At 66.9% G+C, this 57,671-nt stretch carries 41 protein-coding genes and 1 pseudogene (1 of these 42 running past the window's edge); 18 read left to right on the plus strand and 24 right to left on the minus strand.

Going from position 1 to position 57,671, the window contains the following annotated elements:
• The 5 genes from FJ386_05760 to FJ386_05780 form a co-directional block, all read right to left on the minus strand.
• On the minus strand, nucleotides 1-3,586 hold a 3,586-nt coding region (locus FJ386_05760; protein MBM3876209.1), incomplete at its 3' end, for a hypothetical protein.
• Between the two features lie 353 nt (nucleotides 3,587-3,939).
• Complete coding sequence (locus tag FJ386_05765) at nucleotides 3,940-4,662, minus strand: sel1 repeat family protein (GenBank protein ID MBM3876210.1); 723 nt, start codon at nucleotides 4,660-4,662, stop codon at nucleotides 3,940-3,942.
• A 6-nt stretch (nucleotides 4,663-4,668) separates the two neighbouring features.
• Nucleotides 4,669-5,784, minus strand: coding sequence for a terpene cyclase/mutase family protein (locus tag FJ386_05770; protein ID MBM3876211.1), 1,116 nt, complete (start codon nucleotides 5,782-5,784; stop codon nucleotides 4,669-4,671).
• A 110-nt stretch (nucleotides 5,785-5,894) separates the two neighbouring features.
• Nucleotides 5,895-12,290, minus strand: a complete 6,396-nt coding sequence (locus FJ386_05775; protein ID MBM3876212.1) for a hypothetical protein — start codon at nucleotides 12,288-12,290, stop codon at nucleotides 5,895-5,897.
• A complete protein-coding gene (locus tag FJ386_05780; protein ID MBM3876213.1) occupies nucleotides 12,271-12,555 on the minus strand; it encodes a hypothetical protein in 285 nt (94 codons plus the stop codon). Before FJ386_05780 ends, FJ386_05775 begins: the two co-directional genes overlap by 20 nt.
• Nucleotides 12,556-12,886: 331 nt before the next feature.
• Between FJ386_05780 and rpsB the strand changes: the two genes are divergently transcribed.
• Nucleotides 12,887-13,678, plus strand: coding sequence for a 30S ribosomal protein S2 (rpsB, locus tag FJ386_05785; protein MBM3876214.1), 792 nt, complete (start codon nucleotides 12,887-12,889; stop codon nucleotides 13,676-13,678).
• 93 nt (nucleotides 13,679-13,771) lie between these two features.
• Nucleotides 13,772-14,629 carry a translation elongation factor Ts gene (gene tsf / locus FJ386_05790; protein ID MBM3876215.1) on the plus strand — a complete coding sequence of 286 codons (858 nt, stop codon included), beginning with the start codon at nucleotides 13,772-13,774 and terminating at the stop codon, nucleotides 14,627-14,629.
• A 440-nt stretch (nucleotides 14,630-15,069) separates the two neighbouring features.
• On the opposite strand, the gene FJ386_05795 is transcribed toward tsf, so the two are convergent.
• From FJ386_05795 to FJ386_05805, 3 genes are read right to left on the minus strand one after another with little or no spacing between them, the layout of a single operon-like run.
• Nucleotides 15,070-15,711 carry a MarC family protein gene (locus FJ386_05795; protein ID MBM3876216.1) on the minus strand — a complete coding sequence of 214 codons (642 nt, stop codon included), beginning with the start codon at nucleotides 15,709-15,711 and terminating at the stop codon, nucleotides 15,070-15,072.
• Nucleotides 15,708-17,123, minus strand: a complete 1,416-nt coding sequence (locus FJ386_05800) for a hypothetical protein (GenBank protein ID MBM3876217.1) — start codon at nucleotides 17,121-17,123, stop codon at nucleotides 15,708-15,710. Before FJ386_05800 ends, FJ386_05795 begins: the two co-directional genes overlap by 4 nt.
• Before the next feature lie 38 nt (nucleotides 17,124-17,161).
• Nucleotides 17,162-18,103 carry a DHH family phosphoesterase gene (locus FJ386_05805; GenBank protein ID MBM3876218.1) on the minus strand — a complete coding sequence of 314 codons (942 nt, stop codon included), beginning with the start codon at nucleotides 18,101-18,103 and terminating at the stop codon, nucleotides 17,162-17,164.
• Nucleotides 18,104-18,190: 87 nt separating this feature from the next.
• Between FJ386_05805 and lysS the strand changes: the two genes are divergently transcribed.
• Nucleotides 18,191-19,654 (plus strand): lysine--tRNA ligase, encoded by a 1,464-nt coding sequence (gene lysS, locus FJ386_05810; protein MBM3876219.1) that lies wholly within the window; start codon nucleotides 18,191-18,193, stop codon nucleotides 19,652-19,654.
• Nucleotides 19,655-19,682: 28 nt separating this feature from the next.
• Here the strand turns inward: lysS and pgl are convergent, their stop codons facing one another.
• From pgl to FJ386_05825, 3 genes are all read right to left on the minus strand, one after another.
• On the minus strand, nucleotides 19,683-20,462 hold the full coding sequence (gene pgl / locus FJ386_05815; protein MBM3876220.1) for a 6-phosphogluconolactonase: 780 nt from the start codon (nucleotides 20,460-20,462) through the stop codon (nucleotides 19,683-19,685).
• Nucleotides 20,459-22,360: a hypothetical protein gene (locus tag FJ386_05820; GenBank protein ID MBM3876221.1), complete on the minus strand. Its 1,902-nt coding sequence runs from the start codon at nucleotides 22,358-22,360 to the stop codon at nucleotides 20,459-20,461. The genes pgl and FJ386_05820 overlap by 4 nt, the downstream gene beginning before the upstream one ends.
• A 63-nt stretch (nucleotides 22,361-22,423) precedes the next feature.
• Entirely contained in the window at nucleotides 22,424-23,278 is an 855-nt protein-coding gene (locus tag FJ386_05825) for a ParA family protein (protein MBM3876222.1), read from the minus strand.
• Here FJ386_05825 and FJ386_05830 point away from each other — a divergent pair.
• From FJ386_05830 to FJ386_05850, 5 genes are all read left to right on the plus strand, one after another.
• Nucleotides 23,184-24,701 (plus strand): polynucleotide adenylyltransferase, encoded by a 1,518-nt coding sequence (locus FJ386_05830; protein MBM3876223.1) that lies wholly within the window; start codon nucleotides 23,184-23,186, stop codon nucleotides 24,699-24,701. The two genes, FJ386_05825 and FJ386_05830, sit on opposite strands and share 95 nt — an antisense overlap.
• 32 nt (nucleotides 24,702-24,733) lie before the next feature.
• Nucleotides 24,734-25,918: an MFS transporter gene (locus FJ386_05835; GenBank protein MBM3876224.1), complete on the plus strand. Its 1,185-nt coding sequence runs from the start codon at nucleotides 24,734-24,736 to the stop codon at nucleotides 25,916-25,918.
• A gap of 91 nt (nucleotides 25,919-26,009) precedes the next feature.
• Nucleotides 26,010-26,849 (plus strand): HAD family hydrolase, encoded by an 840-nt coding sequence (locus FJ386_05840; GenBank protein MBM3876225.1) that lies wholly within the window; start codon nucleotides 26,010-26,012, stop codon nucleotides 26,847-26,849.
• A gap of 133 nt (nucleotides 26,850-26,982) precedes the next feature.
• Nucleotides 26,983-28,095, plus strand: coding sequence for a hypothetical protein (locus tag FJ386_05845; GenBank protein MBM3876226.1), 1,113 nt, complete (start codon nucleotides 26,983-26,985; stop codon nucleotides 28,093-28,095).
• Nucleotides 28,092-29,123, plus strand: a complete 1,032-nt coding sequence (locus tag FJ386_05850; protein MBM3876227.1) for a carbohydrate kinase — start codon at nucleotides 28,092-28,094, stop codon at nucleotides 29,121-29,123. Before FJ386_05845 ends, FJ386_05850 begins: the two co-directional genes overlap by 4 nt.
• Before the next feature lie 283 nt (nucleotides 29,124-29,406).
• On the opposite strand, the gene mtnA is transcribed toward FJ386_05850, so the two are convergent.
• Both mtnA and FJ386_05860 read right to left on the minus strand, forming a co-directional pair.
• Nucleotides 29,407-30,519: an S-methyl-5-thioribose-1-phosphate isomerase gene (gene mtnA, locus FJ386_05855; protein ID MBM3876228.1), complete on the minus strand. Its 1,113-nt coding sequence runs from the start codon at nucleotides 30,517-30,519 to the stop codon at nucleotides 29,407-29,409.
• A 22-nt stretch (nucleotides 30,520-30,541) separates the two neighbouring features.
• Complete coding sequence (locus tag FJ386_05860) at nucleotides 30,542-30,958, minus strand: hypothetical protein (GenBank protein MBM3876229.1); 417 nt, start codon at nucleotides 30,956-30,958, stop codon at nucleotides 30,542-30,544.
• Nucleotides 30,959-30,970: 12 nt separating this feature from the next.
• Between FJ386_05860 and FJ386_05865 the strand changes: the two genes are divergently transcribed.
• The gene (locus FJ386_05865; GenBank protein ID MBM3876230.1) at nucleotides 30,971-31,618 is read left to right on the plus strand and encodes a molybdenum cofactor guanylyltransferase; all 648 of its coding nucleotides are present in this window, start codon (nucleotides 30,971-30,973) and stop codon (nucleotides 31,616-31,618) included.
• 154 nt (nucleotides 31,619-31,772) lie between these two features.
• On the opposite strand, the gene FJ386_05870 is transcribed toward FJ386_05865, so the two are convergent.
• The 3 genes from FJ386_05870 to FJ386_05880 all read right to left on the minus strand — a co-directional run bounded on the left by FJ386_05870 (nucleotide 31,773) and on the right by FJ386_05880 (nucleotide 34,665).
• Nucleotides 31,773-32,636, minus strand: a complete 864-nt coding sequence (locus tag FJ386_05870) for a pantoate--beta-alanine ligase (GenBank protein MBM3876231.1) — start codon at nucleotides 32,634-32,636, stop codon at nucleotides 31,773-31,775.
• Between the two features lie 120 nt (nucleotides 32,637-32,756).
• Nucleotides 32,757-33,095, minus strand: coding sequence for a glutaredoxin (locus FJ386_05875; GenBank protein MBM3876232.1), 339 nt, complete (start codon nucleotides 33,093-33,095; stop codon nucleotides 32,757-32,759).
• Nucleotides 33,096-33,438: 343 nt separating this feature from the next.
• The gene (locus FJ386_05880; protein MBM3876233.1) at nucleotides 33,439-34,665 is read right to left on the minus strand and encodes a 2,3-bisphosphoglycerate-independent phosphoglycerate mutase; all 1,227 of its coding nucleotides are present in this window, start codon (nucleotides 34,663-34,665) and stop codon (nucleotides 33,439-33,441) included.
• A gap of 547 nt (nucleotides 34,666-35,212) precedes the next feature.
• Here FJ386_05880 and FJ386_05885 point away from each other — a divergent pair.
• Nucleotides 35,213-35,959 carry a DUF1080 domain-containing protein gene (locus FJ386_05885; GenBank protein ID MBM3876234.1) on the plus strand — a complete coding sequence of 249 codons (747 nt, stop codon included), beginning with the start codon at nucleotides 35,213-35,215 and terminating at the stop codon, nucleotides 35,957-35,959.
• 31 nt (nucleotides 35,960-35,990) lie between these two features.
• Nucleotides 35,991-37,034 (plus strand): dihydrodipicolinate synthase family protein, encoded by a 1,044-nt coding sequence (locus FJ386_05890; GenBank protein ID MBM3876235.1) that lies wholly within the window; start codon nucleotides 35,991-35,993, stop codon nucleotides 37,032-37,034.
• Nucleotides 37,035-37,071: 37 nt separating this feature from the next.
• Here FJ386_05890 and FJ386_05895 read toward each other — a convergent pair whose 3' ends face one another.
• Both FJ386_05895 and FJ386_05900 read right to left on the minus strand, forming a co-directional pair.
• Nucleotides 37,072-37,887: an RNA methyltransferase gene (locus FJ386_05895; protein ID MBM3876236.1), complete on the minus strand. Its 816-nt coding sequence runs from the start codon at nucleotides 37,885-37,887 to the stop codon at nucleotides 37,072-37,074.
• A gap of 67 nt (nucleotides 37,888-37,954) precedes the next feature.
• Nucleotides 37,955-38,776, minus strand: coding sequence for an MBL fold metallo-hydrolase (locus FJ386_05900; protein ID MBM3876237.1), 822 nt, complete (start codon nucleotides 38,774-38,776; stop codon nucleotides 37,955-37,957).
• A 56-nt stretch (nucleotides 38,777-38,832) separates the two neighbouring features.
• Between FJ386_05900 and rpoN the strand changes: the two genes are divergently transcribed.
• Entirely contained in the window at nucleotides 38,833-40,341 is a 1,509-nt protein-coding gene (gene rpoN / locus FJ386_05905; protein ID MBM3876238.1) for an RNA polymerase factor sigma-54, read from the plus strand.
• A gap of 74 nt (nucleotides 40,342-40,415) precedes the next feature.
• On the opposite strand, the gene def is transcribed toward rpoN, so the two are convergent.
• Together def and FJ386_05915 are read right to left on the minus strand one after the other, a co-directional pair.
• Nucleotides 40,416-40,994: a peptide deformylase gene (def, locus tag FJ386_05910; GenBank protein ID MBM3876239.1), complete on the minus strand. Its 579-nt coding sequence runs from the start codon at nucleotides 40,992-40,994 to the stop codon at nucleotides 40,416-40,418.
• 87 nt (nucleotides 40,995-41,081) lie between these two features.
• The gene (locus FJ386_05915) at nucleotides 41,082-43,340 is read right to left on the minus strand and encodes a tetratricopeptide repeat protein (protein ID MBM3876240.1); all 2,259 of its coding nucleotides are present in this window, start codon (nucleotides 43,338-43,340) and stop codon (nucleotides 41,082-41,084) included.
• 266 nt (nucleotides 43,341-43,606) lie between these two features.
• Between FJ386_05915 and FJ386_05920 the strand changes: the two genes are divergently transcribed.
• Both FJ386_05920 and FJ386_05925 read left to right on the plus strand, forming a co-directional pair.
• Nucleotides 43,607-44,356, plus strand: coding sequence for a hypothetical protein (locus FJ386_05920; GenBank protein ID MBM3876241.1), 750 nt, complete (start codon nucleotides 43,607-43,609; stop codon nucleotides 44,354-44,356).
• Nucleotides 44,357-44,377: 21 nt separating this feature from the next.
• Nucleotides 44,378-45,217, plus strand: coding sequence for a hypothetical protein (locus FJ386_05925; protein MBM3876242.1), 840 nt, complete (start codon nucleotides 44,378-44,380; stop codon nucleotides 45,215-45,217).
• A 280-nt stretch (nucleotides 45,218-45,497) separates the two neighbouring features.
• Here the strand turns inward: FJ386_05925 and FJ386_05930 are convergent, their stop codons facing one another.
• Both FJ386_05930 and FJ386_05935 read right to left on the minus strand, forming a co-directional pair.
• On the minus strand, nucleotides 45,498-46,457 hold the full coding sequence (locus FJ386_05930) for a serine hydrolase (GenBank protein ID MBM3876243.1): 960 nt from the start codon (nucleotides 46,455-46,457) through the stop codon (nucleotides 45,498-45,500).
• A 107-nt stretch (nucleotides 46,458-46,564) separates the two neighbouring features.
• Entirely contained in the window at nucleotides 46,565-47,179 is a 615-nt protein-coding gene (locus FJ386_05935; protein MBM3876244.1) for a methyltransferase, read from the minus strand.
• Between the two features lie 208 nt (nucleotides 47,180-47,387).
• Between FJ386_05935 and FJ386_05940 the strand changes: the two genes are divergently transcribed.
• A complete protein-coding gene (locus tag FJ386_05940) occupies nucleotides 47,388-48,782 on the plus strand; it encodes a hypothetical protein (protein ID MBM3876245.1) in 1,395 nt (464 codons plus the stop codon).
• Between the two features lie 68 nt (nucleotides 48,783-48,850).
• A complete protein-coding gene (locus tag FJ386_05945; GenBank protein ID MBM3876246.1) occupies nucleotides 48,851-49,909 on the plus strand; it encodes a sialidase in 1,059 nt (352 codons plus the stop codon).
• An 11-nt stretch (nucleotides 49,910-49,920) separates the two neighbouring features.
• Here FJ386_05945 and FJ386_05950 read toward each other — a convergent pair whose 3' ends face one another.
• The gene (locus FJ386_05950) at nucleotides 49,921-50,673 is read right to left on the minus strand and encodes a hypothetical protein (protein ID MBM3876247.1); all 753 of its coding nucleotides are present in this window, start codon (nucleotides 50,671-50,673) and stop codon (nucleotides 49,921-49,923) included.
• Nucleotides 50,670-52,610 carry a cyclic nucleotide-binding domain-containing protein gene (locus FJ386_05955; GenBank protein MBM3876248.1) on the minus strand — a complete coding sequence of 647 codons (1,941 nt, stop codon included), beginning with the start codon at nucleotides 52,608-52,610 and terminating at the stop codon, nucleotides 50,670-50,672. Before FJ386_05955 ends, FJ386_05950 begins: the two co-directional genes overlap by 4 nt.
• Before the next feature lie 248 nt (nucleotides 52,611-52,858).
• Here FJ386_05955 and FJ386_05960 point away from each other — a divergent pair, with 248 nt between their 5' ends.
• Together FJ386_05960 and FJ386_05965 are read left to right on the plus strand one after the other, a co-directional pair.
• The gene (locus tag FJ386_05960) at nucleotides 52,859-55,381 is read left to right on the plus strand and encodes an ATP-dependent Clp protease ATP-binding subunit (protein ID MBM3876249.1); all 2,523 of its coding nucleotides are present in this window, start codon (nucleotides 52,859-52,861) and stop codon (nucleotides 55,379-55,381) included.
• 688 nt (nucleotides 55,382-56,069) lie between these two features.
• Nucleotides 56,070-57,671: pseudogene (locus FJ386_05965) on the plus strand (hypothetical protein); it runs 690 nt beyond the window's last position.

A 57,671-nucleotide genomic window follows, 5' to 3' on the forward strand; every position in this document is an offset into this window, starting at 1 on the left:
CGACGAAGAGGTCTGTGGTCGGGTTGCCCATGAGCGCGATGGCGCGGACGGTGGCGTCGAAGCCGTTGCCGAGGGTGTTGTTGAACGTGTGGTCGAACACGCCCGCGCTGCTCACCTTGGCCAGGCGGTTGATGTGCAGCGTGACGTTCGCGCCGACACCGACGACTCCGGTGGTCTGGATGGAAACGACCCTGACCGTGCCGACAGCCGCAGTTTGAGCGACGTCGGCCGCCGGTCCGCCCACGGCCTTGACGTAAGTGAACGTCGTGGCGTTGACGACCGCGATGGTCGCACCTACGACGTTGAACGCCGGGTCGGTCGTGTCCGTGATGTTGACCGTGCTGAGGGAGACCAGATTGTGCGGGTTGGCCGTCGTGATGGTCGCTCTGGTATTCGCCAAGTCCCACGCATGGGTCGCGATGGCAATGTCAACCGCTGGAATAGTGTAGCTGAAGTTGTTTCCCGCAACCCCAGTCACGACGAATGGCCCGCCATTGAACATCTGAGTCGGGACGGCCGGGTCCACGTTGGCGATCGTCACCACATCGTTAAGCGCCAGATTGTGTCCGGCCGCCGTCAGCGTCGCCGTGGTCTGGCCAGCCAGCGCGCGGGCAGTGACCGTAACCGGATAGCCAAAGCCTGTGGAGAAATCGCCGCCGACATAGATGTTTGGAGTTAGAGAGCCACTTTGATTGTCCACCTTGACCACTTGCACGGTGTTGTTCGGGCCGCCGTTGAGCGCCGTGCCAAATGCCGGGCGCGGAGTGCCATCCGCCGCAGCAAGCCGGGCGAGCCGGATGCTGGTCAAGCTGCCGTTGAAGCTGGTGAAGGAGCCGCCGATGATGACGTCGCCGCTCACCTCGTCCACGTCCACGGCATTCACCGTCCCACCCGCTGCGCCGGTTCCCGGCGAGAAGGACGTGTCGAGCGTGCCGTCGCTGTTGAGGCGCGCCACGTGGTTCCACGCCACGCCGTTGACCGTGGTGAAGGATCCGACGATGACGTACTTCCCCTGTTGCGGGCCACTCGAATAAAAGGCCGAGGCGGTGACGGTGTTGTTGACCCCGATATTCGCGGCAGCGGGATAAATCGCCACGGCGCGGACGGAGCCGTTGGCACCGGTCCAGTTCGGATACGACGCGACGCCGCGGACGGTGGCGTTGGCGCCGGAGCCTGTGGTGAAGTTGCCGGTGTCGAGCAACCCGCCGCTGGTGAGGCGCGCCAGGCGGATGTTGCCCCCGGTGTTGTTGAACGTGGAGTATTCGCCGACCGTGAGGATTCGCCCCGACGGGTCCACGACGGAATTGAGGATGTTGACGTTGTTGATGTTGTTGATGCTCGGGCCGAGGCCAAACGTGGTCAGCGTCAGGTTGATCGTCTCGTTGGGCTCGACGAGCAGGTCCTGGGTGATGGGAACGGCAACGGTGGTGATGTCGGTGGCGGCGAGGCGCAATTCGCGAACGGTCAATTGCGCAAAGCCAATCGCATTCGTGACGCCCGTGTAATCCGAACCGACGGTGGCCGAGCCTCCGCTGGTCGAGAATTTGACCAGCGCAGGCGCGAGGCCTTGCGTGGCGCTGACGGTGTTCGTGCGGAAGATGCGGATGGTCGCCGAACCGCCGCCTTCGCTCACCGAATAGGTCGGTTGTTCGAACTGGATGTTTCCGGGTCCGATGGTGGTCCCGCCGAGCAACCGCGCGACGTTGTGGCGGGGCTTGGCGTGCGTCCATCGCATATTTCCAAACAGGTTCGGATCGTTGTCATTTGCGTTGCCCGGGATGAACGCGAGGATCGGGATCACGGGGTGGGCGGGCGTGGTTCCAGTGACCAGCCGGGAGAAAGGCGCGCCGAAACCCGTGAAACTGCCGCCGACGATCACGTCGCCGCTTTCCTGCACAGCCACGGAGGTCAGGAAGCTGCTCGCGTTGGTCGGCCCGGAATTCCAGTTGAGCAGCGTGTCCATGAACGTCGTGTCCACGACGCCGTTGGTGAAAACACGCAGGATGTTCTTCCGCGCGGTCCCGTCGAAGGATGTGAAGGCACCGACGATGTAGAACCGGTTGGCCGCGGCGTCGAACGTGATCGCGTTGACCGTGTTGTTCGCGCCGCTGCCGGGGTCGAACCCAAGATCAAGCGCCCCGGACGAACTCAGGCGTGCGATGCGGGTTCGGCTGAACTGGTTGAAGGTAAGAAAATCTCCGGCCATGAGGATCCGGTCCGACGCATCCACGAACAGCGCGCGCACGGGGGCGTCGCATCCGGTGCCGGGGTCGAACAGCGTGTCGAGCAGGCCGTTGGTCTGCGCGCGCGCAATGCGGTTGCGGGGGACGGCCCCGTAAGTCGTGAAGTCGCCGCCGATCACCACGCGCCCGGCATTGTCGATCTTCACCGCTCGAACCGCGCCGTTCGCGCCCGCGCCCGGCGTGAACGTGAGGTCGAGCGAACCATTCGTGTTCAGCCGGGCGAGGTTCGTCATGTTCACGCCGTTGAACGATGTGAACTCGCCGCCCACCACCACGCGGCCGTCGGGTTGCAACGCCACCGCGCGAACGGGTCCGTTGAATCCTGCGCCGGGATCAAAAGTGCCGTCCAGCGAGCCGTCCGCATTGAGCCGCGCAATCCGGTTGCGACTCAGACCATTGAAAGAAGTGAAACCGCCGACAACGACAATCTTGTCGAGGAGGGCGCCCGCGTTCGTGTGGATGGCGAGCGCGCTGATGAAGTTGTCGGCGCCCTGCCCTATGACAAACGATGCGTCGAACTGGCCGTCGTTGGTTGCGCGCGCAATCCGGTTTGCAGGAAGCGTGTTGTAGGCGGTGAAATCGCCGACGAGAATCAGGTTGCCCGTGGATTGCAGCGCGACGCCATTGACGTTGTTGTTCGCGCCGGGAAGGACGTTGTTCGGCGGAATGGTGTTGGGGTTGTTGTCGAGGTTCCACGCGCGGTCCAGCGCGCCTGCGGGTTGATCATCATCAACGACGGTCACGCTGCAGACGCCTGTCATGACGTAGGCGCCTCCGGTGAGCGGATGACCGGTTCCTTGGAAGTTTGCGCTCGCGCCGTTATTGCGAATAGGCGGCTGGGCACCATCAACCACGTATTGGGTCACGCCCACGAAGATGTCCTTGTTGAATTCGGCGACGTTGTCGCTCAGCACGGTCACTGTGAAGGTGAGCGGGCCGGGATTGTTGTCGTCGAATGTCAGCGTGCCCGAAGTCGCGGTGTAGTCCACACCTGCGACCGCGTAATCGGAACCGACGCGAAGGTCAATCACGGCCGGAGCGATGCCTGAGTTGATCTGCGGGTTGATCGGTGGATCGGCACGAGTGCCGTCCAACGTGGTCCACGAAACAACCCACGATTGCATCGGCTGGCGTCCCGGTGTGCTCACTTGAAACGTGATGGTCGTTGTGCCGGCAGGCTCCTGAATGTGACTCGGCTGCGACAGCGGACGGCTGATGATGACGTTTTGCGCTCGCGCACCGGGCGCGCTTGCGAGCATGGCGAACAGCGTGAGCAGGAAGAGAAGGACCGCGGCGCGCGATGCGCCGGGGCGTCGTGGCGGAGACTCGATTGGAGGTCTCATAAGCGAAGGGATGAAACGCCCATGACGGGGTTTGAAAACACGACCGGCCCCTGCGAGGAACGGCAATTCGCAGGGGCGGCTATTGAGCGTCAGACGTTTCAACTGAGTGGCCGAGAGCCTAGTCGCCTGCAAGGAATTCAATCAAGTTTATTCACCCCCGGCTGACTACAGAAATGTCCTGAGTGGACGGGAGTTGGAACGGAATTCGGCGGCGATGAAGGATGACGCCGAAGTCGCGGTGACGCGGGATGGGTGGGTAGTGGCTCAATCCGAGTTGTAGAGTCGGCTCTGTGAGCCGACACGTTGGCGCACAGCGCCAACGCTACACCCGTTTCCGCGCGTCCTCCCCCGCGCTACGGGCGACCCTTCACCCCTTCGCTGCCGCTGCTCGGGAGCGTGGGTTGGAAGCCCTGTTCAAGGGCCTTGCGTTTCCAGCGGACGGCTTCGGCATCGTCGCGCGCTACGCCGAAGCCCTGTTCGTAGGCGTATCCGAGGTAGAATTGCCCCTCCGGGTCGCCCTGCTCGGCGGCTTTGCGCAGCCACTCAATCGCGGCGACCGGGTTGCGCTCCGTGCCGTGCGCGTTCCAATACATCTGCCCCAGCTTCGCTTGGGCGCGCGCCGAGCCCTGCTTCGCCGCGTCGCGGTGCTCGCGGAACTGTTGCGCGTAGTCGACCGGCGGCCGCTGGTCGCGCAGGAAGATGTCCGGGCCGTCGACGGGCACCTTGACGATGGCCGGGGCTGGAGGCGCGGCGGGGACGACCGGCGTGACGGAGGGCGCGGTGGCGGGTTGCTCGTGTGGTTTCACGGAAGTGCCGGGTGTGTTGGTTGAAGGCGGAGCCGGGTTCGTGCGCGCGGGCGTGGATCGCGCCTGCGCCGGCGCGCCGGCCGCGCCAGGGGAAGGCGCGGGAGCGTCCTTGCGGCACGCGACGCCGGCGATGAGCAGGACCGCGCACGCGGCCGGGAACACGGGGTTTGGAAAATGGGGACGATGGCTTGCGCTCATGGAATTGAAAGTCGGGTCGTTGGACGGGCACGGCGCGCCGACACTCCCGGCGGATTTTTGTTCCGGGCTCATCGCGGGTCAGTCCTGGTAGATGGGAAGGAAATGGTATTTGACAGAGAGGCTCAGCACCGCGAGCGCCGTGCAATAAACGCGGCCGCAGCCGCGCTCCTGGCCGTCCTCGGCGATCCACGCGCCGTTGGCCTCCTGCTTGGGCAGCAACAGAGACTCGGTCTTGCGCCGCGCGAGGTCGGCGAAGTCGCCGCCGCGCTTGTGCATGCCCTGCGCGTAGTAGTAAATGCCGTAGAAAAACCAGCGGTCGGAGTAGGTGAGCGGGTGCTCTCGCAGCCAGTTCGCCGCGCCGATCACCTCGGGCGCGTCGTATTGCCCGCAGATCTGCATCGCAAGCAATCCCGCCGCCACCATCGCGAAGGTCGGCCCCTGCCCCGGCGTGTAGGCGAAGCCGCTCTTCATGTCCGTCGGGCGTCCCGCGGCATCGCGCCGCGATTCGTAGCTGCGCCGCAAGTAACCCACCGCAAGATCGATCGACTCCTTCGGCACGAGGATGCCCGCGTTCTTCGCCGACCGGAGCGCCATGAGATGCCACACCGAGACCGAGAGGTCGGCGTCGCCCGACTCCGGCGTGTAACGCCAGCCGCCGGTGAAGCGGTGGTCGAACTTGCGCACGCGCTGCGAGCGGAGCGTCAGGTCGATCGCGCGCTGCGTCTTCTCGCGGATCAACCGGTCCTGCGCCTTGTCGATCCCCATCCCGAGCATCTCCGTCAGCGCGAGCGCCGTGATGCCGTGGCCATACATGCGCGACGAGTCATCGCCGCCGAGGTAGCCGGGAAATCCGGCGGCATCCGAACTGCGGTCCGTCGCGGGGCGCACGAGGAATTGCAACGCACGCCGCATGCACTCGCCCTCGCGCGTCGTGTCCGACGGCTGGTTGCCGATCGCCGCGAGCGCCATCACGGACAACGCCGTCATCGGATTGTTGTAGGCGTGGCGCTTGTCGGCGTCGTTGATCGCGCCGCTGCCGTCCTGCGACGCCATCAGGAATTCCACCGCCCGCTGGCAGGCGGTGTCGACCTTGTCGGGCGCGCGCGGCTGAACCGTCTTGCCCGTGAGTTGCGCGCCCGCAGTCCATGCGAATGCAACCGAACACACTCCCGCGAGCAGCGACTTGAAGCCCACGAATCGAACGCAACCCTGAACCCTGAACCCTGAACGCCGAACTCTCCCGTCGGACCCCGCCCCACGCCCGCGCAAATCCAAAGCCCGCCGCCTTGACGATTGCCCGCTCACTACTTCCTCTCCCTCGCCTTCTCGGCCACGACTTTGAAGTAGAGCTCGACCTGCTGCCGGAACTCGCCCGCCACTCCCTCGCGCTGGCCCTCGGCAAGTCCCTGCGCGACCTTCGGCGGCAGCCGGCCCCAATCGCCACCGTCGCGCGCGACTTCGCCCGGCAGCATCCCCTTCGCTCCGCCGCCGCGGGCGGGCGAGAAGTTGCCCGTGCCGCTGCCCGGCGCCTCGTCGTCGCTGTCCGGGCCGCTTTCGCCGGGCACGCTGCCCTTCGCACGCGCGGACATCATCTCGGATTTCTGCGACTTCATCGCCTCCTGCAACGCCTCCGTCGAGGACTTGTTCGACTTGGACGCCGCGCCGCCGGTCCCGTCGGAGCCACCGGGAGGACCCGGCGAATTTCGCTCCGGACTTCCTTTCGTGCCGGCCTTCGAACCCCGCCCCTCCGGCCCGGGACCCGGCGCCTGCATCATGCCCGCGGGCGGGTTCATCTGCGCGTCGAGCTGGTCGAGACCGCGCGCCATCCAGCGCGATTGGGTGGGTGAAAAACTCGCGCCGCCCTGGCCTGCCCCGCCGGATTGCGACTGGCCTTGCGAACCACCCTGCCCCTGCTGACTGCCTTGCGACTGGCCGCCCTGCGCGCCGCCGCCGCGACCGGACTGCGCGCCTTGGGAACCGCCCGAGCCAGACTGGCCGTTCCCCTGCCCCGCTCCCTGCCCTGCGCCGGCGCCTTGTCCGCGGCCGGCGCCCGAACCTTGTTGTGAGCCTTGCTGTGAAGCTGCCGGTTGAGCGCCCGATGGCGCCGGCTGTTGCGCACTGTTCTGGCCGCTTTGCTGGCCACCTTGCTGCGAACCCTGCTGCGCCGACGCCTGCTGGCCCGATGGTTGCGCGCCCTGTTGCGCGCCCTGTTGTGGATCCGGCTGCGCGCCGCTTTGCGATCCGCGCTGCGATGACTGCGTCCCGGTTCCGAGGCGGGATTGCTGTCCCTGCGAGCCGGGTTGCGATGGCTGCTGGGCTCCCGTCGGGGGATGCCCTTGCTGTGAGTTCGGCTGCGCGCTCGCGGATTGCTGCGCGCCAGGTTGCTGCGCGCCCGGTTGCGAAGGGCGCTGCTGCGCCGATTGCTGGCCGGCCGGAGGTTGCGGCTGCTGCGACTGCGAATGCTGCGCAGACGGTTGTCCGCCTTGCTGCTGTCCGCTTTCCGGTTGAGGGCCCTGTGGTTGCAAACCCTGCGCCTGCGAACCCTGCGGCGGTTGGCCCGGATTGTTGGCCATTCCGCCGGGATTCTGCTGGCCCGACGCCGCGCGCTGCGCCTGCTCGCGGCCCGTGTTCGAGGCGTCCACCGCCCGCTGCACGACAGCCGGGTCGTTCGGATTCAGCAACGCCACCACGACGCGCTGCGCGAGAAAGTAAAGGTCTGTGGCCTCCGCCGAGGCCGCGCCGCCCTCGGTCGTGGCCGTGCGCAGCGCAACGAGTTCCTGAGGCGTCGCCGCGGCCGCGGCCGCGGCCGCGGCTTGCGCGAGCTTGTTCGTCGCGGCCACAAACTCGTTCGTCGCCTGTCGGAGCGGCGGGAAGATGGCGTTGACTTCGCGCGCGAGCGGGAGGGTCGGTTGGAAGAAATTCGTCGGCGCGAGCGCCGCGGCGGCCTTGAGCGGAGTGTGCACGCGCTCAAGTTCCGTGTCCGCGCCGGCCCGCCCCTCCTTCGCTGCGCGGACCACGGCGGGGAACGCGTTCGTCGCGAGCGCGCCGAGCCGCTCCGTCAATTCGCGCACGAGGTCGGGAAGCTCCACGCGATTCGTCCGCGCGACCTGCGCCCCGGGCGGCTGTGTTGGCGGCCCCGCCTGCGCGGATTGAAGCGGCGGAGGTTCGTTGAGCGCGCGGGCCAGCGCGGCGTTCTGTTGCTCAAGCTGGCGCTGGGCGGTTTCCATCGCCTGTCGCGCCGCGACCAGACTGCTCGCGGGGCCCAGCGCGTCGAGCGCCGCGCGCATCGGCTCTTGCGCCGTCTGCGCGGTCTCGCGGCCGATCTGCTGAAGCGCCTCGCCTTGCGGTGTGCCGAGGCGCGACTCGTGCCGGCCCGCGCGCTGGATGTCGGCACCGGCCTGGGCGACTTCGTTCGCGAGGTTCATTTGTTCGGTCGCGGCGCGAGCCATGGCTTGATCGGGCGACACGCGGTTCGTGAGCGCCGCGGCGAGTTGTTGCGCGAGCGCGACGAGTTGCGCGGTTTCGCCGGCCACGTGGGCGACCTTCGGTTGCGCGGACTGGATGCCCTGGGTCATTTCGGGCGTCCTCGCGATCTGCTGCATCGCGCGGACGCGGTTCGCGGCGGTCTGCATCTCGGTGGCGGCGACCTGGAGGTTCGGGATCATCTCGCCGACGCTGCGCGCGAGCTGCTCGGGCGGACGCGAGAGGTCCGCGGGCACGCGGCTGATGGCGGTGTTGAGCCCGGCCTGGGCGCGGTTGATTTCGCTCGTGATGAACACTTTCACGTCCGAGAGCTCGCGGTTGAGCGGCGGAAGATCATTGGTGACAAGCCGCCGGGCGCGCGCGACGAGTTGCGCGATTTGAGCCGGGGCGTTGCCGCGTTCGGCCTCACCGCGGGCGGCCTCGGCGAGCCGCCGGGGGATGTCCGCCTGCCGTTGCGCGGCGGACGCGAGCGCGGCGCGGGCGTCCTCGAGCGTCTCGCGCCCGACTTGGCCGAGTTCCTGCCGCATGGCGTTGTTGCGGCGCAATTGGTCTTCGAGTTCGGTCAGCCGTTCACGGTCGGACTTCTGCATCAGCTCGTTGAGCTTCTGCACGGTGTCGTAGTTGCGGTCGAGCGAATCCTTCACGCCGAGTTCCTCCTCGGCGCGGCGCAGCGCGGCGCGGGTGGCGGCGGGGTCACGGCCGGCTTCCATCGCGGCGTAGTGCTGCGCCATCTGGTGAAGGCTCTCGCCGAGTTTCTGCTGCTGTGCCGCGGCCTCGGTGAGCGCGGCCTTTTGGGCGGCGGCATCCTTGAGCGCGGACGCGGCGGCGAGCGCTTCCTGCGCCTTGGGCGGCGGTTCGCGCAACATCGCGATCGCGTCGTCGGCGTCGCGCGAGCGCTCGCGTCCCGCGGGCGTCGCGAGGTCCTGCACGTTGGCGTCGCGGCGGACGGCCTGCTGCAATTCGTCCACTTGCTTGTTCAGCGCGTCCTGCCCCGCGGCGAGCCGGCGAGCGTCGTCGCGCGCGGCGTCATTGCCCGATGGTTGCTGGACGGCGCGCGTGGCCTTTTCCATTTCCTGCGCGGCGCGGGCGAGGCCGGACATCATCTCGCTGAGGCGGGGCGCGGATTGGTCGATGCGCGAGCGCGCCTCGGCGAGCGCGGGCTCGGCTTCGTTGCGCGCCTGCTGGACCGCGTCGGCGAGCTTGTCGAGTTTTGCGCTGGCGTCGGCGGGGCGTTTGGCCGCCATCTGGCGGTCGAGCATTTCGCGGTCGAGTTCGGAGGCGAGCGGATGGCGCGAAGCGTCCAGCGCGGCTTTCGTCGCCTTCTCGGGCAGGCCCGCGGCGCGGACTTCCTTGGGGACGGACTGAAGGCGCTTCGATGCCCATTCCCAATCGCGTGTGCGGCCGGACGCGGCGTCGGGGGAGTCCTTCTCCCAACGCTCGGCCCGCGCAAGCTGGCCGAGGGCATTGTTGAGTTCGCTGATCTGGCGGCCCCCTTCGAGGGTGCGCACGGAGCGCTCCATCTCGCGAAGCGCCTCGGCCTGCCTGGCCATGTCGGCGCTCGCCGCGGCGCGCATCGAGTCGAGTGCCTGCGCGGCTTTCGTGAGGTCGGCTGTGAATTGTGCGTCGGTGTCACGGCGAAGTTCCTCGGCCGTGGCGCGGTCCTTCAACTGCTGGATGGCGGCCTGCATCTGCTCGTCGGCGCGGGCGAACTGGCGTTTCGCCTGCGCATCGAGGAACGGCGACTCGGCGCCGCGTTCCCGCAACGCGCCGGCTTTCTTCGCGGTGTCGGCGGCGACGTCGGCCTCCTTGCGCGCGGCCTCGAGCTTGTTCGCGGATGCACCGGCGATGCGGGCGAGATCCTCGCGGGCCTTGTCGCCGCGGGCGGCGAGTTCCTTCGCGAGCGGGCGCAATTCCGTCGCGGCCAGCTCGACGCCGCGCTGCAGGTTGCGCGCGGCGGGGAGCAACTCGGACGCGGGTTGGTTCGTCCCGACGGCCTTCTCCATCTGGACGCGCGAGAGTTTGAGCAAGTCCTGCGCGCGCCCGGCGCGTTCGGCGATGCCGCGCGGCGCGTGCTTGCGGAGCGGCCCGAACTGATCCTCGGCGGCGGCGGCTTCCTTGACCGCGCCCGCTTGGCGTCGCGCGAGCCGTGTGTAGGCCTGCGGGTCGGATTGCACCTCGGCGGCGGCGCGTGTGTTGATCTTGTCCTGCTCGCGGGCGAGGTAACCAAGGTGTTCGATGAGCGCATCGGCCTCCGCGCCGGCGAGCAGGTCGCGGTGCGAGCCCTCGATGAGCGCCGCGTTGTCCGCAAGCTGCGAGGTGGAGCGGGTGGCCTCGTTGAGCGCGGTGTTGTCGGCGGCGGCGTTTCCCTTGTTCTGCGAAAGCCGGTCGAGGTCGCTGCGCGCGGAGCCGAGGGCGCCGTGACGGAGTTCGCTGAGGGCGCGCGCGAGGGTGGTCAAGTCGGCAGCCTCGCGGCCGGGCGGGGCGGATTTCAAGGCTTCGCGCGTGAGCGCGGCGGCGCGGTCGAGGTGGCGCTCGAGTTCGGCGGCGGCCTTCGACGCGGCGGCGAGCACTTGCTGGCGCTGCAGCGGGTCGCCGCCGCGAATCTTCTGCGCCGCGTCGAACGCAATGGACCGCCGCAACTCGGACGCGCCGACCACGACGCCGGAGAGCGAGTCGTGCAGTGCGCGCTTCGAGTCGAGCGCGGCAAGTCGCGTCGTGTCGAAGCCCGCGGAACCGATGACGACGTGCAGCGTCGCGGACTCGGCGCGGCTGCCCTTCAAGTCGACGGCGGCGAGCTTGGTGTGGACGCGGTCGCCCGGAGAGACCCCGAGCTGGAGCAAGTCCCACCGGCGCGAGACGGGCGCGTTTGTTCCGGCGTTTTCCGCGACGAGTGTCTCGGCCCATGGGCCGTCGTTGATTTGGACGAGCTGGAATACTTTCGCGAGGCCGACGTCGTCGGATGCCGCGCCCAGCAAGGTCACGACCTCCTCGGAGCGCGCGATGAAGTCCTGGCGCGGTGATTCGATGACAACGCGGGGCACGAGGTCGGCGAGCGGGCGGATTTCGTAGACGGGGCTGAACTTGTTCTCGAAGCCCGTCTCCGCGGCGACGAGTTGCACCCGGTAAGTCGCGGCGACGATGACGGGAACTTGCGCCGTGAGCGTGGGCGCGGAGGACACGGGAAGCTGGATGCGGTTTGTCACGCTCTTCGCCTCGATGGAGATGGACGCCTCGCGGACGGGTTGGTTGAGGTGCAGCGTGAGATCGACGCGAGAACCCTCGAGCGCCGTGAGGTCACCATTCTCCTCGCTGACGGCGCGCGGCGGGAGCTTCGTGTAATCGGGTGAATGGAAGACCTTGTCGAAGCGCGCGACGTGCGGCCGCGGGCGTATGCGGAGCTGGAACTTCCCCGTCATCGCGTCGCGCGCGCGGATGCGAAACTCCACGGCGCCGCCGCCGAGCGGGAGTGTGGTGCCGTATTGCCGGCCTTGCAGCAGCGGCATCGCGACCTGCTCGCGTGGCGCGTCCTTCGGGAATGATTCGAGCACCACCTTGTCCGGTTCCGGCCCGGTGACTTCGACGACGATCGGCAGGCTGTCGCCCTGCGCGTGGAAGGCGTGGATGTCCGCGGGCTCGACAAGCCGCAATTGCGTGAGCGAGACGCGCTCGAGATTCGCAGCCGGCGCGAGCGCGCGGGCGACGAGCCGCTCGTAGCGCAGTCCGGGCACGAAGAACAGTCCGGTGACAATGGCCACGGCAATCGCCGCGCCGCGGAGCCACACCGCGATGAGCTGCGGCGGGAGCAGCGAGTCCATTTGCAGGTCTCGCAAGCGATCGGAAACCCCCGCTTGCACGAGCTGGCGAAACTCGGGCGAATCGTGACTCGGCGCGGACTGGCCGAGTTCGACTGCGGAGAGCAAGTCCTCGCGCAAGTCGGGCGCGGCCTTCTCGACGAGGCGCGCGACCTGGCGCGAGTCCGGCACGCGCAGCAAAAGCCGCACGCAGAAAAACCAGACGACGAGTGCCGTGGAAAGATAGACCGCGCCGCTGATGGCGAGCCGCGCAGGCTCGGGCAGCACGAAGAGCCAGTCCACGAGCGCCGCGACCGTCAGCGCGGCCAGGAAGGTGATGAGCCCGCCGCACAAGCCGCGCAGCAGCACGAGCCCGCGCCATCGCCGCGCAAAGGCGTCGAGCTGGCTAGCGATGATCGGATCCATGGCGATGCACCGGACTCCAGCCGCCCGGGGAATTGGAACCAAAACCGTGGACTTCATTCCACGCCTGGCCGTGAGCCGCGCCAACCTCGCGGAACTGGCCTTTGCCCGCGAGTTGATCCGACCGGAGTTTCCATGCGACGAGGTCCGTCATGGTCGGCCGGAATCCCGCGCAGCCGCACGAGCCGACGACGCAGACGGCGACCGCCGACTTGAGCCACGCGCGGGCCGGGAGGTTCGTCGAGACCGTCATGTGCGAAGGGCTCATTGCTAGCTCTGGTGCAGACTAACACGCGCGACCGACGGATGGGAACGGGAAAGAGCGATTGCCCGCTCGGGTCTTTCATGGATGCGGGCGGGCGGCACGGCCGCCCGTTCACGCCGGAAAACCGGGAAGATTTGCATTGCGCGGCCCCCCTGCCCTGTTAGTTTCCCGCCCTTCGCGCCGGGCGGATCGGCCCCACGGCGCGCTGGAAACGGCCTCAACAGTCCCGCCACCGTGTGGCGGCGGGCGGCCACAACAACATCCAACATCAATCCCGAGTTCGCGGGATGGCCTGCGCGGCGCGACCGACGCAGGCTCGCAACCAAAGAACAACATGATCAGCGTTGGCATCAAGGAACTGCTCGAAGCCGGCGTCCATTTCGGACACCAGACCCGCCGTTGGAACCCGAAGATGAAGCGCTTCATCTTCGACGCCCGCAACGGCATCCACATCATCGACCTGAGCCAGACCGTGAAGCAGCTGGATGACGCCTGCACGTTCCTCGGCAGCGTCGTCGGCAAGGGGGGAGAAATCCTGTTCGTCGGCACCAAGAAACAAGCCCAGGAAGCCGTCAAGGAAACCGCGCGCGCAACCGGCCAGCCGTTCGTCACCGGCCGCTGGCTCGGGGGCACGCTGACCAATTTCAAGACCGTCCGCAAATCCATCAAGCGCCTGACCGAACTTGAGCGCATGGAAGCCGACGGCACCATCGGCCAATACGGAAAACAGGAGCAATCCGCCAACCGCCGCGAAGCCGCGCGCATCCTCAAGAACTTCGAGGGCATCCGCGACATGGACGGCCTCCCCGACGCCATGTTCGCCGTCGACATCAAGCGCGAGCACAACGCCGTTGCCGAAGCCCGCCGGCTCCGCATCCCCATTGTCGCCATCGTCGACACCAACTGCGACCCCGACCTCGTCGATTACCCGATCGCCGGCAACGACGACGCACTCCGTTCCGTGCGCATGATCTTTTCCACCGTCGCGCAGGCCGTCACGCAGGCCAAGGCCGAGTATGAGGCGAAATACGGCCGCAAACCCGCGCAACCGGAAGCGCCCGCGGCCGAGGTCGCGCCCGCACCGGCTCCCGCGCCCGAAACCGTCGCAGTCGCCGCCACCGCGTAACGCGCACCGATCTTCGCGGCCGTCGCGGGCTCAAACCGTCCGGCGTTCGACGCATCCTCCATCCCAACCCCAACCCCTCACTCTCCAACCCTCATGGCAGAAATCACCGCATCCGCCGTCGCCAAGCTCCGTGAAATGACCGGCGCCGGCCTCATGGAATGCAAGAAGTCCCTTGTGGAAACCCACGGCGACATCGAGGCCGCCGTGGACTTGCTGCGCAAACGCGGAGTCGCGAGCGCCGCGAAGAAGGCCTCGCGCGCCGCGAACGAAGGTGTCATCTCCCAGCACATCGTCAACGGCGGCCGCGCGGGCGTCATCGTCGAGATCAACTGCGAGACCGACTTCGTGGCGAAGAACGAGACCTTCCGCGCCTGGTGCGATGACATCGCGCGGAAGATCGCCACCGAATCCGGCACCTCCCTTGAGACCGGCCTGGAGGCCGACCGCGTCGCCGCCGTCGCCAAGATTGGCGAGAACATCAAGATATCCCGCCACCAGCGCTTCGAGGTTCAGGGCAGCGGCCTCGTCGCCGCCTACATCCACACCGGCGCGAAAGTCGGCGTGCTCGTCGAAGTCGGCGCGGGTAATCCCGCCACCGTTTCCGGGGACGCCTTCAAACAGCTCGTCCGCGACATCACCCTGCAAATCGCGGCGGCCAGCCCCACGGCGATCCGCCGCGCCGAAGTTCCGGCCACGCTCGTCCAGAAGGAAAAGGAGATCATCGCGCAAAGCGACTCCGTGAAGGGTAAGCCCGCGCAGGCGATGACCAAGATCATCGAAGGCAAGCTCAACAAATTCTACGAGAACTCCTGCCTCCTGGAGCAGGGCTTCGTGAAGAACCCCGACCTCAAGGTCGAGGCCCACGTCGCCTCCGTGTCCAAGCAAATCGGCGACGAGATCACCCTCCGCAGATTCGTGCGTTTCCAGGTCGGCGACGCCCCGGCGGCTTGAGCGGCCGCGGTGAACGTGTGCGCCTTGGGGCTGCGGGGCAACGCGCGCCGGCACCAAGGTCGGCGACACGGCATTTCGACGTCGGAATCTGCGAGTGAAGGCGGCGCGGTGCTGTGCGTCGCTTCCCCCCGCACGACAAAAGTCCGGTGCCCTTCGCACCACGTCTCGGCGCGCCAGTGCAGCACCACGAAACTCCCATCCGCCCGCGCCAGCGCTGCCGCGAAGCTCCAAACCGCGACGCCGTTCTCCACCCGGTTGGGTTCGCCGAGCGGCCGGCCCGTCGCCTCGAACAACTGCCACACGAGCGAACCGCCCTTTTGCCAACCCGTGCCCTCGGCCCACGCGAGCAGGCGTTCTCCCTTGGGGTTCACGGCGACTGACGGCTTGCCCGTCGCCGGGTTGATCTCCGCGAAATGGATGTGGCCCGCCGGGTCACACGCTCACTTCACCACGCCGTGCTCCTTCAACAACGCCACGACGCCGTTGATCATGAACTGAAACGCGACGGCCGCGAGCAGCAGCCCCATCACCCGCGCGAAGATGCGCATCGCGATCGGGCTGATCCAGTTCGCCCCGCGCGCGGCGAGCTTGAAGATGAAGTAGCTCACGACGCACACCGCGACGATGCAGCCGTGGAGGGCGATCATCTGCTGGAGCGTCGCGGCCTGGTTGTGCAGCAGGATGGCCGTGGAAATCGCGCCCGGCCCGGCGAGCATCGGCATGGCAAGCGGCGTGATTGCGATGTCGTCCTTCTCCGTGCCTGCGTGCGTCTCCTCGCTCGTCTCCTGCACGGTGGAGCGCCTCGCGCGCAGCATGTCGAGCGCGACCAGAAGCAGCACCACGCTCGAGGCCATCTGAAACGCCGGCACGCTGATGCCGAGAAATCGAAACACCCATTTGCCAACGATGGCGAACGTGACCAGCACCGCCGCCGCCACGATGCACGCCAGCCGCGCCATGCGTGTGCGTTGCTCGGGCGTGTCCCGGGGCGTCATCGCGAGGAACGCCGGGATCGTCGCGATCGGGTCCACGATCACGAACAACGAGCTGAACGCAAGCAGCGTGAAGGCGAACAACGTCATCCCGTCTCCTCCCCTTCCCCGCCCGCCGCGGCCTGCGCCCCGACCGCGCACGGCGCGAGGATGGCGTCCTTCATGCCGTGGATGATCTTCTTGTCCGCGGGGCAAATCGTGGCGAGCACGCCGCCGAGTTTCGCGCGGGCCGCGTCGTGTTCGCCGGACACAAAGTAGTAGGGACACAGCCGCACCCGCCCAGTCATCGGCACGGCCTCGCCTCGGTCGAAGTCGAACCACCGCGATTGAACCGCGCGCGGCTTGTGGTAGCGCTGCAGCACGAACGGCGTGCGCTCAAACTCCGCGATCGCCCGGTCCACCGCCGCGCTCCAGTCGCCCGCCGACAGGTCGCAGCCGAGGAACACGCCGCGCGAACCCCACGCGTGCTCGGAGAAGCCGGACACTTTCAGAATCAATTCACGCTCGTGCTGCGAGAGAGCCTTGAGCTGTCGCCAGTCGGTGAGATTTAACTCGGGAATCGCCGCGTGCGCCGGCAGCGGCGCGGGATCCACGACCCACGAGAACGGCACGTGCGCGAGCAGGTGGTTGAAAAAGCCCGACCCCAATTCCTGCCGCCAGAAGTCGCGCAGGTTCCGGTTCCAGAGCAGCGCGAAGAGCATCTTCTCCTCGAACACCGGCTTGGGCGGCGGCGTGAGGCGGATGCGTTTCTCGTGCGCCGCTTTGAACAGGGACGCCGCGCCGGGGACGTTGGCCGCGTCGAACAATTCGAAGAACCGATACACCGCGTCGCCCGCCGCGAAGGCGGTGAACCCCGGTTCCTGAACCTGAATCCTCGAACCGCCAACCTCCGCCGCGACCCACTCCATCTCGGGTCGATACGTGGCGGACTCCTCCGAGACCACAACGTGAACGCGGGGCGCCGCGCCGAAAATGCTCGTGAAACCGTCGAGCATTCCACCCGCGCCGCCGATCACTTCGACCGGGGCCGTTGTCCGCGAATCCGGTCCGTCGTCTCCCGGCCCGCTCGTCGCGCGCGAGTAAGTCTTGCCGAGCCACGCCGTGAGGCCGATGCCACCGGGGACGCTGTCGAGTTCGGTGATGCTGAAGCCCGACTCGGTGAGGAGAATGTCCGGGCGGATGACGCGCGGCAGGTCGCTCTTGAACGCGTTGTCGCGCTGCAATTCAACCAGCGACGCGGGTTTGCCGAGGTCAAGCCAGCGCGCCACCCATGCCGGCTGCCTGCCCTCGACGCTCCGGCGATACAGCAGGTTCACCGCACGGTAGAATTGCAGGAGCACGCGGCCGAGTGATTCGAGTTCCGCCGCGAGTTCCTGCGGTATCGCGAAGGGCTCGGGCGCAATCCGCCACTGCTGGCCGGCGAACAGACCGCCTTCGGGCAGCGCGTCGCGGATGAGCCTCGCCCGCCCGGCGGCGGCGGGAATGTCGGGTGTGGACAGCATCGGGTCGGTCGATGATTGCCGCGACGAGGCTCGCGCAACTATCGCCGCGCCTCGGCCGCGGCGAACACGGCGGCCAGGTTGTTCAGGGGCGGGTCCTTCCTCGATGGCGGGTCGAGCAGCAGCCGCAGATACTCGATCGCGTCGGGGACATTCTGGACGTGCTTCGGAAGCGTGGCGCCCGCCGCGTTGGGATGCCCGCCTCCCTGGCAGAGTTGCGCGACCTTCAGCGCCGAGCCGTCGCGGCTGCGAAAACTCGCGATCACCGTGCGGTTGCCCTTCACGAAAAACGTTGCGAGCACGGCATGCGGCGTCGCCTGCTGCTCGAGCATCCGGTGGACGATCCGGTTCACGTTGCCGATCACGGTGTCCACGAAGCCCACCGAGTCGCTGAGCCGCCGCACATTCGCGCGGCTCCACTCGTAACCCAGCGGATCCTCGACGCGGTGCTTCACGGCCATCACTTCGAGCAACGGGTGATCGAGCAGGCGATCGGGCTCGCCCTCCACGAGCGCGTGGAGGTTCCAGAAGTTGTAAACCTTCACGAGGCTCGCGTAGTCGTTGGCCAGTTCGAAATCCGCGTCGTCATCGAGGAACAGGTCGGCGACGTTGCTCAAGTGAACGAGCCGGTCGAGCGCGGGCGTGGCGAGGCCGGCCTCGCGGCAAAGCTCGTAGCACAGCAGGGCGGCAGACTTCGCCGGGTCGTGGATGAGCCGCGCCTGCCGGGGCACGGCAGTCGTGGCGTGATGATCGAGGATGACCCAGTTCGACCGGTCGAGCCTCGGCTCGAAACTCAAGTCCGCAACCCACGCCGCCTTCTCGGGCAGGGGCCGCTGCTTCCACATGTTGTAGTGATACGCCTCCAGCGGGATGTCCGCGGCGAAGAGCTTCCGCGCCAGCCGCTGCAGCAACATGCCCGAGAGCAACCCGTCCAGGTCGCTCTCGTGCGTGAGGATGACTTCCGGCCTCGGCAAGGCGGTCATGCGCGCAACGTAGCCCGCGCCCGGCCTGTCGGCGAGCAGAAAGCCTGTCGACTTCGGCGCGCTCACGGTGTTTCATCGGCGCGCCGCATGGACGACACGAATTCACTCATCGAACAGCGCCGCGCCAAGCTGGCCTCGCTGCGCGCGAAGAAGATGGACCCGTTCAAGAACCGGTTCACGCCGGACATCGGGTGCGCCGAGGCGCGCGCGAAGTTCGAGCGCGGCGAGCTGGCCGAGGGCGCGCCCGTCGCCATCGCCGGGCGGCTCACGTCGCGCCGCGACATGGGCAAGAGCCAGTTCGCCGACCTCAAGGACCAGTCCGGCCGCATCCAAGTTTACGCGCAGAAGCAGGCGCTCGGCGACGAGCCGTTTGACCTCTTCAAGCACCTCGACCTCGGCGACTTCATCGGCGTGAGGGGCACGATGTTCAAGACGCGCATGGGAGAAATCTCCGTGAAGGCCGGGAGTTTCACCATGCTCGCCAAGGCGCTGCGACCGCCGCCCGAGAAGTGGCACGGCCTCGCCGACACGGAAATCCGCTACCGCCAGCGCTATCTCGATTTGATGGCGAACGACGACGTGCGCGCGACCTTCCTCAAGCGCAGCCAGATTCTCCACGAGATCCGCAACTACCTCCACGCGCAGGGCTACGTGGAGGTCGAGACGCCGATGATGCAGGCCATCCCCGGCGGCGCGGCGGCGCAGCCGTTCAAAACGCATCACAACGCGCTCGGCTGCGACTTCTTCCTGCGCATCGCGCTGGAACTTTACCTCAAGCGCCTGCTGGTCGGCGGCGTGGACAAGGTCTTCGAGATCGGCCGCAACTTTCGCAACGAGGGCCTCTCACGGAAACACAACCCCGAGTTCACCATGCTCGAGGCGTATCAAGCCTATGGCGATTACGAGACCATGATGGAACTCGTGCAGGGCATGATCTGCCACGTGGCGACCGCGGTGCTCGACACGCTCGTGATCGAGCACAAGGACGCCGAGGGCAAGGTCACCAAGACGATCAACCTCACGCCGCCGTGGACGCGCGTCCGCTACACGGACCTCGTGAAGCAGAAGGCCGGCGCGGACTGGTTCGACATTTCGCCCGCCGGCCGCCGCCAGCGCGCGCACGATCTCGGCGCCGAGATCACCAAGGACTACGCCGACTTCGAGGTGACCGGCGCGGTCTTCGAGAAGCTCATCGAGCCCACGCTCATCCAGCCGACGTTCGTCACGCATCTGCCGAAGGAACTCGTGCCGCTTGCCAAGCTCTCTCCCGACGACCCGGCGTGCGTGGAGGTCTTCGAGTGCTGCATCAACGGCCAGGAAATCGCGCCCGCCTACTCGGAGCAGAACGATCCCATCGAACAGCGCGAGCGCCTCGAACACCAGGCCGGTGGCGAGCAGCAGAAACTCGACGAGGACTTCCTCATCGCGCTCGAACACGGCATGCCGCCGGCCGGCGGCATGGGCTTGGGCATCGACCGCCTCTGCATGATGCTGCTCGGGCAGGAGAGCATCCGCGACGTGATCCTGTTTCCGCAGATGAAGCCGCGGTGACGCATCGCGGAGTTTCACCCTCGCGCCCTCAGGCGATGTCCGTGAAGACGGCGGTGCGCTCACGCAACCGGATCAGCCGGGCCAGGGGCGTTGTGCCTTCGGGCTGGAGTGATTCCCGGAGCGCGGCTTCCTTTCCCGGGCCCGATGCGAGCACCCACACTTCGCGCGCAGCGGCGAGGACCCCGTAACCGAGCGTGATGCGGCGCGGCGGCGGCTTGCTCGCGGTCACGGCCCGGTAGATTGCCGCGGAGTCCATCACCGCGTCGCTCTCGCCGGGGAAGAGCGACGCGACGTGCCCGTCCTCACCCATGCCGAGAAACACCAGATCGAGCGCGGGCCTGCCTGCTGCACCTGCCGGCGCGAGGCGAACCAGCTCAGCCGCGGCGTCCCGCGCGGCGACCTCCGGCTGCAACTCGCCGCGAATGCGGTGTATGCGCGCAGCGGGAACGCGCATCGGCGCGAGCAACCCCTCGTGAGCCGCCCGAAAGTTGCTCTCGCGATCCTCCGGCGCCACGCAGCGCTCGTCGCCCCAGAAGAACGCCACGTCCCGCAGGCTCACCCCGCGCTCGGCGGCGATTCGGGCTGTGGAGCCGAACAAGTCGCGCGCGATGCGCCCTCCCGGGAGGGCCACGGTGAACACGGGCGCCGAGGCGTGGCGGCACGCGAGGCGCTCGATCCAGAGCCCGGCGACTCCTGCGGCGAGCGCGGAGGCCGAATCAAATCGTTGGATCAGGTGGTCGCCCATTGGCGGCAGGTTCAGCAGGGGGCAGACGGGCAGGTCGGACCCGCCGGACACGTCGGATCTCACCGCTTCGCCAGTGCGCGGAGCTGCGGCACGTCGAAGTGCTCGAGCAAACCGAAGCAGAACATTTCGGGTTGCTGGCTCACGGCGACGTTTCGCCCGATCAATTCCTTGAGGCTGCCAAGCGGCTCCACCGTGTCCACCGAGGCGACGGACTTTTCCTCCAGGGCGGCGGCGACAAGCGCGACGACACTGGTGCGCGGGCCGATGCTCGCGAGGGAGACGGGCGCGCCGTGCTGCTTGTGCGCCCAACGCGCCACGGCCCCGACCTGGCTCGCCTGCAACCCCACCGGGCGGTCGCCCACGGACGCGAGCAGCAGTGAGAACAGCCAGTCGCGCGACGCGATCTTCGACTCGCCAAAGTAATACGGGTCCACCGCCACGACGCGCCGCCCGGCGGCGAGGTGCTTCTCGACCTCGGCGGCGGACGCCTTGCGCCCGGCGTCGCTGATGAGCACGACCGTTGTCTTCGCCTCACCGCGCGTGAGCTCGACCGCGGGCAGCGTCCATTCGCCCGCGAGCTTGAGCCGCCAGAACACGGCCTTCACGCCGTCCTTCTCCTCCGCGCCTGCGCGCCCGGCTTCGACGGTGTAGTCCTTCGCGCGGACAATGTCGCGCAGCTTCGCGCGGCGCGGCTTGAGCGCCGCCGCGTCCGCAGGCGCGCCGGCGTTCAACGGCAGGCTGCTCGCCAGCGTGAGCGCGAGCTTGTTGAAGTCCACGTTGTCCGCGGGCAGCGGCACGTCGAGCTGCTCCTTCGGCTTCACGTCGGACGGCAGCGCGCTTTCCTTCGCGGCGAACTCGTGGCTGCCCCCGTAGAACACGTCGCGCACGATGCGGTAGAACGCCTCGCGGTTGTCCTGGTCGAAATTGTGGTTGCCGGGCAGGTAGTTCACGTGCGAACGGAGCCGGTCCGGCTTGCCGTGCAGCTTGTATATGGGCTCGGCGGCGTCGAGCAGCGGCTGCAACGCGTGCCCGCTCGCGAAGCAGCAGTTGTCCTTCGCGTTCTTCGTGATCAGCGCGGCGCGGGGCGCGAGCATCGCGGTCATGTGCGCGTAATCGGTCCACAGCGCAAGGTCGTTCGGCGTCTGCTCGGAATCGCCAAGGTCGGAGTGGTTGCGCACGCGCGTGCGGAAGCTCGAGTAGCCGGCCACCGGGTTGCAAAGTGTCACGCGCGTGTCGAGCGAGCTGATGATGATGGTGCCCCAGCCGCCGCCGGAAAGCCCGCTGACGGCGACGCGCTGCGGGTCCGCCTGCGGCAGCGCGAGCAGGATGTCGAGCCCGCGCTTCATCTGGAGGAAGAACGGCGCCCACCCGCTCGTGCCGCACAGGTCGAGCTGGTTCATCGAGGCGTGCGCAAAGCCGGGCGTGCGAAGCTGCCCCATGCCGAACCACTCGACGTTGAGCGAGATGACGCCGTTGCGCGCGAGGTGCGCGCAGCGGACCTGTTTGTAGGGCGACTGCTTGCCGTTCGCGTCGTGGCCGTTGACGGCGAGGTGGACCGGCACCTTGCCGCTGATGTGCGCGGGCACGTAGAGCAGCGCGCACGTCCACATGCCGGGCAGCACTTCGTAACGCAGCTTGCGGATGCTGTAGCCGGGGCCGCCCTCGATGGTGTCGAGCCACTCGACCTTGCCTGCGTAGTTGCGCCATTGCGCCGCCGCGCCGCGATACACCACAAAGTCGAGCACGTCCGCGCGCATTTTCGACGCGAGCCTGTCCCAGTCGCCGGCGGACTTCACCGCCGGCATGAGCGGGACGTGATTCTCCACGTAGTCCTCGACCTCCGCCTGCGTGAGCCGCGGCCCGATGATTTCACGGGCGAGCATCGCCTCGACGCCACCGGGCGCGGCGCCGAGACCGGACGAGGCGAACGCGGCGAGGGATGCGAGGAGGACCCGTTTCATGGATGCGCGGAGCCTATCGCGCCGCGGCCGCGTGAGAAGAAAGAAGTGCGCGAAGTCCAGGCGTCAGAGCTTCAACCGCGCCGCGACCTCCTGCGCGAGCAACTCGTAGGCGGCCGCGGCAGCGGAATACTTGTCGTAGGCGATGATCGGCTTGCCGAAGCTCGGCGCCTCCGCGAGACGCGTCGTGCGCGGGATGAGCGTCTCGAACACCAGCTCGCCAAAGTGCTGGCGGACTTCGTCCACGACCTGCCGCGCGAGCCGGGTGCGCGCGTCATACATCGTCATCAACACGCCGAGCAACTCGAGCTTCGGGTTTACGCCGGAGTCGCGGAGCTGCGTGAGCACGCGGTTGATCATCGAGATGCCTTCGAGCGCGTAATACTCGCACTGCAACGGCACGATGAGTGAATCCGCCGCGGCAAAGGCGTTCAGCGTAAGCATCCCCAGCGAGGGCGGGCAGTCCACGAGGACGACCTCGAACCGTCCGTTCGACGCGACGGGACCCAGCGCAAGCCGCAACCGCTGCAGATGATTCTCCATCCGGGAGAGCTCGACTTCGATGCTGCACAAGTCCGGCTCGCTGGGCACCAGTTCGAGGCGCTCCCACGCGGTGTTCTGGATTTTCTCCGCGAGCGCGCCCTGACCGAGCAGCGCGTCGTAGGCGCTCGCGCCGGGAAGTTTCTCGAAGCCCACGCCGCTCGTCGCGTTCGCCTGCGGGTCCACGTCCACGAGCAGCACGCGGCGGCCGGCCCACGCGAGGCACGCCGCGAGATTCACCGCCGTGGTGGTTTTGCCCACGCCCCCCTTCTGGTTGGCGACAACGATGACTTTGGCCGGCACGCGGCGATTTAAGGGAAGCCCCGCGCACGGTGCAAGGAAGCAAACCGCGCGGGCGCGTCGCGTCGGACGCTTTGCCATCGGCCCCTGGCTGTGGGAGGGTTCGCCCGTGCACGTCCAACTGCCTGCCGAACTGCGCCGCATTCTCGCGGAGACGCCCGAGTTGCGGCGCGCGTATCTCGTGGGGGGGTGCGTTCGCGATTCGCTGCTCGGACTCGCCGTGAAGGACTTCGATGTCGAAGTCTTCGGCGTGAACTACGAGCAGCTCGAACCCGCGTTGCGCCGGCACGGCCGAACGGACCTCGTCGGCCGTTCGTTCGGGGTCGTGAAGCTCACCACGGGCAGCGGCATCGGCTACGATTTCAGCATCCCGCGCCGCGACCGCAAGGTGGCGCCGGGGCACACGGGATTCCTGGTCGGGTTCGATCCGAACATCACGCCCGCGGAAGCGGCGGGCCGGCGCGACTTCACCATCAACGCGCTGATGTTCGACCCGCGCGCGGGCGAGGTGCTCGACTTTCACGGCGGGAAGGCGGACCTGGGGAACCGCGTCTTGCGCCACACAAGCGCGGCGTTCGCCGAGGACCCTTTGCGCGTGTTGCGCGGGATGCAGTTCGCGTCGCGCTTCGAGCTCACTCCCGCGCCGGAAACGGTCGCGTTGTGCCGCAGCATCGCGTCGAGCTTCGGCGAGCTCGCAGTCGAGCGCGTCGGCATGGAGTGGTTCAAATGGGCGGCCAAGAGCACCGTGCCTTCCGCCGGGCTGAAGTTCCTCGCCGACGCCGGCTGGCTGGGGCACTTCCCCGAGGTCGACGCGATGCGCGGCGTGCCGCAGGAATCGGAGTGGCACCCTGAAGGCGATGTCTTCATCCACACATGCCATTGCTGCGATGCGCTCGCCAAACTCCCCGAGTGGCGGGCTGCGCCCGGGGACTCGCGCATCGCGTGGATGCTCGCGGTGCTCGCGCACGACTTCGGCAAGGCCACCACGACGCACCGCGCGGAGAAGGACGGCCGCCTGCGGATCGTCTCGCCCGGGCACGACGAGGCGGGCGTGCCGCTGGCCGAGGCGTTCCTCGCGCGCATCAACGCGCCGAACGCGCTCCGTGAACGCGTGCCGCCGCTCGTGAAGTGCCACCTCGCGCACTTGCAGACGATCACCGACCGGGGCGTGCGCCGGCTCGCGCGCCGCCTCGCGCCCGAGACCATCGAGGGCTTGTGCGTGGTCATCACCGCCGACTGCTTCGGCCGGCCGCCGCAACCGTGCGTCGTGCCCGAGACCGTGGCGACGCTTCGCGCCAAGGCCGCCGAACTCGAACTGCAAAACCGCTCCCCCCGGCCCATCCTGCTCGGCCGCCACCTCATCGAGCACGGCATGAAACCGGGGCCGCATTTCTCCGAAATCCTCGAGGCCGCATTCGAGGCGCAGTTGGAGGGGAAATTCAGCGAACTCGAGGGAGCCACCGCGTGGTTGCGGGCGCGGGAGCGCGGCGTGCGGCGCGGTTGAACGCGGCCATTGGCGCCCGTATTGTCCGCGCCGTGTTCGCCAACCTCGCCTCCGACTTGCGCGCGATGCCGCGCCCGCTGTGGATGCTCTTCGCCGGCACGTTCGTGAACAAGTTCGGCAGCTTCGTGATGCCGTTCCTCGTGCTGCACCTCACGAAGCACGGTCACTCGCCTGCAAAGGCGGGCCTGGCGGTGGGCGCCTACGGAGTCGGACACCTCGCGGCCTCGGCACTCGGCGGCTGGCTCGCCGACCGCATCGGCCGGCGCACCACCATCGCGCTCTCCATGTTCACGGGCGCGGCGGCGATGCTCGCGCTCTCGCAGGCGGAGACGTTCTCCACCATCACCGCGCTCACGCTGCTGCTCGGCGCGGCGAGCGAACTCTACCGGCCCGCGTGCTCGGCGCTCGTCACGGACCTCGCGCCGCCGGAGAAGCGCGTGACCGCGTTCGCGGTGTATCGGCTCGCGATCAATGCCGGCTTCGCGTGCGGCCCGGCCACGGCGGGCTTTCTCGCGGAGAAGTTGTTCATCTGGCTCTTCATCGGCGATGCGATCACTTCGGCGCTGTTCGGGGTCATCGCGCTGGCGACGCTGCCCGACGGCGAACGCCAGCGCGGCGACAAGGCGGACTGGCGCGCGGACTTGAAGCAGGTCGCGCGCGACCGGGAGTTCCTGTGTTTCCTGCTCGCGGTTGCGCCGATCACGTTCGTGTTCTTCCAGATGACAGCGTCGCTGCCGCTTCACGTGCGCGACGTGGGGCTGTCGAGCGCGGCTTACGGCGTCCTCATCTCGCTCAACGGGCTCATCGTGGTCATCTGCGAACTGCCGCTGACGAGCGTCACGCAGCGGCTCCCCGCGCGGCCCGTGATGGCGCTCGGCTACCTGCTCACAGGCCTCGGCTACGCGCTGACGGCGTTCGCGCGCGACGCATGGACGCTCGCGGGCACGGTGCTCGTGTGGACGCTCGGCGAGATGCTCGCGTCGCCGGTCTCGTTGGCTTACGTGGCGGGACTCGCGCCGCTGCACATGCGCGGGCGCTACCTGGGGATGGTGAGCGTGGTCTGGGCGCTCGGGCTCATCGCGGGGCCGACATGGGGCACCGCGCTCTACGCGCACGACGCTCCCCAACTTTGGGCGCTGTGTGCGGGGTTGGGAGTGGCGTCCGCGCTGTGCGTGTGGGTCGGGCCGGAGCGGCGACAGGTCGAACAGGTCCCATGAGACATGGGCAGCGACTGAACTCCGGCAACGCCCGCGCGGCACTCGGCCCGCCGTTGACCTTCCCCGCCCCGCTCGCGCAAGATGCCGTCACATGGTCGCCGCCGCCCCGAAGTTCTCCGGATTGGTCGAGTTCACGCCCGCGTTCGCGCCTCGCCCGCGCGTGAGCCACGTGCTGTTCGACTTCGACGGCACGCTGTCGCTCATCCGCGAAGGCTGGCCCGCGGTGATGGTCCCGATGTTCGTCGAGATGCTCCCGCGCCGGCCGGGCGAGACCGAGGCGGATCTCGCGCGGTTGATGACCGGCGACATCATGCGGCTCAACGGCAAGCAGACCATCTACCAGATGATGCAGCTCGCCGAGCGCATCCGTGAGCGCGGCGGCGAGCCGCGCGAGCCGCTGTGGTATAAGCACGAGTATCTCCGCCGCCTCGAGGAACGCATCCGCTCGCGCACCGACGGACTTCGCAGCGGCGCGATCGCGCCCGACACCTTGCTGGTGCTCGGGTCGCGCACGTTGCTCGCGGACCTCCGCCGCCGCGGACTCACGCTGTATCTGGCGAGCGGCACGGACGAGGTCTTCGTGAAGCGCGAGGCGGGATTGCTCGGGATCACGGAGTTTTTCGGCGGCCACGTTTACGGCGCGCTCGACGACTTCAGGCAATTCTCCAAGAAGATGGTCATCGAGCGGCTGCTGCGGGAGAACGGGATCGCGGGCGAGCAACTGCTCGCCTTCGGCGACGGCTATGTGGAGATCGAGAACACGAAGGAAGCCGGCGGCCTCGCGGTCGCGGTCGCGAGCGACGAGGCGCACAACGGCTCCGGCCGTTTCGACGAGTGGAAGCGCGAGCGGCTGCTTGGCGTCGGCGCGGACGTGGTGATCCCGGATTTCCGCGATGGGGTGGCGTTGATGGACTGGCTGCTGGGAAAGTGACGACGATGAACGCGACCTTCCCGCTTAATCCCCATGCTGCTCCTCATCTCCTTCCTGTTCGCGGAGATGCCCGAGGATCAGGGTCAAGAGCAGGATTGGGATTGGGCAGTGAAGCAGGAGGAAGGATGCTGTGATGTTGAATCCGCATCGACCGCTCGACCTCGACCAGGTCAGGGTCTTCCCGCTTGCCGGGCGCCGCAGCGAGGCGCGCGTGGAAGACATCCTCATCGAGCCATCGTCCCAGCCACCCGCGCTGGAGCCGCGAGCCAGCGACCTGGTGCACGGTTGCGCGCAACGCGTGCGCGAGGCGCTCGCGGGCGGGCGCACGGTGATGCTCATTTACGGCGCGCACCTCATCAAGAACGGCGCGCACCTGCTGCTTTGCCAGATGCTGGACCGCGGCTGGCTCACGCACCTTGCGACGAACGGCGCGGGCATCATCCACGACTGGGAATTCAGCTACCTCGGCCGCTCCACCGAGAGTGTGCGCGACAACGTCGCCACCGGCACGTTCGGCACGTGGGACGAAACCGGCCGGCTCATCCACCTCGCGCTGCTGGCCGGCGGCGCGCGCGGACTCGGCTTCGGCCGCTCGCTCGGGACGTTCATCTACGAAGACGGCGCCATCCTGCCTGCCGAGAGGGAATTGCTCGAAGCCGTGGCCGGTCACCCGATGGATCCGCTGGCGCCGGCGAAGCTCGACCTCGCGCGCGCGATGCGGAAGTTCGGCCTGCAACCCGGACCCCAGATTCACCTGCACCCGAACCGCAATGTCTCGCCGCTCGCTCAGGCCGTGCGCCACGACGTGCCGTTCACGGTGCATCCGGGCATCGGCTACGACATCATCGCGAATCATCCGTGGTTCAACGGCGCGGCGCTCGGCCGCGCGGCGGAGGCGGACTTCAAATGGTTCGGCGGCGCGGTCGAGCGACTTGACGGCGGCGTGGTGCTCTCGGTCGGTTCCGCGATCATGGGGCCGCAGGTGTTCGAGAAGAGCCTGAGCTGCGTGAACAACATCCGCCTCGCGCAAGGCCGGCCCGTCGTGGCCGGGCATCACATCTACGTGGTGGACTTGCAGGACGGCGGCGGCTGGGACTGGTCGAAAGGCGAGCCGCCGAAGGACAATGCGGCCTACTACCTGCGCTTCTGCAAGAGCTACTCGCGCATGGGCGGCACGATGCACTATGCGCAATGCGACAACGTGGCGTTTCTGCACAACCTCTTCGCCGCGCTGACGAAGCCGTGACTCCGGCCCGCTTCAACGAAATCACCTCGCGCTACGCTTCGCTGCGCCTCGCGGTCGTCGGCGACTTCTGCCTGGACCGCTACCTCGAAATTGACCCGGCGATGCAGGAGACGTCCATCGAGACGGGCCTGCCCGTGCACAACGTGGTGAACGTGCGCTCGCAACCCGGGGGAGCGGGGACGGTGACCAACAACCTCGTGAGCCTGGGAGTCCTCACGATACACACGATCGGATTCCGTGGTGAGGATGGCGAGGGATTCGAGTTGGAAAACGCATTGTCGGGCCTGCGTGGCGTCCGGCCCGGTGGCTTCGTGCGCACGCCGCTGCGGCGGACGTTCACCTACTGCAAGCCGCTGGTCGTCTCCCCCGGCAGGCCGCCCGTGGAATTGAACCGGCTCGACAGCAAGAACTGGTCACCCACGCCCGCGGTCGTGACTGGCGAAGTGATGCGCGCCCTGAACGTCGTGCTCCCGAGTCTGGATGCGCTCGTCGTGCTGGACCAGGTGAACGTGGCTGACACCGGTGTCGTGACCACAGCCTTGCTCGGGGCTTTGCAAACGGCCTTGGAGCGTTATCCGGTCAAGACCGTCATCGGCGACAGCCGACGCTCGCTTCGCGGCTGGCCCGACGTGATGCTCAAGATGAACGCGGCTGAACTCGCCGCGCTCACGGGAATGGCTGCGACATCGAACATGGCCGACTTTTGCGCGGTCGCGCGGAAACTCGCGCACACACACGGCCGCAATGTGTTCGTCACCTTGTCCGAGCGCGGCATCATCGGCGCGACGCCCGCGGGCGAAGTCGCGCACGTGGCCGCCCCGCCCGCGCGCGGACCGATAGACGTGGTGGGCGCGGGCGACGCCGTGACCGCGAACCTCGCCGCCGCGCTCGCCGCGGGCGCGACATTGCGCGAGTCGCTCGAACTCGCCATGGCCGCGGCCTCCATCGTGGTCCACCAACTCGGCACGACGGGCACGGCGGGCGTGGAACAGATTCGCGCGTTGCTCGTGGCGGAGGCGCGTTCCTGAACCACAAAGTCACGAGGGACACAAAGGGGCAAGGCTTGGCGTCCCCGCCTTCTTCGTGTCCTTCGTGTCGTTGTGGTTGAAACGATTCTCCAGCGTTTCCCTGGAGCGCCGCCCGGGGGTCAGGCCGCGCGGCCGGTGAGTTCGGCCGCGCCAAGCACCGCCCGGTTGACGACCTTGTCGATGAGTGCCGTGGGATTCATGTTGAAGTGGCTGAGCGGGTTTTCTGCGCCGGACGCGGCGCAGGGCAGCAACCGAGTTTCGAACGGCAACCGGGAACTGCCCGCTACCGCGGCCCTCCGAGTTGCGCGCGGTGGCGCCAGAGTTCGGACGGCCTGAAGATGCCGGCGGGCGTGACGATTCCCGTGATCAATTCCGGCGGGGTCACGTCGAAGCCGGGATTGCGCGCCCGGCTTCCCGGGTTCGCCACGCGGAGATACGCGCGCGCGGACATCTTCGGACCCTGGACCGTGCCCCACGCCCCGAGCACCTCGTCCCCGCTCCGCTCCTCGATGGGAATGTCGCGACCGCGCCGGAGATTCCAGTCAATCGTCGAGAGCGGGATGCACACGTAGAACGGGATGCCGTGACGGTGCGCGAGCACGGCCTTGGTGTAAGTGCCGATCTTGTTCGCGACCTCGCCCGTGCGGCCGAGCGTGCGGTCGCTGCCGACGAGCACGAGGTCGACCTCGCCCTGCTGCATCAGGTGGCCCGCCGCGTTGTCGGCGATGATCTCATGCGAGATGCCCTGCTGCGAGAGTTCCCACGCCGTGAGTGTCGCGCCTTGCGAGCGCGGGCGGGTCTCGGCGCAAAAGACGTGGAACTTCCGCCCAAGCTCCTGCGCGGCGTAGAGCGGCGCCGTGGCCGAGCCGATGTCCACGAACGCGAGCCAGCCCGCGTTGCAATGGGTGAGCACGTGCGCCCCCGCGCGCACGAGCTTCGCCCCGTGGCGGCCGATGGCCTCGCAATGGGAAACATCCTCGTCTGCAAACGCCATCGCGGCGTCGAGCGCGCGTGCTTGCCGGCCGGCGACGGTCGTCCCGGCGCCGAGGCGCGCGCGGACTTCAAGCATCGCGTTCACCGGGTCCACGGCCGTCGGGCGCGCGCCTTTCAGCCGTTCGAAGACGCGCTCGACATGGGCTTCGAACTTCGCGAGCCCGCCCTTGCAAAAGGCGCGCGCGCCCTGCGCGAGTCCGAACGCGGCGGTCGCTCCGATCGCTCCCGCGCCGCGCACCGTCATGTCGCGGATGGCCTCCGCGGTCTCGCGAAAGTCGCGCGTGCGGACGAGCTTGAACTCGTGGGGCAAGCACCGCTGGTCGATGAGGACGACTTCGTTCCGCGCCGCGTCAAAACTCACCGTGCGGAACGGGCGCCTGCGGCCTCGAACGGTGACGTTCATCGCAGGGTTGCGCGCGCGGCGGTCAGTGCCTGCACCGCTGGAGCGCGCGGATCTTGGCGCGGACGGCGCCGAAGAGCGGATGATTGCGAAGCGGCGTGAGATCGGGGTCGGAATCGATCCACTCGAAGTCACGAAAGCCGAGGTCCATCGAGCGCTGCAGCGTCTCAATGGCCCGCTCGATCTGGCTCGTGAGCGCGTAGCTGCACGCGAGGTTGTAGTGGATCATCGAGTCGTCGGGCAGCAGGCGCGCGAGCGTTACGTCCACGCGCAGGCTGTCCGCGTGGCGGCCCGCGCGCGTATAATTGTCCCCGAGCGCGCGGAGGACATCCGGATTCCCAGGGTCGGCGACGGCCAATCCCTCGAAGAAATCGATTTCGACCTGGAGTTCGCGAAGTTCCCTCGCTGACGGGAGGTTGCGCGGCGTCTTGGAGTGCTTCATGCGTCCGCGCGTATGTTTCGCGGCGCGACCGTGAAGTCAAGTCCGCGGGCTTGCACGAGGGGGACCGGGTGTGATGATTCGCGCGTGCAACGACGACGAACGCCCAAGGCAACGGCGAAACCCGGGTGCGAGGTGTTCATCCTCGCGGGCGGACAGAGCCGGCGGATGGGCCGTGACAAGGCGCGCGCGCGAATCGGCCGGAGCCCGATGCTCGCCCTTGTCTCGGCGGCGGCGACGTCGGCGGGACTCCGCGTCCGGATCGTGCGCCGTGACGCGGTGCCGCGGTGCGGGCCGATGGGGGGCGTGGTGACTGCGTTGCGGCGAAGCCGCGCGGACGCGCTGGTGTTTCTCGCGTGTGACATGCCGTTTGTTCCGCCCGCGCTCATCCGGAAAATCGCCGGCCTGATGCGCGGCCGGACAACCGCGGCGTTCGTGACGCAGCGGCGGGTCGCGGGGTTTCCGTTCGCGCTGCGGCGCGGGGCGCTCCGAGTCGCCGGGGCGCTGATCGCCCGCGGGGAGTTCTCACTGCAATCCCTCGCGCGGGAGACCGGCGCGAAGCAGGTTCGTGTGAGCGGGGCCGCGTTGCGCGCGCTGGCCAATGTGAACACGCGGGAGGATCTGGAACGCGCGCGAATCCGGGCGGGGGGTCGGAAGCGTTGACCGGCGCGCGAACGAAGTCCTGGTCCAACCGGTCGAGGTTCTTGTGGCCCTCCACGAGGAATTCTTTGACGATTTCTCCCAACGCCATCATGGCTGCCCTTCCCCGGACGGGCTTCAACCCGGGAGTGCCCCGCTCACGGGGCGCGAGGTCGCATCAGAGCCTCCCGTTGTCGATCAACCTCGTGCGCCCGACGAAGACCGCGAGCGCGAAGTGAATGCCGCGCGCGGCCGCGGGCGCGGGTTCGAATGTCGCGGCGTGAAAGAACTCGAGGTAGTCCACCCTCGCCGCGGGTTGGGTCGCGATGAGCTTGCGAAGTTCCTGCTTCAAACTCGCGGCGGGTATCGGTTCGCGCGCCCGGCGAACCCTTGCGCGAGCAAACCGGATCGAGCGTGAGAGAATCGTCGCTTGCGCCCGTTCATCAGGGCTCAAGTAGTTGTTCCTCGAACTCAGCGCGAGTCCGTCCGGCTCGCGCACCGTCGGGGCGAGGATTAGTTTCACCGGGAAGTTCAGGTCGCGGATCATCCGGCGGACGACGGCGGCCTGCTGGAAATCCTTCGCGCCAAACACGGCGAGGTCGGGTTGGGTGATGTGAAGGAGTTTGCCGACGACCGTGGTCACGCCCCGGAAGTGGGTCGGCCGCGATGCGCCTTCCATCGTCCGGCTCACGGCGGTTTCCTCGACCAACGTGCTGAACCCGCCGCCAGCCGCCGGATACATCGAAGCGTCATCCGGCGCGAACAACACATCCACGCCTTCCGCGCGGCAGAGCCTCGTGTCCCGCGGCAGGTCGCGGGGATAGCGGGAGAGGTCCTCACCCGCGGCGAATTGCGCAGGATTGACGTAGAGGCTCACGGCGACAATCCCGCGTGAGCCCACCGCGCGGCGCGCGCGGCGGATGAGGCTCAAGTGGCCTTCGTGCAGAAAGCCCATCGTGGGGACAAGGGCGACTCGACGGCCGCGGCGGCGCCACGAACCGGCGAGCCGCTGCATGGCTGGAACTGAGTGGATCGTTCGCACTCGCTTGAATTTGGCGAAAGCCTGCTTGCGCGGAACCGCGGCAACCTTTCCGAACAACGCTTGTTGCGCGCCGGGCGAATCCACCGGCGCCGGACGACGGTGGGTCGGGAAACAACTGGATCAGCGGTTGAATTGCATCGGCGCGGCGCCGGGCATCTCGTGGGCGCAAGGCTGGTTCGTCGGCGCATCGGGAGTGCGCGCGTTCGACTGCACAAGTCCGTTGGCGAGCATGTAGGCTTCGACTTCCTCGCCGCTGATGTCCGCGAGCATCTGGCCGTTGACCTCGACGCACGGGCTGAGCATCTGGCCGCTCTTCTCGATCATTTCCTGCCGCTGCACGGGGTCATTGATGATGTCGCGATCCTCGTAAGGCAGGTCATACTTGCGAAGGATGGCGCGGACGCCGTTGCTCCAACCGCAGGTGGGCTTCAGGTAGGCGATGATCTTGGGCTTGTTCATGGTTTGGATCCGTTTCGTGCGCGTAAAGTGCCACACAACCCGAACTAGACAAGGATAACTTCCCGTCCGTCGAACCCGCGTGCAGTCCGGCTCGCCGGCGAAACGGGAGGGAATGGACGATGCGCGACATCATGGGCATGGCGGGGGATGCAGGCCGTTGCCGGCTGCCGGCGGGTGTGTTGAGGTTGGGGCCACTTCCGATGCGTTGACCCGGTCGTCGCGGCGCTGTCGCGGGCGATTTTGGGGCACGGTTTTACGCAAACTCGCCACGCGGCAAGGGAGGATTCCCGGGCGCGCTCCGGTGCCCCCGCATCGGTCCGGCTGAAATCTCAGCTCGCAATGGCTACGCGCCGAACTTGTCGAACATCCGGGCGTTGGCCTGCATGAGCCGGATGAGGTGCTTCGCCTCGAACACGCCTAGCGAACCGAGGTTCGCGTCGGTTTCCGTGAAGCGGTCGAGTTTGTCCGAACCGCTGAACGCCGAGTGCAACAACACCGGCTGCGGATGCCACGAGTGGCCCTTCATCGCGCACGGCGTCGAGTGATCGCCCGTGATCGCCAGCACGTCGGGTTTGTTCGCAAGCAGGATCGGCAGCGCCGCGTCGAACTCCTCGATCGCCTTCGTCTTCGCGGCGAAGTTCCCGTCCTCGCCAAACTTGTCCGTGTATTTGTAGTGGATGAAGAAGAAGTCAAAGTTCGCGCGCTCGGCCACGTATCGCTCGAACTGCCCTGCAATGGTCTGCGGGCCCTCGATCTTCGTCATGCCCACGAGTTGCGCCAGCCCCTTGTACATCGGATACACCGCGAGGCACGCGGGCTTGAGCTGGTAGCGCTCCTCGAACGATGGAATCTCCGGCTGGTGCGCGATGCCGCGCATCAGGAACCCGTTCGCCTTCGCCTGCTTCGCCAACAACGGCAGCGCCTGCCGGCAAAAATCCGCCACGGCTTTCGCGGTTCGCTTCTGCGCGGCGGACTTTGCGTTCGCCGGCTTCGCGGTCGCGATGGGCAAACCCTCGCGGTTCGGGTCCGTGGAACCCAGCGGCCCTTCGAGCCCCTTGCCGCGGAAGATCACCACGAACCGGTGCTCCTTGCCCGCCTTGATGATCACCTGCGCGCCGCCCGCCTTCTTGATCTTCTTCGAGAGCAGCGCGCACAACTCCTCGCACACCCCGGTCGCGATTCGGCCCGCCCGCCGGTCGGTCACGATGCCTCTCCTGTCCAGCGTGCAGAAGTTCGCGCGCGCGGCGACGTCGCCGGCCTTCATCTCCAGGCCGAGCCCGAGCGCCTCGATCACACCGCGGCCGACCTCGTAGTCCAACGGGTCGTAGCCGAACAACCCGAGATGGCCCGGCCCGCTGCCGGGCGTGATGCCGGGCGCGACGGGAATCATCCGGCCCTGCGCGACGCCGCGGCGCACGAGCGCGTCGAGGTTCGGCGTGCGGGCGGCTTCGAGCGGGGTGAGTTCGCCCTGCGCGGCCGTGGCGATGTCGCCGAGACCGTCGAGGACGACCAGCGCGAGCTTCGCGCCGGTCTTGATGGTGAGGGACGAGTAGAGGGTGTCGAGGTTCATGTTCCTATTCGGGTTGCGGTCAGCAAAAAAGCGATCCGCCCCGGCGAAGGGTTGGATCGCCACGCGCAGTGTGCGAAGCGCATTCACCAGCGTCAACGGTGAACACGCATCACCCCCGTTGCGGGCACCGTGCCTGCGAACGGGGCGCTGCCATCCTGGGCGGCCAGCCCGGATGCGAAGCGTCCGGGCCGCAAGGATTGCGGCGCCCCGCCCAAGTTCAAGGACCGAAATCGCGTCCGGTGGCGGGCCGTGAATTCGCGTGCGAGGCCGAGTCTGGCACCTACCACCCCGGCAGGTCGAGTCCCACGCGCCGGTCGCCGACGCAATCCCGCACGAGCAGGCAGTCCGTGCCGTGAATGGTGATCCCGCGGTTGCGCGAATCCCAGATGCTCGCGCCGGGCCGCCCGCCCCGATCACGCAGGCTGAGCGATGCCGCCGGCCGGACGGGCATCGGAACGCCGGCAGCACCGCGTCGGCTGCAGTCCGTCTCACTTGCCACTGGTTTTTGATTTGATCACGGATGACGGCGAGCCAACAATCCACCCCCATGACCCGGCCGGATTCGCTCACCTTCTCCAGCGCGGCGCGATGTCTCGCTGCCGTGTTGCTCGCGGCGGGCGCGCTGCCCGGCACGTCCTGCCGGCTGGGTTGCCACCCATCCGAAAGTTCCGCGGCGCGCGCACGCGCGACCGTGCGGCCCACGGACGGCTGGCGCACGCTGTTCGACGGCAAGTCGCTCGCGGGATGGAAAATCACGGACTTCGCCGGAGGCGGCGAACCGAGGATCGAACAAAGCTTCCGCGGAGGCGGGCCTGTGATCCTCATTCCCGCGGGCGCGAGTCTCAGCGGCATCACGCTCACGAATCCGCCGCCGTCCGGCGCGTACGAAGTCGAACTGGAGGCGCTCAAGATCGAAGGCGGGGATTTTTTCTGCGGGCTCACCTTCCCCGTCGGCAGGGCGCACGCGACGCTCGTGCTCGGCGGTTGGGGCGGCGCCACCGTGGGCATTTCAAGCATCGACGGACTCGACGCGTCGGAAAACGAGACGACGCAATTCCTCACGTTTCCGAAGGACAAGTGGTTTCATGTCTGGCTGCGGGTCACAGAGGACCGAATCCAAGTCCGGCTCGACCGCGAGGCCAAGCTGCTCATTGACCAGGACATCAAGGACAAGAAGATCAGCATGCGGTTCGGCGAAATCGAATCGAGCATCCCGTTCGGCATCGCCACCTATCAAACCGACAGCGCCGTCCGCACGGTGAAATGGAGGCCGCTGGGCGCAGGCGCCCGGTGAGCCCGGCCGATCCCGCGACCGACCAGCCCGCATGAACCCCGATCGCGCGCGGTGCTTCGCCCGGCTGTTTCCCGCAGGCGTTCCCGCGCTGTGGTGCCCGATGATCACGCATTATCGCGCCGGGGGCGGGCTCGACCGCGCGCGGCAGGCGGCGCACCTGCGGCATCTCGCGCCCTGCGTGAAGGGGTTGCTCATCCCCGGCTCGACCGGCGACGGCTGGGAGATGGATGACGCGGAAATCCGCGAACTCCTCGATTACATCCTCGGCGAATCGGCGCCCCTCGGGCTGCGCGTGCTCATCGGCGTGCTCAAGACCGACGCGGCCGAGGCGCGCCGGTGCATCCTCGAAACAGTGAGCTGGCTGCAATCGCGCGCGGGCACGTGCGACGTGGACGAGGCGCTCGCGCGCGCGGGCGTGTGCGGCTTCACCGTGTGCCCGCCGAAGGGCGCGGAACTCCCGCAGCCGCAGATTCACGCCGCGCTCGCGGGCATCCTCGCGCTCGGTCTTCCCACGGCGCTGTATCAACTCCCGCAGGTCACGCAAAACGAAATGACGCCCGACACGGTGGCCGCGCTCGCGGCGCGGTTCCCGAACTTCATCCTGTTCAAGGACACGAGCAGCGCGGATCGCGTGGCGCGATCGGGCGCGCCCCTCGATGGCGTGTTCCTCGTGCGTGGCGCGGAGGCGGACTACGCGAAGTGGCCGCGCGCGGCGGGCGGACCTTACGACGGCTTCCTGCTGAGCACGGCGAACTGCTTCGGGCGCGAGTTGCTTTCGGTGATCGAGGACGTGAACGCAGGCCGCGCGGCCGGAGCCGGGGCGACTTCGAGCAAACTCACCACGGTCGTGAACGAGGTGTTCCGCATCGTGACGGGGCTGCCGCAAGGCAACGCCTTCGCGAATGCGAACAAGGCGATGGATCACTTCTTTGCGCACGGGAACCGGGCGGGGCACGCGCCGTCGCCGCGATTGCACGGCGGAAGTGTGTTGCCGCCTGCCGTGCTGGATGCGACGCGCGATGTGTTGATGCAGCACGGATGGCCGCCCGGCCGCGGGTATCTCGGCGGTGGCTGACACGGAAGCGCGGGCAACACGGGGCCCGCCGCAATCCTCACGCGAGCCCGCGCTGGCGACGGACTTCGTAGAGAAACGCCGCGGTCGCGCTCGCGACGTTGAGCGAGTCCACTCCTTCGCACATGGGGATGGCGACGCACCGCTCACACGCGTCGAGCACTTCGGCGGAGAGGCCCTGCCCTTCGCTCCCGAACACGATGCAGCAGTCGCCCGTGAAATCCGCTGCGGAGAGTTTGCACTCGTCCGTGTGCGGATGCGCGGCGAACGAACAGACCCCGCGGCGGCGAAGGTCCGCAATCGCCTCGACGAGTGACGCAGGCTCGATGAGCGGCAGCTTGAACACCGCGCCCATCGAATTCCGCACGGCGCGGCGGATGTAGGGATGCGACGAAGTCTCGCCGACGAGCAAAGCCTGCACGCCGAGCGCGGCGCAATTGCGCACCACGATGCCGAGGTTTTCGCTGCTCGTGAGTCCGTCCACGGCGGCGAAGAGCCGCGGGCCCGGGCTCGATTGGAGCGCCGAGTCGAGCGGCACCGCCGCGGGAATGCGCCCCAGCCCGAGCACGCCCTGATACATCGGGAAACCCGTGAGTGTTTCGAGAACCTCCTTCGGCGCGACGTGGGCGATGACAGTTTCCCGCCGGCGTTCCGCGAGCGAACCGAGGTCCGCGAGCCATTTGTCGGGCAGGACGATGGAGATGACCTCGACGGGACTCTCGAGAAGGCGGCGTGTCACCTTCTCGCCTTCGGCCACGAAGATGCCCTGTTGATGGTGGTCGCGCTGGAGCCGCATCGAGCGGTAGGGCGCGAGCTCCGGAATGTCGAGGGACTCGATGCGCTGGACGCGAAGCATGGTGGCGGTGAAATGGCGGAATGATCAGCGGGCCCGGCACATGTCGCGGCCGGGACGGGTTGTGAACTCACAGTTCGATCGTCGCGCTCGGCGAATCCTGTCCCGCGGTCTCGACCCGGACGTGCCGGACGCCGAGTTCGTGCAGTCGCGCGCAGACCGTGTCGTGCGCGAGTTGCGGCGTGTTGCAGTCGCGGCTCAAGTGCCCGAGGTAAAGATGGCGCAACCGGTCCGTGACGACTTCCGCGGCGACACCGGCCGCGGCGTCGTTTGAGAGGTGGCCGTGCCGGCCGAGGATGCGCTGCTTGGTGCTCCACGGGCGTTTGGTGTCCTCCTGCAGCAACTTCAAATCGTGGTTGGCTTCGAGCAGCAGGATGTCCGACTCGCGAATGCGCTCGATGACCAGTGTCGTCGCATGGCCGAGGTCGGTGAGGATGCCGACGTTCCCCGAAGGCGCGCGAATCAGAAAACCGACGGGGTCCCACGCATCGTGCGGCACGCTGAAGGAATCGACCGTGACCTCGCCCACCTCGAAGCTGGCGCCCGTGGTGAACAGGCGCCACTCGAGCTGGAGGCCGAGCTGCTCCTCGAGGGCGCGCGCGGTGTGGGCGTTGCAATACACCGGCACCCGCAGCTTCGCCGCGATGGTGGTGAGTCCCTGCACGTGGTCGCTGTGCTCGTGCGTGATGAGGATTCCGGCGAGCGATTCGGGACCGCGGGACAGGCTCGTGAGCCGGTGCCGGATTTGCCGGCCGCTGAAGCCGGCATCGATGAGCAGACGGGTGTCGCCCGATTCCAGGTAGGCGCAATTGCCGCTCGAACCGCTTCCAAGAATTGTGAACCGCGCGGGCACGAGCGACGGTAGGACGGGCGGCCGAGGCGGGCAATGAATTTGGCGGCCCCGTTTCTCTCCTTGAGCCGCGCCGCTGCGCCCGTATCTTCACGCGCATGGCGCAAGGGTTACATCTGAGCCAACGCATGAGCCAGCAGATGGTGCTGGCCCCGCAGCTCCAGCAATCGCTGGCGCTGTTGCAGGCTCCCACCCTCGAACTCAAGGCGCTCGTCGAGCAGGAGCTCGAACAAAACCCCGTCCTCGAGGAGGCGCCCGAGCTGTCGCAGGAGGAAAAGGCCGCCCGCGAAAGGGACGGCGAGGCCGACATCGACCCCACCGATCCCGCGGAGCCGCCGGCCGATGTGAAATTCGACCCGGCGACGGAGAAGCCAAGTTCCGAGCCCGTGGATGATTTCCAGGCGGAGTTCGACCGGCTCGTGCAGATGGACCAGGAGTGGCGCGAGCACTTCTCGCAGAGCAGCCTGCCCAACCGCGCGACGCCCGAGGACGAGGAACGCCGGCAGTTCATGTTCGACTCGCTCGTGGCGGAAACCTCATTGCAGGAGTTCCTGCTCGAACAGGCGCGCGAAGCGAACCTGCCCGCCGGGGACAACCAGATCGCCGAGTTGATCATCGGCAACATTGACGAGCACGGGTTTTTCCAGGCGAAAGTTGACGAACTCGCGGCGTCAACGGGGTTGCCCGCCGATCGTATTGCGGGCGTGCTCAAAGTGGTGCAGTCGTTCCAGCCGCCCGGTGTCGCGGCGCGCGACCTGCGCGAGTGCCTCATGCTCCAGCTCGAGCGCGCCGGCCGCACCAAGACGCTCGAGTATGGAATCCTGCGCGACCACATGGATCTTCTCGGGCGGCGGCGCTTTCAGGAAATCGCCCGCCTGCTGGCCAATGACGCCATCGACGCCGTGGACGTGCAGAACGCCGCCGAGCGCGTCGCGCAGCTCGAGCCGCGGCCCGGGAGGGCGTTCCTTCCCGATGACCCGCAATACATCGTCCCGGAGGTCTTTGTCCAGAAAGTCGGCGACGAATGGCAGGTCACCACGAACAACGACCAGGTTCCCCACCTGCGCATCAGCAATCATTACAAGGACCTGATGTCGCAAGCCGACACGCCCGTCGAGGTGCGCGAATACATCCGCGAGAAAATCCGCGCCGGGAAATTCCTCATCAAAAGCCTGCACCAGCGGCAGAGCACCATCCTCAACATCGGGCGCGAAATCCTGAACCGTCAGCGCGCGTTCTTCGAGCAGGGCATCACGCACCTCAAGCCGCTCACGATGAACCAGGTCGCCGAGGTCGTCGGCGTGCACGAAACCACCGTGAGCCGCGCCGTGTCCGGCAAATACATGGAGACGCCCCACGGCGTGTTCGAGATGAAGTTCTTCTTCACGTCCGGTTTCAAGATGACCACCGGCGCGGACATGGCGAACACGAGCATCAAGGACATCATCGCCGCGATGGTCGCCGGGGAGGACACGGCGAACCCGCTGTCCGACGAAGCCATCGTGGCAAAGCTCAAGGAGAAGGACATCGTCATCGCCCGCCGGACCGTCGCGAAGTATCGGTCCGAGTTGAACATCCTGCCCTCGACCTTGCGGAAGGTGTTTTGACCGGCGGCAGACGGCGTCCCGTGGTCAGACTCGGCGCAGCCCCCGGCCCGGGTCTGCGATCCGATTCCTGCGGGCTATCCGCCCTTGCCCCGCTTCAGGGCCGCCTTGGTTTCCAGCGCCAGTTCGTCCAGCTCGGGTTTCAGTTCGCGCTTTTTTTCCGCGCTCATGCGGTCGATGAACAGAATCCCGTGCAAGTGGTCGTGCTCATGCTGGATGGCGCGCGCGAGCAATCCGCCGCAGCGGAACTGCACGGGTTCGAGCCTGTCGTTGAGCGCGCGGACATCGATCGACTCCGGGCGCGAAATCTCGCCGTAGAGTTCCGGGAAACTCAGGCAACCCTCGCTGCCCGGGACAGGCTCAGCCGCGGGTGTGAGTTCCGGATTGAGCAGGATGAGTGGCATGATCGAGTTCGGGTCGGCGGGCTTGCCGTCGAGTTCGAGTGTCGAAGGCCGGTCCGTCACCGCGCGAATGTCGAGCACGGTCAGTTGAAGCGCCTCGCCGATTTGCTGCGCGGCGAGTCCCACGCCGCGCTTCGCGGCCATCGTCTCGAACATGTCCGCGATGAGCTGCCGGAGTTCCGGCGTGATGGATTCGACCTTGGCGCCCTTTTTACGCAGGACGGGGTGTCCGTATTTCACGACTTCAAGGACCATGTCGGCGCAGACGTTCTAGCGGAGGCAGGGCGAGGTCAAGAACGGTGTCGCCGGCGGGACCGGCTGGCATCTGCCGATGGATGCGATTCACGGCTCGCGGTTGAGCCGGCGCAGCACTTCCTTCACGCGGTCGAGATCAATGCCGCGCGGCTGTTTCTCCAGCACGTAAGTAAGGTCGTCCCGCGCACCGGAAGTGTCGCCGGACTGGGCGCGGAGCAATCCGCGGCTGAGCCGGTCGCGCGGCGAGTCGGGCGCGAGCGCGCAAATGATCTCGAAATAACGCAGCGGCGGGTCGTTGGAGCCCGCGCGGTTGGAGGCGCCGACGAGGTTGCGCAGGATGCGGAGGATGATGTCGCGCTTGGTGGCGGGCTGGAGATCCGCTTCGCGGAGGGGCTCGCCCGTGTTCAACTGCACGAGCCGTTCGGCGTCGCGTCGCGAGAGCGTCTTGCCGCCATCGAACACGTCAAGCAACTGGGCGTCGCCCTTCGCGGGCTTGTGCTGCACGACAAAATGGCTCGGCAGCGGAATACCGCGGATGCCTTCGACCCCGGCGCGCCGCGCGAGCTCGATGAAAAGCACCGAAAGCGTGATCGGCAGCCCCTCCCGGTCGTCCATCACGCCGCTCATGTGGGAGTTCGCGCGGTTGTAGTAATCGCTGCGGCTTCCGTGGAAACCCGACTCGGTGAACATGAAGCTCACGAGCGCGGCGACCCGTGACGCCTCGTCGGTTTTTCCCGCGAGACGGCCGCGGGCATCCGCGGCCATGGCATCGAGCTGCCTGCGGTAGGCGTCGACGTCCATCTCCGGATTGTCGAGTTTGGCCAGCAACAGCGCGGCGTGGAACAGGTCGATCGTTTCCTCGGGTTGCGCGAGCGCCTTCACCAGGGCGTCCTGAACGGCCTTGTGGTGCACCGCGAGGGCGAGCCGTTTGAGCTGCCGGCCCTCGGCTTCGAGCTGCTTCGCCCGCTCGGCAAGAATCCCAGGCACGGCCGCGGCGTGCGGCTGGAGTGCCTCGATGGTTTTCAAGTCGAGCGCGCCGGTGGCCGGGAGCTTCTCGACCTGCTTGAGGATGCCCGCCACGACGTCCGGCGAGGGCGTGGTGGGCGTGAGGTTCGTGCCGACGGCGAATTCCTTGAACTGCGCCTGCGTGTCGCGGAACTTCGCGAGACCGGCCTTGCCCGCGGTCAATTCGCCGTCGTCCGTCTCGGCGACGAGATGGCCATTGACGAAGCACGTTGTCCGGTCCCTTGTGACGCGGACTTTGAGCGTGTTCCAGTCGCCGGGCTTGTAATGCGGCGTCGCGACTTCCTGCAGCACATGCCATGTAAAGACATTTGGTCCGTCAAATCGCGTCAGGCGGAGCCGGCCGGCGCTTGGATAAAACCCGTAATGCCGGTCGCCGCCGTCGCTCTCAAAGATGAGCCCCGCGGCGCCCGACTCGTCATCGAGCTTCACCGTCACGCTCACGTCGTAAGGTCGCGCGGGCACCACGCGCTGCGAGACGAGCAATGACCGCCCGCCGAAGCCATTGCCCGCGCCCTCGACGGAGATGCGACCGGCCTTCTGCGTCCACCGAGCACCGTTGACTTGCGCCCACTCGCGCGGATTGAGCGCGCCGATTGTGAGCCAGCGATCCAGCGGGACGGTGTTTGGCTTGGCGAGCAGCGGCTTCAGCGCATTGACGGGCATCGCGAAGCCGAGGTTTTCCGTGATGGCACTCTTCAGTGTCAGGATGCCGTGGACGCGACCCTGCATGTCGAGCAGCGGACCGCCGCTGTTTCCCGGCTCGATCGGAATGGCGAGTTGGATCATCTCCGCAAGTTCGATGTCGCGCTTCGCCGAGACGACGCCCTGCACCACGGAGAAGTCGAGCCCGCGCGGGCTGCCGAGCGCGACGACAGGCGTGCCCTGCTTCAAGGTGTCCGAGTCGCCGAGCGCCAGCGCCGGTGTGTTGGAGGCGGCGATCTGGATGATCGCGAGGTCGCGACTCCGATCCCACGCGTGGACATGCGTGGCGTGGAACTTCCGTCCATCGGCAAACTGCACAGAGATGGGCCGCGCCTCGCCGATCACGTGCAGACTCGTGGCGATAAGGCCGTTCGTTGAAATGACAAATCCCGCGCCGACGCCGTCCACGCCCCCGTCACGCCCGTAGTGTGAGATAACGACGATGGACGGCTTGGCGATCGCGGCGAGTTCCTCGACGGGCTTGGAGGCGGGTTCGCCCTTCGACGCCTTTGCTGGGGCGGGCGCCTGCGCGGACTCCTTGGCAGGCGGTTCAGCCGCGCGCAGGGCCATGGTGACGGTGACGAGAACTGCGGACCAGATAGCGAGGGAAGTTCGCATGACGTGTCGTGGGCTAGACTCGACCCCGTCGGCGCGAATTCAGTCGCGGCCGGGTGGGCATTTCGAACGAGGGCGCGAGACTCGTCGTTGCTGCCCGCGTGCATACCACTTCACGCAGGCAACCAGGGGAAGACGCAACGGCGACAGGGCCACCGGGCATGCTCAAAATAATCTGAATATTTCCCTTGCCCCTCTTCCGGGCCTTCGGCTAGAACACCATTCGACCCAGCTAGACAATCATCACACATCAAACCTTGCCTCAATTTATGAGCCCGGATGAAGTTCAGAAACAAGTTCAGGAATTGGAGTCCGTTCGCTCGCAAACTCGCCTGTGGCGGGCCGGTTCCGTCCTCGCCATCATCGTCATCGTGGCCGCTTGCGTCGGGCGGCTGATCGACGGTGTCAACGGCCTGGCGAGCCCCGGGCCGCGTCAGGACGCCTTCCTCGGAGACGTGACCGCCAGCCTCAAGACGAACGTCGTTCCCGGCCTGCAGAAGATCGCGACGCAGGCGATCTACGACATCAAGCCGATGGTTGAGCTTGAGATTCAAAAGCTCAATGAGCGCGCCCCTGACATCGCCGCGACCTTGAAGAAGGAAATCGACCTGCTGACGCACAACCTCCCGAACCGCGGCGAGAAGGTCCTCGACTCGACCTTCGGGGCGATGCTCAAGAAGCGCGAGGACAAGATTCGGAAAATGTATCCGACGGTCACCCCTGAAAATGTCGCCTCGCTCGTGCACAATCTGGTCGCCGAGACGCATGATCAGGTCGAACACGTCAGCGACCGGCTCTTCGCTCCGCACATTCTGTCGCTGAACAACATCCTGGAAAACGTCTCGGAGATCCAACGCACGGAGAAATTCGACGCCTCGGAGGACTTTCCCAAATGGGAGATGGCCTCGCTGATCATCGACCTGCTCCAGCAGGAGTTCAAGGACCTCAGCGACCTGGACGAGAAAGATCCTTCAACCAAGTCGCCGAAGGAGCCGAAGAAGAAAGAAGCGAAGAAGTAACAACCCCATCTCTAACCCAACATGAGCACGACACCCACACCCAGCGACCCGTCGAGCGGTTCCACCGGGCAACCGGCGCCAGCGGCAACGTCGACTCCCACTACCGGCCAGTCCGCAGCCGAGCAATTCATCGCCGACCAGCTTGCCAAAGCCCGGGCATCGCTGCGCCGCACGCAAATCGCCGGCTTGATCGCGTCGCTCATCGTTCTCGGCTACATGAGCTTCGTCACCAGCCGCATCCTCGAGTGGCTCGACCCCAAGACCGCCGCCGATTACGTCACGCTCTTCGTCAATAATGAAGTTCAGGAAAAGGCCACCGATCTCGCGGGCGAACTCAAACAGAAGATTCCCGAGCTCGTGCGGCAGATCCCGACGCTCGTGATGGACCAAATCCCGCTCATTCGAGAGGAACTGGAGAGCAAGGTTGAGCAGGACCTGCGGCAGTTCTGCGCCACGACGTCGGTTCAGATGGGCAAGCACCTCGACCTGTATCTTGAGAACAACGCCGCGAAAATCCGCGCCGTGCTCAACGCCACGCAGGACCGTGAGTCCATCAAGCAACTCGGCCCGGACATCGAACAGACCATCATGGATTACCTCGCCGAGAAGACCGAGGACGGCGAATCCATCAAGGACAAGATCGACAAGACCCTTGAGGCGCTGCATCGCGTCGAAGCCCACACAGACCGCCTTGCAAAAGCCAAGGGTCTCACGCCGCAGGAGACGAAGACCCGGCGCATCATCGCAATCCTCGGCAAGGCGGCCGACGGGACCGACTTGGGAACGTCAAAGGACAACACGGTAGTGACAGACCCCGCGCTGCCCCTGCCCAAGAAACCCAAGAGCGAGCCCAAGAAGTAACGGCCCGCGCCCGACTGAACCCCTCGCCCGAACCACGGCCCAGTCCGCATCCGCTGCGGCCGATTTCGAGACCCGGAACTTCTCCGCGCCGCCGTGGGAGGCAAACACCTCCTCAAGCTGGGTGCCGTCTGCGGGCTTCACGCGTTGCATCCGGTCGCGCACCCATTCGAGGAAGAACTGCGTCGTCGCCTCAGCAATCGCCAACTCGATTCGCGACGTCTGCGCGAGCGCCGGGGCGTCGAACGCTCTCCAAGCCGGGGCGATGCTTGTCGGACTCACGTCACTTTGCAGCGGCCATCCCATCGACCACAACCTTCGCGACGGTGTGGATGATTTCCTTCTCGCCCGAGTGATCCGTGGTGAAGACGACGAGCACGAACTTCGCGCCGCTCGGCAGCTCGACGTAGGCGCAGTCGTGGCGTGTCTGGCTCGTCCAGCCGGCCTTGGACCAGAGTTTCGCGCCCGCAGGCAGCACGGGGCCGGTGAACCGCGCCTGGCTGTCGGGGTCCTTCTCCTTCGCGGCGGGATTGCGCGCGAGGAGCTTCATCATCTCGGCGCTGCGCGTTGCGGAGACGCACTTGCCCGTGGCGATCTCGGTCATGAGCCGCGCGGTGGCGTCGGTCGTGAGCATGTTCCGCTTGGGCGTGAAGGTGTTGATGGCCTGCGTCTCGCGGCCGTAGGGGCCTTCGCACCACGGCTTCTTGCTGGCATTGAGGTTCGCGTAGCCAAGCGACGTGAAGTAGCGGTTCACGGCGTTGCGCTTGTCGAACCAAGCCTTGATCTCGTCGTCCGCCAACTCCGGCCCGCTCGTCGTGCCGGTGAGCAGGTCGATCACGTAGCCCGTCGCCTCGTTGTAGCTGTGGACGATCATGTCGCTCATCGCGCGGCGCAACTCGGGCGTGTCGGCCAGCTTGCCGTCCTCCATCCAACGGTGCGCGGCGGCGAGGTAAAAGAGCTTGATGACGCTCGCGGGATAGATTTGCACATCGCCACGGAAGCTCGCGCGCGCGGGCTTCGCAGGATCGGTCAGGTCCACAAGCGTGACGGCGAGCTGGGTCGGGAAGAGTTTCTTGTCGCTTAACTTCTCAATCGTCGCACTGGACGCGGCGTTGACGAGCGCCTGCAGCTTCGGCGATTCGGCGAAGCCGGGTGCCGAGGCGGCCTGGGCTTTGGCGCGGGGCATCGGCGCGACGAGTAACAGGAAAACGGCGAGAAGTGGAGCGCGGAGTGGACGGGTCATGTCGGAATGGAACCCGAACTGCTGCCCGCTGGCAAATGTGTTCGCTGCAGGCGCTCGGCCCGATTGCCAACGGTGGCGGGACGCGTCGCGCAGCGAGCCGTTCCGCCTCAATCAAGCATCGGCGGCGACGACGAGGACAACGGCGATTCGGGTGTTTCAAGGAAGCGCATCCACGAGTCGCCATGCTTGAGTATCTTTCGCTCGCTCCACGCGGGCGTGAGTTCGAGCGTGTCGCGCCTGGCGTGGCCGAGGATCAGCAGTCCGCCGCGCGCGAGCAGTGTCGGCAGCGTCGGATCATCAAGCAGCTTCTGGGAAAGCGATCCCGACCGGCGGCCGATGTTTTTCTCCCCAAACGGAGGATCCGCGAGCACGAGATCAAACGTCCGTCCCGCCGAGGCAAGCTGCGGCAGCGCCGTGAACACGTCCTGCACGCGGACCTCCACGATCGCGCGCGAGAACGAGGCCTTCGCGATGTTTTCCTCGATGAAGCGCGCGTGCTTGCGAGAGAGTTCGACGCACACGGCGTGTCGTGCCCCGCGGCTCAGGCACTCGAGGCTCAGCGCGCCCGTGCCGCCGAAAAGTTCGAGCACTCGCGCGCCGGGCACTCGCGCGCCGAGGCTGTTGAAGACGGCCTGCCGGACAAGGTCGGGAGTCGGCCGCACGTCGAGACCCTTCGGAGTCGCGAGGATCAACCCAGCCGCCGTGCCGCCAATGATGCGCATGAAGCATTGTGCGCCGGGAAGTGGCGGCGTCCAAGACGGATTCGCGCGGACACGAGTCCCGGAAGCGCAACCGCGGTGGCGACGAGAAACTTCCGCCGGGAGGGCTGCGACTTCATGCGCCAGCTTTCACCACATCCAAACGGCGAACGCAAGCCGCGGGCGCGCCAAATCTGTTGCCAGCCCGGCTGTCGTGGGCAATGCTCCGACCATGCGCGACCGGGTGTTCCTCCTCGTGTCCGTCGTCCTCAACACGGTGCTCGCGTTTGTCCTCGTCGCCCACCACCTCGACTCGCGCCCGAAAGTCCGCCGCGTCACACGCACCATCCGCACACCCACGACGGTCACGAACCTCGTCCGCACGAACATCACGCTCACCCAGTTGAACTTTGACTGGGCCAAGGTCGAGTCCGACGACTTCAGCGTCTACGTTCAAAACCTCCGTTTGATTGGATGCCCCGAGGAGACCATCCGCGACATCATCGTCGCGGACGTGGAGAAACTTTTCGCGGGCCGGCGCGCGCGGGAACTGCCCGACGAAGACATCGAGTGGTGGCGCGCCGATCCGCACGCCAGCCGAAACAAAGCTCGCGAGGAGCGCATGGCCGCGCTCGATGCCGAGCGTGACGAGTTGCTCACCCGCCTGCTCGGCGCGGGCTGGGCAAAGGCAGAACCGGAAGTCGACGCGGACAACTCGCTGCTGACCGGCCCCGTCCTCGGCGCGCTTCCAGCCGAGACGAAGAAGGCGATCGCGGAGATCGACGCGCGCGGCGCCAAACGGATCGCCGACCTGTATGCCGCCGCCGAGAGCGCCGGACGCGAGCCTGACGCCGGCGCGGAGGTTCGGATCAGGCGCGAGATGCGCGAGGAGTTCGCGCGGCTCCTCTCTCCGGCCCAGCTCGAGGAATATCTGGTGCGGAATTCAGCGAACGCGGACCGCATCCGCAGTGAACTCGGGTTCTTCGAACCGACACCCGATGAGTTTCGCTCCATCTTTCGCGCGAGCGACCCGTTCGACATCAAGATTCAAGCGGACTACTCGGGCGACGATGCCATCAGCCGGCAGGCCCGCGCCCAACTGGAGCAACAGCGGGAAAACGCGCTCAAACAGGCGCTCGGACCGCAGCGCTACGAGGATTTCAAACTCAACCAGGATGCGGGCTACCGCGACGTGTTCGGCGCGCTCCAATCGGCGGGCGCCCCGGCGGAGTCCGCGCGCACCGTGCATCAGGTCAACCAAGCCACGCAGCAGGAGATCGAGCGCATCCGTGCGATGCAGAATCTCGGCGAGGAGCAGCGGCGCGCGTTGGTTGCCACCGCCGAGGCCGAGCGCGACCGCACGTTGAAGGGATTTCTGGGAGAGGAGACGTTTGGAAAGTTCACCGAACAGCGCCGAGTGATGACGGACACCGATTTCTTCACCCTGAACATGCCCTTCGATGCCAAGGGCCAGCCGCTCCGCGCGCGGGAGTGGATCATCAAGTCGCCCGCTGACGCGACCGTCCGCCGCGCACATGACGCCACCCGGCTGATCAATGTCGAGGTGGGGCAACGCGTCTTCACCACCGAGCCGGGCTCGCAACCCGAGAAGAAAAAATCGCCGTGAGCAGGGCGGTGATCCGACGCATTTGCGGTGGCTTGGCCGCGGTCGGGGCGGTGGTTTCACTCGTTTCCGTGTTTCCAGCACGCGGCGCTGAATCGGCGTCCTCGAAGCTTGCGCCGTTCTTCACGCCACCCGCAGAGCTGGCAAACGGGTTCGGAGCGTTCAAGTCGCCGCTTGGCTTCAACGACGGCCGCACGGTGAGGTCCGCGGCCGACTGGCAGGAGCGGCGCCGGGAAATCCTGGCGGACTGGCACAGGCTCATGGGGCCGTGGCCGGCTCTGCTCGACAAGCCGCGCGTGGAAATCCTCGAATCGCGAGCGCGCGAGGATTTCACCCAGCATCGCGTCCGCGTGGAAGTCGCGGCGGGCCGGCTCGAACCGGGTTTCGTGCTCGTGCCACCGGGCAAGGGTCCGTTCCCGGCGGTGCTGGTGCCTTACTACAATCCCGAGACGAGCATCGGGCTCACGACGAATGGGCTGCGCGACTTCGCGCTGCAACTCACACGGCGCGGGTTCGTCACGCTCTCGATCGGTTCGCCCGGCGGCGACGCGCGGCGGCCCGACCCGGAGCGCCCGACATGGCAGCCCCTCTCCTTCCTCGGCTATGTCGCCGCCAACTGCCGCACTGCGCTCGCGCAACGCGGCGATGTGGACCCGCGCCGCATCGGCGTCGTCGGTCATTCCTACGGTGGCAAGTGGGCGATGTTCGCCTCGTGCCTGCACGAAGGCTTCGCGTGCGCGGCGTGGTCCGACGGCGGCATCGTGTGGGACGAGAAGCGCCCGAACGTGAACTACTGGGAACCGTGGTATCTCGGGCGCGATGCCTCGGCGACTCGCAAGCCGGGCGTGCCCACGGAGGCAAACCCGCGCACGGGAGCTTACAAGGAACTCGTCGCCACGGGGCGCGACCTGCACGAGTTGCACGCGTTGATGGCGCCGCGACCGTTCCTCGTCTCGGGCGGCTCGGAAGACCCGCCGGAGCGGTGGCGCGCACTGAACCACTCGATCGCCGTGAACAAGCTGCTCGGCCACACGAATCGCGTCGCGATGACAAACCGGAGGACACATTCCCCGACGGAAGAATCCAACGAACAGATTTACCTGTTCTTCGAGCGGTTTCTGAAGCGATGAGCCGCCGCGGGCTACGGTTTTCCCTGGCCGAGTCGGCTCAGCTTCGCACGAGCCTGAGAATTGCCCTGCGCTGCGGATTGCTTGAGCCAGTATTCGGCGATGTTCGCGTCCTTCTCAACGCCATCGCCGGTGAGATAACGAACGCCGAGGTCGTATTGCGCCGTGTCGGAGCCTTTCGCCGCCCGGTCCATCTGCGACGCGACGACTTTGCTGCGGGTCTCTTCGGGGGTCTGGGTTCGCGGCGGTGTCGAAGTCGAGGTGCCCTGGGTTGGAGTGGAACGGCTGGCCGTGCTGGCTGCGCCGGACTTTTTGGCCATCGCCTTTTCCGCGTCGGTCAACGGCGCGGCGGTGAGCGGCGCGTCCTTCCCGCCGATGCCGGTGAGCGAGTAAATGAAGTTCAGGTCGTCCTCCGATTCCCACTTCTTGTCCGGCCCGGCGGACTTGATTTCGAAACCGTTCTTGTCGCGCCTCGCCGCGATCCGATAATCGGTTCCCCACATGTCTTTGGACTTGTCGCGCGTCTCGCGGCCGCCCTTCTCCATCATGTTCTCCTTGAGGAACTGGCTGAAATTGTTGAGCGGCAGCGTGGCGCTGTCGGCGTATTCCATCGCGACGGCGTCGGCGATGCCCTGCATCTCGATGCCCGCAGTGGCGGCGCTCTGGACCTTGGTGATCACGTCGAGCGATTGGGCGAGCGAGTCCTTGTTCACGTAGCCCACGATGCCGAGCGCGGCGACGGGCAGGAGTTTGAGCAGCGCGCTCATGACGCGGTCGCCGTGAGGCGCTGGTCGAGGACGTTTTCGAGCGTGAGGCCGGTGACGAAATCCTGGCTGACGAGCCGGAGGAAATCCTCCTTGCCGAGACGGAGGCAGCGGCCTGCGCCGACGGCGGTGACCTGCGCGCTGGCGGGCTGGTTGCGCAAGAGGCTGATCTCGCCGCAGAAGTCACCGGGGCCGAGCGTGCGCTTGTGCTGGCCTTGCACGCGCACCTCGAACTGCCCCTCGTGCACGAGCCAGAAGGAGTCGTTGGCCTTGTTCTCCTCGATCACCCGGTCGCCGGGCTTGAAATCGCGAAACGTGAAGGCGCTCGACGCGCGGAGCAGCGGCTGCGGATGCCACTCGGCGAAGAGCGGGTTGCGACGCAGAAACGCGCACACCTGCACCGCGTCGCGAATGGTCTTCGTGCCGAGCGCAGACACGAGCAACCGGTCGAAATCGGCGCGCGTGAGCGCGAAGAGCTGCGTCGCCTCGACCGCCTTCACCGACCGCGTGCGCGGGAGGTTCTCGAGCAACGCGACCTCCCCAAAGACATCGCCCGTGCCGAGATTGGCGACAAACATCTGATCGCCGGCCTCGGTTTCCTTGAGCACCTCGACGCGCCCGGAATACACCACGAACATGGCCTCGCCGCGATCGCGCTCGCGGATGACCATGGTGCCGGCCTCCACCGTGAGAAACTTCATCGAAGCCGCGACCTGCCTGAGGTCATCGGGCGGAAGTTGCCCGAGAAGGAGCGTGGAGCCGAGAAAACGGACAACCTCGCTTTCCACCGGACGCGCCATTCCCGCGGGCCGCTCGTGCGCGGCTCGCTCGGCGGCCATCAGGCTCGGTGCCGCCAGGCGCCACAACCCGCGCGCGAGGATCCACGCGACGTAGAGCACCGGCAGCATCACCACCGCGGCCAGCAGCGCGAAACCCACCAACGAAAGCCACCGCGTGGCCTCGCCGACTTCGTTCGTGAAAAGCGAACTGAGCACGCCCTCCTGCGCCTGCAGCCGTCGCGCCCCGTATTGATACACCGCGCCGAGCCAGAGGATCGCGTAGGTGCTGTAGACCAGAAAATACTTCTCCTCCACGAGCTGGTCCTTCCAGTTGAAGATCTGGGCAACGAGTTTCCGGCTGAGGAATCGCGCGGCGCATTTCGGCAGTTGATAGTCCTTGCGGAGCAGCGCGTGCAGCAGCGCATGCGCGGGCGTGTCCCCGAACGGACACGCGAGCACCACCGCGGCGAGACCGCTCGCGAGCAATCCGGTCGGCGACTGGATCAGCGCGGCGACCATCGCGAGCAGGAACGGCGCGCTGAGCGCACGAAACGCGACGCACAATTCGCAGATGCGCCCGCCCATGAACGCATCCCGCAAGTCCACCGCGAAAAACGGCAGTCCCCGGTCGAACCGGATGCGCAATCCGCCGACGAGCCGGCCGAAGTTGCAGAGCACACAGCCGGCAAGCGCGTTCGCAAGGCTCAGGCCGAGAGCCACCCAGAACGCGACCGCAAGCCAGCCGTCGGGCATGGTGCCGGTGACGAGCGACGACGACGCCATCACGCCGCAGCCCGCCAGGATCATGGCGAGCGAGAGCCCGATCGAAAGTCCCGGGCGGATTCGCGCGCCGGCTTGCTTGAGAAACATCACCGTCTGCGTCGGTTCCGCGGTGTCGGAGATGAAGCCCTTCAAGTGCGCGGCGAGGACGAGGTCGTAGAACCCGCGCACGCGCACGGGCGGGTCGAGCTGGAGCAGACCGTGGAGCACCTCCTGCACGGAGCGCTTGCCGTCAAACTGGTCGAGCGAGCGCTGCTGCTCGGCGTCGAGCGCGAGGTATTCGCCGCGCGTGGTCTGCTTGAGCAGGCGCGTGCCGCCAGGCAGGTGGCGCGTCTCGATGGCCGACGACAGCCGGAAAACTCTCGAGTTGAGTGCCAGCATGGGTTCTTCGAAAGCTGCCGGGAGTGAAGCAGCAAGACGCGCCCGCGGCAAGTTTCAATTCCGGGACGAGGCCGCGAACATTGCGGCGAAATTCGTTTTGCAACTTCGCGGTTCGGAATTACTCTCCACGCGTCGGTCGGCGGTGACTCCTCGAAGCGGTGAAGCGGGTTCCGCTTCTTCGCGTCAGATTTCCGACCCCGCAGCCGCGACGCTGCGTTGCAACCGCCGACCGCAACACTCTCGATGTTATGAGCGAAGAAGCCATGAGCAACTTCACCCCCCGCGCGCAGCAGGTGCTTGCCCTCGCGCGCAAGGAGGCGGACCGCTTCAACCACAACTTTGTCGGCACGGAGCATCTCCTGCTCGGACTCATCAAGCTCGGCCAGGGCGTCGCCGTGAACGTCCTCCAGAAGATGGGCCTTGACCTCGAGACCGTCCGCATGGAGGTCGAGAAGCAGGTCGGCACCGGGCCGGACCAGAAGCAGGTCGGCAACATTCCCTACACACCCCGCGTGAAAAAGGTGCTCGCCCTCTCCTCCAAGGAAGCCAAGGCGCTCAACCACACTTACGTCGGCACGGAGCACATCCTGCTTGGCCTGTTGCGCGAGGGCGACGGCGTCGCGGCGCGCGTGTTGAAGAGCCTCGACGTGGACATTGAGCAGACGCGCCAGGAAATCCTGAAGGAGCTCGACCCGAACTTCGGCGCCTCCGAGGAACAGCCCGCCGGCGAGGGCACGCCCGAGCCCAAGAGCGAGAAGCCCGCCGGCGAGGGCAAGAAGTCCGAGCAGAAGACGCCCGCGTTGAAGGCCTTCGGCCGCGACCTCACGGAGATCGCGCGCAAGGGCGAGATGGACCCCGTCATCGGCCGCAAGAACGAGATCGAGCGCGTCATCCAGATTCTCTGCCGCCGCACGAAGAACAATCCCGTGCTGCTTGGCGAGGCCGGCGTCGGCAAGACCGCCATCGTCGAGGGCCTTGCGCAGGAGGTCGCCAAGGGCAACGTGCCGGAATTGCTGCGCGAGAAGCGCGTGATCACCCTCGACCTCGCCCTCATGGTCGCCGGGACGAAGTATCGCGGCCAGTTCGAGGAGCGCATCAAGGCGGTGATGGATGAAATCCGCCGGAACAAGAACGTCATCCTGTTCATCGACGAGCTGCACACGATCGTCGGCGCAGGCTCGGCCGAGGGCACGATGGACGCCAGCAACATCATCAAGCCCGCCTTGAGCCGCGGCGAACTCCAGTGCATCGGCGCCACGACGCTCAACGAATACCGAAAATACATCGAGAAGGACGCCGCGCTCGAACGCCGCTTCCAGTCCGTCAAAGTCGAGGCTCCGTCCATCGACGAGGCCATCCTCATCCTTCGCGGGCTTCGCGGGAAATACGAGGACCACCACAAGGCCGAGTTCACCGATCTCGCGATCGAGTCCGCGGTGAAGCTGTCCGACCGCTACATCACCGGGCGCTTCCTGCCTGACAAGGCGATCGACGTGATGGATGAAGCCGGCGCGCGCGCGCGCATCAACGCGATGACGCGCCCGCCCGATGTGAAAGCCCTCGAGACGGAGATCGAGGAACTCAAGACCCGCAAGGAGCGCTCGATCAAGGACCAGGACTTCGAGGGCGCGGCGAACTTCCGCGACAAGGAAAAGCAGTCCAAGGAACGCCTCGATGCCGTCATGGCCGAGTGGCGCACCGCCCGCGAGGAAAAGCGCGTGAAGGTGGACGAGGACGACATCCTGCAAATCGTCTCCAAGTGGACCGGCGTGCCGCTCAAGCGCATGGAGCGCGACGAAATCAAGCGGCTCCTCGACATGGAACTCGAGCTCTCAAAGGCCATCGTCGGCCAGCAGGAAGCCGTCACCGCGTTGTGCAAGGCGCTGCGCCGCTCGCGCGCCGACCTCAAGGACCCCAAGCGGCCCATCGGCACGTTCGCCCTGCTCGGGCCGACCGGCGTGGGCAAGACGCTTGTGGCCAAGACGCTCGCCGAGTTCATGTTTGGCGACCCCAAGTCGCTCGTGCAGCTCGACATGAGCGAATACATGGAGAAGTTCACCGTGTCGCGGCTCGTCGGTTCGCCGCCGGGCTACGTGGGCTTCGAGGAAGGCGGCCAGCTCACCGAGCAGGTGCGGCGCCGGCCGTATTCCGTCATCCTCTTCGACGAAATCGAAAAGGCGCATCCCGACGTGATGAACATGCTCCTTCAGATTCTCGAGGAGGGCAAACTCACCGACAGCCAGGGGCGCGTGGTGGACTTCCGCAACACCATCGTGCTGCTCACCTCGAACGTGGGCGCCGAGGCCATGCGCAAGGGCGCGGGCATCGGCTTCACCTCGCAGAAGGAACAGGACACCTACGACCGGATGCGCGACAAGATTCTCGACGAGGCCAAGAAGGCGTTCCGGCCCGAGTTCCTCAACCGGCTCGACGACGTCATCGTGTTCCGCTCGCTCACCAAGCCCGACCTCATCAAGATTCTCGACCTCGAAGTCGCCAAGGTGCTGGGCAGGCTCAAGTCCAAGAACATCCGCCTCGACCTCGACGAAAAGGCGCGCGATTTCCTGGTGGAGAAAGGCTTTGACCCGGTTTACGGCGCGCGGCCGATGCGGCGCTCGGTCGAGAAATACCTCGAAGACCCGCTCGCCGAGGAACTCCTGCGCGGCAACATCCACGATGGCGAGCCGGTAAGCGTCACGACCACCGGGGACAAGCTGACCTTCTCGCAGGCGAAAGCCGCGGCGGAAGGCGCGGTCGCATCAAGCCAGTGAGCGGGTTGGCGGCGGCGTAGATATTCTGCATCGGCATGCTGGCACAAGGCCTGTAGCCCCTTCGACTCCAAACTTGCCTCAAGGCGCTGTCGCAATGAGCAGGGTAAAACCGTCAGGACTAGGGCTGGGAACGAGACGGAAGCTTGGGATTGAAGGGCCGGATGAAATTCGTCTGGTTGGTGGCAACGCCCTGAATGGGCGGGACACCGGGAACGACCGGTTGAGCAAACACCGCGGGAGTTCCGGGCGCAGGCTGCGCGCGTTGGATCGGGGTCGTTCCCAAAGTCGCGCGCCGTGGCGAGCGCTTCCCGGCAGGGCGGTTCCGCGACCGAGGGCTGGCCGCATTGGTTGAGAATCCACCCGGGCTTGACGAGCGAGTGGGCGACTTTCTGGAGCCCGAGTGCCGCGATCTGCCGCGCAAGGTGCAGCGACTGGCGGAGCATCCCATCTCCTTCATGGACGACGACACCTGCTGGACAAGCAACTGGGTGCCGGGCTCGTTCACGGCCGTGCGGGAGACTTCTACAACGGGACGGCGGCTTCGCCCACTCAAACAAGCCGCAACGCAACGTCCCCAACTTTCCCCTGTCCACCCGCGCCGCCTTTGCTACTCTCCCACGCGCAAGAAACCCCTGAAGACTGAGAGGCCGCCATGCTGTCCCAACATCCCCGACCCGTGTTCACCGCCATCCTCACCGCCACCCTCGCCCTCGCGGCCCCGGTTGCGCGCGCCGCCGACCTTCCCATCGTGGCCGACGTCGAGTGGCAGCCGTTCGCCGCGCAAGCCCGCCGGCTCATCGAGGCCACGGACTATCTTGGCTCGCCGTTTAGTGACGCCGACAAGGCCGCGCTGAACACCGCGCTCGCCGCCACCGACACTGCCGCCGCCGTCGAGAAGATCCAGACCGTGCTCGACCGTTACGCGCTCTACGGCGTGCACATCAATCCCGAGATGCGCGTGAAGGTCGCGCAGGGCGCCGCGAAGCCCGAGCTCGTCGAACAAGGCTGGCGGCAATTCCTGGTCAAGGTCGCCAACGAATCCGGCACCACCGCCCCGCTCCGCGGCGCAAGCCCGAACGCGCAGCGCCTCTTCAACTCCCCGCAAGCCGACGTCGCCAGCCGCTGGCTCGATTTGCAGATGTTCGACGCCCAGCCGCTGCGCCCGACCCTCAGCGGTCTCAAGGTCGAGTATCGCATCCTCCAGCTCTACAGCCGCGACGCCGGCAAGCGCGAGGCCCGCATCAACTTCAACGTCGGCCAGGGCACGCAGGACATCGGCTTCCGCAACGAGGCCGACACGCTCTTCGACTGCAAGCCCGCGCGCAACATCGTCTTCGACGTGAAGGACGAGAACGGCAAGCCCACCACCGCGAGCTTCATCATCCGCGACGCGCAGGGCCGCGTGCATCCGTCGCAAGCCAAGCGCCTCGCGCCGGACTTTGCGTTCCATCCGCAGGTCTATCGCGCCGACGGCGAAGTCATGAAGCTCCCCGTCGGCCAATACACCGTCGAATTCCAGCGCGGCCCCGAGTCGCTCGTGCGCCGCTATCCCATGGCCGTGAAGAACGACACCGTGCGCTGGACCTTCAAAGTCGAGCGATGGGTCGACCCCGCCAAGCTCGGCTGGATTTCCGGCGACCACCACATCCACGCCGCCGGCTGCGCGCACTACACCAATCCCACCGAGGGCGTCCACGCGCCCGACATGATGCGCCACATCCTCGGCGAAGATTTGAAAGTCGGCGCGAACCTCACGTGGGGCCCGTGCTTCGACTACCAGAAACAATTCTTCACCGGCAAAGACGACAAGGTCTCGCAGCATCCCTACATCCTGCGCTACGACGTCGAGGTCAGCGGCTTCGGCTCGCACCAGAGCGGGCACCTCTGCCTGCTGCGGCTCAAAGAGCAGATGTATCCCGGCGGCGACTCGAAAAACCACTGGCCCACCCTCGGCCTCAACACCCTCCGCTGGGCCAAGAAACAGGGCGCGCTCGTCGGCCCCGCCCACTCCGGCTGGGGCCTGGAGACCCGCGCGCCCGCGGCCGGACGCGACGCCGCGCCCCTCAACAGCAAGACCTCCGGCGCCGCCGCCGGCATGAGCGCCGAACTGCCCACCCTCATCATGCCGCCCTTCAACGGCATCGGCGCCAACGAATACATCATGAACGTCACCCACACGGTGCCCGGCCCCGACGGCAAGCTCGTCCCCGCCGTGGACTTCCTCTCCATGGTGGACACCCCCTACGTGTGGGAACTCAACATCTGGTATCACACCCTCAACGTCGGCTTC

Source organism: Verrucomicrobiota bacterium, assembly GCA_016871675.1.
Lineage (GTDB): Bacteria > Verrucomicrobiota > Verrucomicrobiia > Limisphaerales > VHCN01 > VHCN01.

What these genes read in the sequence shown, in the direction of transcription:
- FJ386_05765 (MBM3876210.1), bottom strand. Translation starts at nt 4,662, where the DNA reads ATGAGCCCGGAACAAAAATCCGCCGGGAGTGTCGGCGCGCCGTGCCCG.
- FJ386_05775 (MBM3876212.1), bottom strand. Translation starts at nt 12,290, where the DNA reads ATGGATCCGATCATCGCTAGCCAGCTCGACGCCTTTGCGCGGCGATGG.
- FJ386_05780 (MBM3876213.1), bottom strand. Translation starts at nt 12,555, where the DNA reads ATGAGCCCTTCGCACATGACGGTCTCGACGAACCTCCCGGCCCGCGCG.
- rpsB (MBM3876214.1), top strand. Translation starts at nt 12,887, where the DNA reads ATGATCAGCGTTGGCATCAAGGAACTGCTCGAAGCCGGCGTCCATTTC.
- tsf (MBM3876215.1), top strand. Translation starts at nt 13,772, where the DNA reads ATGGCAGAAATCACCGCATCCGCCGTCGCCAAGCTCCGTGAAATGACC.
- FJ386_05795 (MBM3876216.1), bottom strand. Translation starts at nt 15,711, where the DNA reads ATGACGTTGTTCGCCTTCACGCTGCTTGCGTTCAGCTCGTTGTTCGTG.
- FJ386_05800 (MBM3876217.1), bottom strand. Translation starts at nt 17,123, where the DNA reads ATGCTGTCCACACCCGACATTCCCGCCGCCGCCGGGCGGGCGAGGCTC.
- FJ386_05805 (MBM3876218.1), bottom strand. Translation starts at nt 18,103, where the DNA reads ATGACCGCCTTGCCGAGGCCGGAAGTCATCCTCACGCACGAGAGCGAC.
- lysS (MBM3876219.1), top strand. Translation starts at nt 18,191, where the DNA reads ATGGACGACACGAATTCACTCATCGAACAGCGCCGCGCCAAGCTGGCC.
- FJ386_05820 (MBM3876221.1), bottom strand. Translation starts at nt 22,360, where the DNA reads ATGAAACGGGTCCTCCTCGCATCCCTCGCCGCGTTCGCCTCGTCCGGT.
- FJ386_05830 (MBM3876223.1), top strand. Translation starts at nt 23,184, where the DNA reads ATGACTTTGGCCGGCACGCGGCGATTTAAGGGAAGCCCCGCGCACGGT.
- FJ386_05825 (MBM3876222.1), bottom strand. Translation starts at nt 23,278, where the DNA reads ATGGCAAAGCGTCCGACGCGACGCGCCCGCGCGGTTTGCTTCCTTGCA.
- FJ386_05840 (MBM3876225.1), top strand. Translation starts at nt 26,010, where the DNA reads ATGGTCGCCGCCGCCCCGAAGTTCTCCGGATTGGTCGAGTTCACGCCC.
- FJ386_05845 (MBM3876226.1), top strand. Translation starts at nt 26,983, where the DNA reads ATGTTGAATCCGCATCGACCGCTCGACCTCGACCAGGTCAGGGTCTTC.
- mtnA (MBM3876228.1), bottom strand. Translation starts at nt 30,519, where the DNA reads ATGAACGTCACCGTTCGAGGCCGCAGGCGCCCGTTCCGCACGGTGAGT.
- FJ386_05860 (MBM3876229.1), bottom strand. Translation starts at nt 30,958, where the DNA reads ATGAAGCACTCCAAGACGCCGCGCAACCTCCCGTCAGCGAGGGAACTT.
- FJ386_05865 (MBM3876230.1), top strand. Translation starts at nt 30,971, where the DNA reads ATGTTTCGCGGCGCGACCGTGAAGTCAAGTCCGCGGGCTTGCACGAGG.
- FJ386_05875 (MBM3876232.1), bottom strand. Translation starts at nt 33,095, where the DNA reads ATGAACAAGCCCAAGATCATCGCCTACCTGAAGCCCACCTGCGGTTGG.
- FJ386_05880 (MBM3876233.1), bottom strand. Translation starts at nt 34,665, where the DNA reads ATGAACCTCGACACCCTCTACTCGTCCCTCACCATCAAGACCGGCGCG.
- FJ386_05885 (MBM3876234.1), top strand. Translation starts at nt 35,213, where the DNA reads ATGACCCGGCCGGATTCGCTCACCTTCTCCAGCGCGGCGCGATGTCTC.
- FJ386_05890 (MBM3876235.1), top strand. Translation starts at nt 35,991, where the DNA reads ATGAACCCCGATCGCGCGCGGTGCTTCGCCCGGCTGTTTCCCGCAGGC.
- FJ386_05895 (MBM3876236.1), bottom strand. Translation starts at nt 37,887, where the DNA reads ATGCTTCGCGTCCAGCGCATCGAGTCCCTCGACATTCCGGAGCTCGCG.
- rpoN (MBM3876238.1), top strand. Translation starts at nt 38,833, where the DNA reads ATGGCGCAAGGGTTACATCTGAGCCAACGCATGAGCCAGCAGATGGTG.
- def (MBM3876239.1), bottom strand. Translation starts at nt 40,994, where the DNA reads ATGGTCCTTGAAGTCGTGAAATACGGACACCCCGTCCTGCGTAAAAAG.
- FJ386_05915 (MBM3876240.1), bottom strand. Translation starts at nt 43,340, where the DNA reads ATGCGAACTTCCCTCGCTATCTGGTCCGCAGTTCTCGTCACCGTCACC.
- FJ386_05920 (MBM3876241.1), top strand. Translation starts at nt 43,607, where the DNA reads ATGAGCCCGGATGAAGTTCAGAAACAAGTTCAGGAATTGGAGTCCGTT.
- FJ386_05925 (MBM3876242.1), top strand. Translation starts at nt 44,378, where the DNA reads ATGAGCACGACACCCACACCCAGCGACCCGTCGAGCGGTTCCACCGGG.
- FJ386_05930 (MBM3876243.1), bottom strand. Translation starts at nt 46,457, where the DNA reads ATGACCCGTCCACTCCGCGCTCCACTTCTCGCCGTTTTCCTGTTACTC.
- FJ386_05935 (MBM3876244.1), bottom strand. Translation starts at nt 47,179, where the DNA reads ATGCGCATCATTGGCGGCACGGCGGCTGGGTTGATCCTCGCGACTCCG.
- FJ386_05940 (MBM3876245.1), top strand. Translation starts at nt 47,388, where the DNA reads ATGCGCGACCGGGTGTTCCTCCTCGTGTCCGTCGTCCTCAACACGGTG.
- FJ386_05950 (MBM3876247.1), bottom strand. Translation starts at nt 50,673, where the DNA reads ATGAGCGCGCTGCTCAAACTCCTGCCCGTCGCCGCGCTCGGCATCGTG.
- FJ386_05955 (MBM3876248.1), bottom strand. Translation starts at nt 52,610, where the DNA reads ATGCTGGCACTCAACTCGAGAGTTTTCCGGCTGTCGTCGGCCATCGAG.
- FJ386_05960 (MBM3876249.1), top strand. Translation starts at nt 52,859, where the DNA reads ATGAGCGAAGAAGCCATGAGCAACTTCACCCCCCGCGCGCAGCAGGTG.